At 39.5% G+C, this 50822-nt stretch carries 29 protein-coding genes, 2 tRNA genes and 10 pseudogenes; 25 read left to right on the forward strand and 16 right to left on the reverse strand.

Annotated elements, in window-relative coordinates:
- The 3 genes and pseudogenes from ACFINS_RS08150 to ACFINS_RS08160 all read right to left on the reverse strand — a co-directional run.
- On the reverse strand, window positions 1–682 hold a 682-nt coding region (locus ACFINS_RS08150), incomplete at its 3' end, for a hypothetical protein (protein ID WP_375706073.1).
- Between the two features lie 84 nt (window positions 683–766).
- On the reverse strand, window positions 767–1537 hold the full coding sequence (locus ACFINS_RS08155; protein ID WP_375706074.1) for a hypothetical protein: 771 nt from the start codon (window positions 1535–1537) through the stop codon (window positions 767–769).
- Between the two features lie 1606 nt (window positions 1538–3143).
- A pseudogene (locus tag ACFINS_RS08160) lies at window positions 3144–3757 on the reverse strand (type ISP restriction/modification enzyme); the annotation flags it as partial.
- A 258-nt stretch (window positions 3758–4015) separates the two neighbouring features.
- Between ACFINS_RS08160 and ACFINS_RS08165 the strand changes: the two are divergent.
- The 6 genes and pseudogenes from ACFINS_RS08165 to ACFINS_RS08190 all read left to right on the forward strand — a co-directional run bounded on the left by ACFINS_RS08165 (window position 4016) and on the right by ACFINS_RS08190 (window position 17100).
- On the forward strand, window positions 4016–4195 hold the full coding sequence (locus tag ACFINS_RS08165) for a hypothetical protein (RefSeq protein ID WP_375634958.1): 180 nt from the start codon (window positions 4016–4018) through the stop codon (window positions 4193–4195).
- The gene (locus tag ACFINS_RS08170; RefSeq protein ID WP_375706075.1) at window positions 4188–5948 is read left to right on the forward strand and encodes a ShlB/FhaC/HecB family hemolysin secretion/activation protein; all 1761 of its coding nucleotides are present in this window, start codon (window positions 4188–4190) and stop codon (window positions 5946–5948) included. Before ACFINS_RS08165 ends, ACFINS_RS08170 begins: the two co-directional genes overlap by 8 nt.
- A 91-nt stretch (window positions 5949–6039) precedes the next feature.
- Window positions 6040–13340: pseudogene (locus tag ACFINS_RS08175) on the forward strand (DUF637 domain-containing protein).
- A gap of 6 nt (window positions 13341–13346) precedes the next feature.
- Window positions 13347–15920 (forward strand): DUF6990 domain-containing protein, encoded by a 2574-nt coding sequence (locus tag ACFINS_RS08180; protein ID WP_375706076.1) that lies wholly within the window; start codon window positions 13347–13349, stop codon window positions 15918–15920.
- An 88-nt stretch (window positions 15921–16008) separates the two neighbouring features.
- Complete coding sequence (locus ACFINS_RS08185) at window positions 16009–16359, forward strand: HNH/ENDO VII family nuclease (RefSeq protein WP_375618707.1); 351 nt, start codon at window positions 16009–16011, stop codon at window positions 16357–16359.
- A 270-nt stretch (window positions 16360–16629) separates the two neighbouring features.
- Window positions 16630–17100: an SMI1/KNR4 family protein gene (locus ACFINS_RS08190; protein WP_375610943.1), complete on the forward strand. Its 471-nt coding sequence runs from the start codon at window positions 16630–16632 to the stop codon at window positions 17098–17100.
- A 952-nt stretch (window positions 17101–18052) separates the two neighbouring features.
- Here ACFINS_RS08190 and ACFINS_RS08195 read toward each other — a convergent pair.
- From ACFINS_RS08195 to ACFINS_RS08225, 7 genes and pseudogenes are all read right to left on the reverse strand, one after another.
- Window positions 18053–23022: pseudogene (locus ACFINS_RS08195) on the reverse strand (DEAD/DEAH box helicase).
- A 552-nt stretch (window positions 23023–23574) separates the two neighbouring features.
- Window positions 23575–24573 (reverse strand): annotated as a pseudogene (locus ACFINS_RS08200) (DUF3987 domain-containing protein); the annotation flags it as partial.
- A gap of 139 nt (window positions 24574–24712) precedes the next feature.
- Window positions 24713–24985, reverse strand: a complete 273-nt coding sequence (locus ACFINS_RS08205) for a type II toxin-antitoxin system RelE/ParE family toxin (RefSeq protein ID WP_375610964.1) — start codon at window positions 24983–24985, stop codon at window positions 24713–24715.
- The gene (locus ACFINS_RS08210; RefSeq protein WP_375610963.1) at window positions 24982–25272 is read right to left on the reverse strand and encodes a CopG family ribbon-helix-helix protein; all 291 of its coding nucleotides are present in this window, start codon (window positions 25270–25272) and stop codon (window positions 24982–24984) included. The genes ACFINS_RS08205 and ACFINS_RS08210 overlap by 4 nt, the downstream gene beginning before the upstream one ends.
- Window positions 25273–25383: 111 nt before the next feature.
- A pseudogene (locus tag ACFINS_RS08215) lies at window positions 25384–26064 on the reverse strand (virulence-associated protein E); the annotation flags it as partial.
- 98 nt (window positions 26065–26162) lie between these two features.
- Window positions 26163–26355, reverse strand: a pseudogene (locus ACFINS_RS08220) (helix-turn-helix transcriptional regulator).
- 198 nt (window positions 26356–26553) lie between these two features.
- Window positions 26554–27719, reverse strand: a pseudogene (locus tag ACFINS_RS08225) (tyrosine-type recombinase/integrase).
- 177 nt (window positions 27720–27896) lie between these two features.
- Between ACFINS_RS08225 and ACFINS_RS08230 the strand changes: the two are divergent.
- From ACFINS_RS08230 to ACFINS_RS08270, 9 genes and pseudogenes are all read left to right on the forward strand, one after another.
- Window positions 27897–28094: pseudogene (locus ACFINS_RS08230) on the forward strand (phage tail protein); the annotation flags it as partial.
- A 9-nt stretch (window positions 28095–28103) separates the two neighbouring features.
- Window positions 28104–28337: a hypothetical protein gene (locus ACFINS_RS08235; RefSeq protein ID WP_375630375.1), complete on the forward strand. Its 234-nt coding sequence runs from the start codon at window positions 28104–28106 to the stop codon at window positions 28335–28337.
- A gap of 17 nt (window positions 28338–28354) precedes the next feature.
- Window positions 28355–31882 (forward strand): hypothetical protein, encoded by a 3528-nt coding sequence (locus ACFINS_RS08240; RefSeq protein WP_375706077.1) that lies wholly within the window; start codon window positions 28355–28357, stop codon window positions 31880–31882.
- A 10-nt stretch (window positions 31883–31892) separates the two neighbouring features.
- Entirely contained in the window at window positions 31893–32222 is a 330-nt protein-coding gene (locus tag ACFINS_RS08245) for a hypothetical protein (protein WP_375706078.1), read from the forward strand.
- 62 nt (window positions 32223–32284) lie between these two features.
- Window positions 32285–32947, forward strand: a complete 663-nt coding sequence (locus tag ACFINS_RS08250) for a lysozyme (RefSeq protein ID WP_375612676.1) — start codon at window positions 32285–32287, stop codon at window positions 32945–32947.
- Window positions 32944–33171 (forward strand): hypothetical protein, encoded by a 228-nt coding sequence (locus ACFINS_RS08255; protein WP_375611041.1) that lies wholly within the window; start codon window positions 32944–32946, stop codon window positions 33169–33171. The genes ACFINS_RS08250 and ACFINS_RS08255 overlap by 4 nt, the downstream gene beginning before the upstream one ends.
- Window positions 33172–33287: 116 nt before the next feature.
- On the forward strand, window positions 33288–33518 hold the full coding sequence (locus ACFINS_RS08260) for a hypothetical protein (protein WP_375651362.1): 231 nt from the start codon (window positions 33288–33290) through the stop codon (window positions 33516–33518).
- Window positions 33519–33542: 24 nt separating this feature from the next.
- On the forward strand, window positions 33543–34328 hold the full coding sequence (locus ACFINS_RS08265) for a DNA adenine methylase (protein WP_375621686.1): 786 nt from the start codon (window positions 33543–33545) through the stop codon (window positions 34326–34328).
- A 64-nt stretch (window positions 34329–34392) separates the two neighbouring features.
- Window positions 34393–34767 carry a helix-turn-helix domain-containing protein gene (locus tag ACFINS_RS08270; protein WP_375651363.1) on the forward strand — a complete coding sequence of 125 codons (375 nt, stop codon included), beginning with the start codon at window positions 34393–34395 and terminating at the stop codon, window positions 34765–34767.
- A gap of 89 nt (window positions 34768–34856) precedes the next feature.
- Here the strand turns inward: ACFINS_RS08270 and ACFINS_RS08275 are convergent.
- A tRNA-Asn gene (locus ACFINS_RS08275) sits at window positions 34857–34931 on the reverse strand.
- Between the two features lie 184 nt (window positions 34932–35115).
- Between ACFINS_RS08275 and ACFINS_RS08280 the strand changes: the two genes are divergently transcribed.
- The 6 genes and pseudogenes from ACFINS_RS08280 to ACFINS_RS08305 all read left to right on the forward strand — a co-directional run bounded on the left by ACFINS_RS08280 (window position 35116) and on the right by ACFINS_RS08305 (window position 42943).
- Window positions 35116–35189, forward strand: a tRNA-Cys gene (locus ACFINS_RS08280).
- A gap of 220 nt (window positions 35190–35409) precedes the next feature.
- The gene (locus ACFINS_RS08285) at window positions 35410–36084 is read left to right on the forward strand and encodes a protein-L-isoaspartate O-methyltransferase (protein WP_375696427.1); all 675 of its coding nucleotides are present in this window, start codon (window positions 35410–35412) and stop codon (window positions 36082–36084) included.
- Between the two features lie 66 nt (window positions 36085–36150).
- A complete protein-coding gene (locus ACFINS_RS08290; protein WP_375651365.1) occupies window positions 36151–37443 on the forward strand; it encodes a TolC family outer membrane protein in 1293 nt (430 codons plus the stop codon).
- Between the two features lie 253 nt (window positions 37444–37696).
- Entirely contained in the window at window positions 37697–38251 is a 555-nt protein-coding gene (locus ACFINS_RS08295; RefSeq protein ID WP_375612445.1) for a DUF2497 domain-containing protein, read from the forward strand.
- A gap of 137 nt (window positions 38252–38388) precedes the next feature.
- The gene (locus ACFINS_RS08300) at window positions 38389–41112 is read left to right on the forward strand and encodes a valine--tRNA ligase (RefSeq protein WP_375638316.1); all 2724 of its coding nucleotides are present in this window, start codon (window positions 38389–38391) and stop codon (window positions 41110–41112) included.
- A gap of 1040 nt (window positions 41113–42152) precedes the next feature.
- A pseudogene (locus tag ACFINS_RS08305) lies at window positions 42153–42943 on the forward strand (tetratricopeptide repeat protein).
- A gap of 102 nt (window positions 42944–43045) precedes the next feature.
- On the opposite strand, the gene ACFINS_RS08310 reads toward ACFINS_RS08305, so the two are convergent.
- The 5 genes from ACFINS_RS08310 to xth all read right to left on the reverse strand — a co-directional run bounded on the left by ACFINS_RS08310 (window position 43046) and on the right by xth (window position 47229).
- Window positions 43046–43792 carry an amino acid ABC transporter ATP-binding protein gene (locus ACFINS_RS08310; protein WP_273791447.1) on the reverse strand — a complete coding sequence of 249 codons (747 nt, stop codon included), beginning with the start codon at window positions 43790–43792 and terminating at the stop codon, window positions 43046–43048.
- Window positions 43793–43803: 11 nt separating this feature from the next.
- Complete coding sequence (locus ACFINS_RS08315) at window positions 43804–44520, reverse strand: amino acid ABC transporter permease (RefSeq protein ID WP_375612443.1); 717 nt, start codon at window positions 44518–44520, stop codon at window positions 43804–43806.
- A gap of 2 nt (window positions 44521–44522) precedes the next feature.
- The gene (locus ACFINS_RS08320; RefSeq protein WP_375612442.1) at window positions 44523–45275 is read right to left on the reverse strand and encodes an amino acid ABC transporter permease; all 753 of its coding nucleotides are present in this window, start codon (window positions 45273–45275) and stop codon (window positions 44523–44525) included.
- A 141-nt stretch (window positions 45276–45416) separates the two neighbouring features.
- Window positions 45417–46322, reverse strand: coding sequence for a transporter substrate-binding domain-containing protein (locus tag ACFINS_RS08325; protein ID WP_375612441.1), 906 nt, complete (start codon window positions 46320–46322; stop codon window positions 45417–45419).
- Between the two features lie 124 nt (window positions 46323–46446).
- On the reverse strand, window positions 46447–47229 hold the full coding sequence (gene xth / locus ACFINS_RS08330; protein WP_375638315.1) for an exodeoxyribonuclease III: 783 nt from the start codon (window positions 47227–47229) through the stop codon (window positions 46447–46449).
- A gap of 485 nt (window positions 47230–47714) precedes the next feature.
- On the opposite strand from xth, the gene rpsL reads away from it, so the two are divergent.
- From rpsL to ACFINS_RS08350, 4 genes and pseudogenes are all read left to right on the forward strand, one after another.
- A complete protein-coding gene (gene rpsL / locus ACFINS_RS08335) occupies window positions 47715–48086 on the forward strand; it encodes a 30S ribosomal protein S12 (RefSeq protein WP_005773262.1) in 372 nt (123 codons plus the stop codon).
- Between the two features lie 18 nt (window positions 48087–48104).
- A complete protein-coding gene (gene rpsG, locus ACFINS_RS08340) occupies window positions 48105–48575 on the forward strand; it encodes a 30S ribosomal protein S7 (protein ID WP_015856589.1) in 471 nt (156 codons plus the stop codon).
- A 24-nt stretch (window positions 48576–48599) separates the two neighbouring features.
- Entirely contained in the window at window positions 48600–50684 is a 2085-nt protein-coding gene (fusA, locus tag ACFINS_RS08345; RefSeq protein ID WP_375607436.1) for an elongation factor G, read from the forward strand.
- 62 nt (window positions 50685–50746) lie between these two features.
- A pseudogene (locus ACFINS_RS08350) lies at window positions 50747–50822 on the forward strand (elongation factor Tu); the annotation flags it as partial.

Below are 50822 nucleotides of genomic sequence, written 5' to 3' on the forward strand. Positions count from 1 at the left end.
CGTTATTTTCAATAATCTTTACAACGGTATCGTTTTCATAAATTTCACAATCTTCAGGAATTCCATATGCATAATAAAAGTTTTGTTTGACATATGAATAACCATCTCTTTTTAACCTTGCATTGCCATGTACCAAACCTCTAATGGTGTGATAACCAGTCACTTTTGCATTCCCATAAACAGAACCATAGACCTTAACATACCCACCCACGCTAGCATTGCCATAAACCTTGCCATAAATTTTTGAAGAGCTACTTACAACAGCATGATCATAAACCTCAGCTTTGCTATAAATGCGTGCACTTCCTGTTAATTTTGCATTCCCATAAACCCTTGCATATTGATAAACCCACACCTTATCAGAAAGATGCGCATTATCATAAACATGAGCTCCAAAATACACGCGGGTTTTATCATATACATGCGCATTGCCATAAACAAAACCACCAATGGCAGCATTGCCATATACCCTTGCATTTTCATAAACACGACCAGATTTTACAACACAAGCATTATCATACACCCAGCAATTCCCATCATGAGAGAGGTTATCTTCCTTTTCAATAAAGCCACCTAAAGTACCTGCTTTAACATCAGCAAAGTCTTTTAATGCTTTAATGCGATAAAGGGTATGATTATTAATTACACGCGTTTCATTTGTGAGTGCAAACTTCTTTTGCATGAGCACAATTCCTTTATAGAGATTTAAATTTTTAAAATGAAATATTTAGAAGGAGGGCGCCCCCGCCGCGCCCGCGCGTGTCATTTACGCAGCATCACTTTCATATTCGCTGTCATTATCATCGTCATAATACCCTTCAAAATCAGCATAATACTCATGACGATAATAATCATCTTCGCTACCAAACTCAGGATATGCATCATCACAGATATCTTCATTAGCTGTTAAAGAGGCATTGCTATGAATATATGAAGAACCAGAGATAAGAGCATTACAAATAACGGCATCATCAAAAACACGCGATTCATCACAAATGTAAGCAGAGCCACTTATTTTTGCATTGCCTCCGACATGAGCATCATCACAAATGACAGCATTATCGGAAATATGAGCATGATCAGTGACACGGGCGTTATCATAAATTTGTGCATTGCCTTCAATTACAACGGCGTTGTTAGCATGCGCATTGCCTGAAAGTTTTGCATTGTCCTTTAATGTCATACCTTCAAAAATAGCATTTCCATAAATTTGAGCATTACCATAGACATCAACAAAAAAGCTTTTTACTTTAGCATTTCCAAAGACGCGTGCATTTTGAAAGACCCGAGCTTTATTATACACCCAGCAATTACCTTCATGAGAGAGATTATCTTCCTTTTCAATATACCCCCCTAAATCGCCTTTTTTGACATCATCAAAATCTCTTAAGGCTCTAATTCGAGTTAAGAAATGACCATCGATATATTCACAATCATCAATAAATTCATATTTTTTTGCAGGCTCTTGTTGATTAGCAAGCGCGGTTTCATTTGAAATATTAGAGATAACGGGGGTGTTTTTTGAGATATAATTCATTTTATTAAACCTAGTTATTTAGAGTTTTGAAATTGACACCCTATAAGGGCGCCGGGCGCTCAAAACACGGTAACTAGTCCGTTGCTACACTTTTCCCATAAAGGTATTTTATGGTGTAGCTACACCCGACAAAACCATTATATGCTAATCACAGCACAAAAGACAGTCGATATTTTAAAGAAATGGGAGAAACCTTATCGTGGTTTACCCGCTAGTTATTAAGTGTTTTGATCACTTGATTATTTATATAGCAAAATACGTATTTATTGTCAAATAATATTTTATCTTTTTTGATATTTTTTTGTATTTTTTAAATACGTTGTGTATTGATAATATCTTATGCTTATTAATTGCTTCTTTTATATTTATGTGCTTTTAAAGCTATATTACGGGCTTTGTGAAACGATTGCGTATTTTCTGAATCTATACATTTATAATATTTTAGAAACGCTCTCATTATGCGTATTTTAAACTTTATAACCTATCAATTTTGTTGCTAAATAAATTTTAAGATTTCTGTTAATTTCTTTTAATAACACATTTTAGACTTAACAGCCTTTATAGGGACTGTCTTTATAAACAAATGCTTTCATTTGCATTTTTGCTTTCTCTATAGCTGTTATGTTCTTTATAGCCATGGCATCATTTTTCAGTTTCATAAGAGAAACGATAAATAGGATAATTGTGATTTATTGTCTGTTATGAAAATATCTCAATAGAAACTGATCATTATAGAGATCAGCAAAATCCCTTTTAATAGACTTTTGTCAGTTGTGTCAGTTCTTTTTAGACCCTATACTATTTTTTTAAAATGATAAAAAATTAAAAGCATTATATTTCAATATGTTAGTCTTTTTAAGATACAACTTATATAGATAACACAACCTTAAATACAATTAATAATATATATTTGTCAGTTATCTGTCAGTAAATTGAACTGACAAAAGTGATTATTTTAGTGTGTCATTAAAACGTGTCTTATGAAAAGCGTATGAAAGTAAAAACTGATTACGTTATTAAAATCCCTTTTATGAATTTTAATCAGTTCTTTTGAATAGATAACCTTATGATTTAGAGAATGATTACAACGTGCTTTATAAAAATCATGTGATCCTTTAAAGCTTTTCAAAAGATATCTTGTAACTCATAAGAGATGCTATCAAGATCTTTATAGTTATGAGTTTTGACGGGGTTTTGAGTTTTGACGGTTGCCTCTTTTAGATAAAAAAACGATAAAAAGTAAAAACGTTATTTTTCAATGTGTTAATATTTTACAGATCTTAAAAAACAACCTCTATTGATAACACAACCTATAAATTCAACTAATAATATACGTTTTGAAGGGGTTTTGACGGTTTTTATACCTTCAAAACCTATAAGAAAAGTGAATATACATAACCCTCTTTAAACAAAGCTATCATTTTAGATTACGATATAATCTTTTAAAGGCAATCCAAATAAGAGTATCTAAAATTGCAAGTTTCTTCTTTTTAGAATAATGCATATAAACACTCCTTTTAAAGATTGTATCTAATCAACTTAACAAGAGAGGTATAGATTATGGTTATAAGATTCTATACCCCTTTGTGAGTTTAGCAAGCCAAGTCTATTCAGTTTCTCTTATTTCCAATTTTGGTAAGTTCTTAACAATTTTCATTGTTTCCAAACTTACAGTAATAACCCTTTGGAATAACTCCAATGGATAAGCAGGGTTGCCAACGGTTTCAACAGCATAGCTATTGGCATCATTAATAATGCCACTCTTTTTATCAGTCTTTACACATTGACGCCCCATAACCGATTCAAGAGAGATATCTGTTATTGTGATATTGCTGTTATAAATAACAGTTGATTTATCCTTTTCCTTACTATTCCCAGCGAATTTCATTTCTGTAACGTAGTAAAATTCTTTAGGGTTCGTGATCTCTGTAACTTTTGGATTACCCTTTTTAAAGGTGACAGGATAAGGTTCTACAGTTTCATAGTTTACGTGCAAATGACCGAGTTCACGCCCTGCTGTCACAAATTTCCAAAAATCATCAGCCGTTTTTACGCAAGGGATACGAGGCAATTCTTTGCATAAATTATCAGCATAACGGGTGCGATAATCTTCTGAATGCAAAAAACCGTAAACATAATAAAACAGATCATCTTTAGTGTTTTTTCATTAGGATAAGCGGCTTTTAAATATGCTAATCCTTCATCAGTTATAGCATTACGCATTTTCTTTTTTTCTTATTTTAGTAAATAAGCGATTGTCATGCTATTTTTTTTATCAAGCGACAATCAATGGAGTGTTTTTTGTTGTCTCTAATATGTAACAGTTCCAATAAATTTGGTATATTCTATGAATAAGAGGCTTTACTTGAAGCTCAAAATTATATTACATGCGACACCTTAAAATTAAGAAGCATATTAGAGTGTATGATTGTCATTTAACAGTGTCATTGTAAAATCTTCAAAAGCGGGGGAAATGATATGGTTTGCACAACTCATAAAGCAGGTGTACACAGTACAGTCTATGCTTTTTTCTCAGATGTTATAAGTATTACTCTCATCAAAAAATTAAAAAATTGTTACGCGGTTGGCGATTTTTTCTGTGACGCTGATGATATGGTTCATTTTGTTGCTCATTTTGAGGGCACAATGAATGCATAGATTTTTTTTCACTTTTGTTTTTACGGCTATTTTGTGCCTTTTCTCGTTGGCGAGTTTTGCCCAAAACATTCGTGAGAAAGCGATTAATCAATCAGAGAGCATCCAACGACAACAAACGCAACAACAGCGTTTTCAGCAATTGCAGCGTAGAAACGAAACACATGGGATATTTTTGCCAGACGATGATAGCACATCTGCCTATGGTGCTTCGCCTAGTACAACCTGTTTGCTGATCAAAAGCATTGAATTTGTTGGTGCTCAGTTGATTTCTCATACCGACCTTCATGAAGCCATTTCTCTTTGGGAAGGACGGTGTTTGGGGATTGCCGAAATCAACAAAGTGCTCAAAGCGGTGACCAAGCTTTATATGAAGCGCGGCTATATTGCGGTGCGGGCTTATTTGCCTGAGCAAGATTTAAGCGGCGGTCATCTCAAGATTGTTGTTGTTGAAGGTGTGATGGAAGATATTACCCTTGATGGGCATAAAGTTGGAAGGAAATCTCAAGGAGAAATCACCACGGCTTTTCCAAACCTTATTGGAAAACCGACCAATCTGCGCCAGATAGAGCAAGGGCTTGATCAAATCAATCGGCTTTTCTCACGCCAAGCCACCATTAATCTTGGTGCGGGGAGCAATTCGGGTGGTTCGATACTCGATGTTCATATTGAAAAACAGAAACCTTGGCTTATTACGCTTTCCAGCGATAATCTTGGCGCTAAAGCAACAGGGCTTTATCAAACGCGCTTGAGCTTTTCTTTTGATGATCTGTTGGGGATCAATGATCAATGGTCGTTTAGCTATCAGCGTTCTATGGATGGTAGTCCGTATCATTTTTCTCACAAGCGTCCCAATAGTGATACTCTAACGGGATCATTTTCTCTTCCCTATGGCACTTGGACAACAGGTTTTGATGGGACGTGGAGCCAATATCATTCGAGTGTTAAGGGAATATTTTCCGATATTATGACTGCGGGTAAGTCTTTATCGCTTACACCGTGGATTTCACGGGTTATCGACCGTGATCAAGAGGGAAAGACCTGGCTTACAGGACGGTTGACATGGAAATATTCTGATAATTTTATTATGGGCAGTCGGGTTGATGTTTCCAGCCGTAAATTGGCTATTGCAACCTTTGAGCTTGATCATTCGCGCAAGTGGCTTGGAGGAGAATTAAGCGCGCATATAGGGTTTCATAAAGGGTTGGCAATTCTTGGCGCTTATGACGATAAAGAGCAAGAGAATGCAACAAAAAATTCACCCAAAGGGCAATTTTCCAAATTGTCTTTTTCCCTAGGCTACGTGCGTTCTTTTTCGCTCAAACAGTATAACTTTCGCTATAACACGCTGTTTTCAGGACAATTATCACCCGACACGTTGTTTAGTTCAGAGCAAATATCGCTTGGTGGTAGTTCCTCTGTGCGTGGGGTGCGTGAGGCGATTTATTACGGCAATAATGGGGCGTTTTGGCGCAATGAATTGTCGCTGTTGTTGCCAGGTTTTTCTTCGAGAATGGGGCGTAAATTTATGAGCCAATTTGCCCCTTATATGGCGCTTGATCTGGGGGCTGTAGCCAATGATGTAAACAAAAACAGTTTTGGCGGGAGCCTCGTTGGGGCAACTCTTGGTTTCCATGCAACCGGAGACATTACGGATATTGATGTGTCTTATTCAAATATTTTAACCCAATCGACAGTGCGAGAAAAGGGGAATGCGACAGGGTTATTTCAAGTGCGGGCATTATTAAGATTTTAGAGCAAATGGGCGGTAAAAAATATCGCTGCGCTGTTTATACCCATATGGGTTGTTTTTTTAAAGAGATAAAGAATTTTATGAGGAGCTGAAGATGCGGGGATTGAAAAATCAAAAGCATAGATTGGGATATGGATACAAGCTATGGCAGCGCGTTCTTTGTGTTTTGCAGCGAGGGATCCATAAGGGGCTTTCACTTGTTTTAAGCTTTTGCTTAGCTTTTCAGCCTTTGTTGTTGCAAGCACAAGCGCTTGGAGCGCGAAGTCCTGTTGCACAAGAGAGCCAAGGGATAAAAGCAGCTGATGGGGTTGGCTCTGTTTTCCGCCCCACGGTGGGGAAAGCCGGCAATGATGTGCCGCTGATTGATATTGTGCGCCCCAATGGACAGGGTCTTTCTCATAACAAATATGACAGTTTCAATGTTGATACCCATGGCGTGATTTTGAACAATTCGACTGAGGAGGTTTCGCGTTCACAGCTTGGGGGATTGGTGCCAGGCAACGGCAATTTGCGTTATAGCGGTGCAGCAAAGGTTATCCTTAATGAAGTGGTGAGTGCCAATCGCTCGCTTCTTGAAGGCGTGAGCGAAGTACACGGGCAAATGGCGGATGTTATTATCGCCAATCCCAATGGGATTACCTGTAACGGTTGTGGCTTTATCAATACCCCACGGGTGACTTTATCGACCGGACAACCGATCATTGGAGCCGATGGCGCTTTGAGTGGGTTGCGTGTTGAGGGTGGAGATATCACTATAGGCTCTCGTGGGGCTGATGGGAGTGCATTAGATATTTTTGATCTTGTTTCGCGCAAGATCAGTGTCGGGGGTCCCATACAGGTCAAAGGAGATTTGGCTGTTATCGCGGGGCGCAATCATTTTGATTATGACAAACGCGAAGCAACTTCTCTTGGTTCTGATGGCAAAGAGCCGGAATTGGCGATTGATTCCAGTGAGTTTGGTGGAATGTATGCGGGGCAGATCCGCGTGATTGCCAATGATAAAGGTGCGGGCGTTAAGATGCGCGGAGACATGGTTGCCAATGCAGGCGCCATGAGATTGACAAGTGATGGCAAGCTGGTGATTGCCAAAGCACGCGCCAAAGGAGCGGTGAAGGCTCACTCCCACCACGATAGTGTGCACGTGAAAGATCTGCTTTTTTCAGAAGAAGCGGTTGAGCTGAAGGCTTTGAAACATGTTGAACTGGCTGAGCAAGCTCGCGTTGCGGCAAGCGGTGCTGTTGATGTGGGCGCCGATCTGATCAAGCTCCAGTCTCATGCTCTTCTAGCAAGCGGTATTGGGAGTGATGGTCAACAGTCAGCGACGGGTTCTTTGCATTTACAGGCAGCAAAGCTTGAGGCGGGGAATGGGCGGATAGCCGCCGGTGATCTTTTAGAGATCCAAGCAGCAACAATTGATCTGAGCCGCATGCAAGACAATGATCAAACAGGGGTTTCTTCCCTTGGCGATCTGACCATTAAAACCAATCAAATCAGCGCTTTAAACAACCATATTGGTGCCAAGGGGAATATTGTACTAAGCGCCGATGATGCGCTCACTGTAGGCGCTGGACATTATAGCGCCGGCGGCTCTCTTTTGGTGGAAGCAACAGAGCTTACATCACGTGCGCGCTTAGTGGCAGAGCAAAAAATTGACCTTTATGCGCATCACGGTGCCCTGATCCAAGAAGGCACTGTCTGGTCTAATGGGGAGATAACGCTGGATGCCCATGGTGCCCTCAATCACACGGGTGATATTGTCAGCATGCAGCAGGTTGCCTTGACAGCGGGGGGCATGCTCACAACCTCTCAAGAGAGCACGATTTTAAGTTATGATGTGGTTTTAAGTGCTGATGCTTTAACCCAAGCAGGGATTGTGGAAGCTCAAGAAGGAGCATTAACCCTTCAAGTGCGTGATGGGGTTATCAATAGAGGCACAATGCGCGGTGAGAGTGTCGATGCTCATATTGGTGCATTTACCAATCAAGGGACGTTTATTGCAACCGATGATTTGCATTTGATGGTAAGCACACAAGAAGGCGCCGATCCGCAACAAGCCTTTCTGAAGAATACATCCGAAGGTGTCCTTCAAAGTGGTGGTGTTTTTGTTGTGACCGCAGGGCAATTAGACAATGCCGGTGCGCTTGGCTCTAGTGGTGAGAATGTTGCCCTCAATGTGGCAGGGAATGTCAGCAATAGTGGGCTGATTTACGCCAAAAAATCTATGGATCTATTCAGTGATGGTAATCTGACCAACACACAGGGCAGAATTATTGCTGAAGAGGCTCTCAGCATTGGTGGGCTGAAAGAGACACGTGCTGGTCATATAAATAATGAGGCTGGTCTTCTCAGTGCTTTAGCCGGTGAGATGAAGATTGTTGCAACGTCTTTTGTCAATAAAAGCGCTGAAACGACAAATTCAGAGCAACAAAACGCTACACATGATGAAGGTGCGCATGTTTTAGCGCGGGATGGTTTGCGCATTGATGTGGGCAGTTTTGAGAATGTTGATGGTCTCATTTCTACGCAAGGGGCAGTCAATATTGTTGCTGATAGTGTGATCCAAGCAGGGCACATAGAGATTGAGCGTGGTGACCTTCAACTGACCAGCCACGGTGATTTAAGCAATAGTGGCACAATAGAAAGCAATGATACCATTGCTTTGCATGCGCAAACAAATCTCAGCCAAACGGGGCGCATTGTCTCTAAAAAGCGGATAGAGCTTTCCAGTGATGGCATATTGACAATGGGCGAGACAAGTGAGGTTGGCGCCTATGATGTAACGCTGAAGGCAGGCACACTCACCCAAACTGGGCTTGTGGAAGCGCAAGGCGGGGTACTGACTCTCAACAGTCATGATGTTTTAAGCAATTCCGGTATTATGGTGGGCGGTGTTGTTGATGCGAAGCTTGGGTCTTTAGCCAATTCCGGTCAGCTTTTAGCCAGTGACAGTTTTACGCTTGTGGCAAAAAGTCATGATCCGTCATTGGGGCAAGTTGCTCTGGTTTTAAATGGTGAAGACGGTGTTCTCAAAAGTGGTGGTGCTTTTGTCTTAACCGCAGATGTTTTGGACAATGCCGGCAGTATTGGTTCAAGTGGTGATGGGGTTGCGCTCAATGTGAGCGCTGATCTGAGTAATAGTGGGCTGATTTATGCCAAGAAATCTGCCATTTTCTCCTTAGATGGGGATTTTATCAATAAGTTTGCCGATGTCATTGCTGAAGACAATCTTATCATCCGTGGCTTAAGTGGAGAGCGGGCTGGTCATGTGATCAACAGCTCGGGTCTTTTAGAAGCCGTGTCAGGCGATATGACCTTCGATGTCTCAGCGCTTACCAACATGCGTGAAGGTGGGGTTGAAGTTAGCGATAAAGTGGTTTCTCACAGTTACGTGCGAGGAGAATGGGAAAATATCCCAAATGTTGATAAACACACAAGGATCAAGAAAAATATCGACACTACGATTATTCGTCAGCAGCCTCATTTTACCAATAATGCGGCACAGATTTTGGTAGGGCGTCATCTCACGGTCCATGCCGGTGATATCCGCAATAGCTATAGTTTGATTGCTGCTAATGGCAACATTGAGATGCAGGGTGATACGCTGCTCAATGAGGGGCGTGATTTAATTGAAACAACCAAGATTGTAACTGAAACACGCTACAGATATAAGCAATGTAGTGCCACAAATCCAGCATGTATAGGGCAAGGTGCAGAAGAATGGGATGGTCCTACTTTTACCCAAACACTCAAACGCACTTATGATGCTGTTTATGGCACGATTGAAGCTGGTGGCACGCTTGATGCCAAGTTGACAGGCTATATTGACAATCATGCGGTGCGTGAGGGGGTTGAGCAAGTTGGCTTAAGCTCTGGCGATAAAGGGTTGGCTGGTGTTAAAAACACCGATTTTGACGGTTCCAAACCACTGATTAGTGATGATCGATTGGACGGTATTATCAATGGTTTGAAAGGGCACAAAGGGCTTTTTGCACCAAGCACAAAAACACCCGCACCAGAATCCATACAAGTGCCAACGCAAGATGGGCTTAACTCTGTTAAGACAGAATTGGACCAGACCCAAACACCGGATGTGCCATTTTTAGTCGAGACGCGACAGGACTTTATCAACCCAAGTAAATTTTTGGGATCGGACTATTACTTAAAAAAGATTGGCAATTATAAGCCTGAGAACGTGTTTAAAAGATTAGGGGATGCTTATTTTGAATATCGTCTGGTGGGTGAGCAAATCTTTGAGCTGACAGGCAATCGCACTCTTCTTGATGTTGAAGATCCCAATGCTCAAATGCAAAGGCTCTATGACAATGCTGTGGAGCAGCAAGATCCCTTGGGGTTAGAGCTAGGCAAGCCCTTAACGCCTCAGCAAATTGCTGGGATCAAAAATGATATGATCTGGCTTGAGACCCACCTTGTCGACGGACAAGAGGTCTTGGTACCCCACGTTTATTTGGCACCAAACACTTCTTTAGCACAAGATGTTTATGGGGCAAAAACGCAGCAAGGAAACCTTGCCAGTGCACGTTTGAAAGGCAATGGCGTCACTATAGAGACGGACCGTCTTACCAATAGTGGCACCATATCAAGTAATGGTGCATTGCATGTTTCGACTATGCAAACTTTGTTTAATGATGGTGGTTTTTTGCTTGGCAGCGGTGCTGTAGATCTCAGCAGTGGCGATCTTTTAGCCAACTCTTCAGGGGTTATTCTGGGGGATATCATCACCCTCAATGCGAAGACAATCATTGATGGTACTGCAAAAATCCGTGACACGAATGAATATGGTTTTGTTGATCGGAGCGGGCAGCAGGCTCAAATCATTTCTATACAGGATTTAAACATTCACTCCCTTGGCGATTTAAGCATGACTGGTGGCCAATGGAGCAGTGGTGGATCGACGACGGTGATTGTCGATGGTTCTGCTACGTTTGGTTCATTAGTGCTAGAGAGTGACCATAAGGAGACATTGGAAAAAGGGCATTATAACGCCCAAAGCAGTGAGCACCGTTTGACAGAAGTCAACAGTGATGGAGATTTGACCATTGTCACAGGTGGTGAACTGAACCTTGAGGGAAAGTTTAAAACCAAGGGCAATGGAGATTTCACCAGTGGTGGCGCTCTCAACGCGATTTCAGAGCAAGATTTTAACAGTTTTGATTTGGATCTGAGGGGCAAAGAAGGCGACAAATCGAAGCAAAAGAATAAGTTTCGTCAACAATCAACAGAAGTTACTACAAACAAAACCACGATAGAAACAGAGGGCAACCTCTCCATGCATGCGCAAAATGGGGATCTCACGCTTGATGCGGCAGGGCTATCAAGTGGTGGTCAGACGCATTTGGCATCAGATACGGGGAAGATCAAGTTTCTGACCAACAAGGATCAAGATTTTAAGGACGTTTATCAGCGTAATGAAAACCTTGTGTGGTGGAGTGAGAGCGATAAAGGTTACCTTAAGGAGACCATCGAGCATGTCACCATAGATGCTAAGGGTGGCATAAAGCTTGATGCGGGTGATGGCTTTGTTGTTGAGTATCAGGCAACCGGTGATTTAGACAAATCCCTTGAGCAATTGTCTCGCTCTCCAGGCATGGCATGGATCAAGCAACTGCGTGATGATCCAGAATTATCCAAGCAAGTGGATTGGCAAGCAGTTAAGGCTGAATTTAAAGACTGGGATTATAAAGCCCAAGGGCTGACAGAAGCCGGTGCGGCTCTCGTGGCATTGGCTGTCACGGCGGTTACGGGTGGAGCAGCCTCGGGCGCTGCCAGTGCCATTACCGGTGCTTTGGGGCTTGGCTCTCGAGCACCGCCATGAATGCGGCGATACAGGCTGGTGTCCAAGCGCTGATTAACAAAAGCGCTGTGGCTCTTGTCAATAATCGCGGCAATATTGCCGGTGCCTTGCATGAGCTTGGCTCTTCAAAGAATATTCTCAGCATTGTCTCGTCGATGTTGACAGCAGGCTTAACCAGCCAACTAACCGAAATGGCTGGTGTTGGACAATCTTTGCCCAAAACGGCTCCTCTGGTTGATCGCATCACCCGTGAGGCGGAAAAGAACTTGATCAAAGCCGCCATTGGCACAGGCGTGCAAACGGCTCTTGAGGGTGGTTCTCTTGACAAGAACTTTTTTAACAATCTGCGCATCGCCCTGTCTGATACGGTTGGCAAATCGTTGGCGGAAGAAATCGGTACCGCCAAGGCTGAAGGCAAAATAGATACGGTCACACAGATCGTTGCCCATGCAGGACTTGGCTGCTTAAAAGGCGCTGTTGCGAGCGGTGCTTGCACAGCCGGTGCTGTGGGGGGGGCTGTGGGCGAAGCCACTGCTATGCTCCAGTTTAAACTGTCGACCAAAAATTTTATACAAAAAGAAATAGCAGCATTGGATGGTCGTGTTCCAACGGCAGAAGAACAAGCGCGTATCAATGCAAAGATTGAAGCACAGTTTTCTGATTTTAATGATCATGCCATTGATATCGCGCGCATAGCGGGAGGCTTTGCTGCTGCCCTTGCTGGTGGTGATGTCAATACTGGCGCTGATGCCGCAGGTAATGCTGCCGAAAATAATTTTCTTCCTGCGGTAGCAGCTGCTGTAGCGTTCATTGTGTCGCTTACGCCACAAGAGTTGGCAGCTCTGTCTCTTTTTATGGCTGGTGGAGCAACTATTGTTCAATCTCCTAACAATAGAACCGCTATAGCTGATTTCCTTACCTATTGGTTTGCATCGAAAAATTCTGCAGAAGATAGCGAAAAAACAAATCAAAACTCACAAGAAGAAAAAAATAAAGATTCTCAGAAGGAAAGTAAAAATAAGAAAAAAAACGGAAACAATAAAGAACCACAAAACAATAATGACGATGACAACGATGGAAAGGGTAAAAAGCTTAATAAAGGTAGGAAATATCATGACAAAAAACGCGATGAGGAAAAACAAAGATTAGAGGAGGAAGGATTTTCACCAAGCGAGGGAGAATTAACGATTGAAATTGAAATTAAGACAGATAAAGGTACAATTAAGGCAAGAACACGTCCTGATAATACTTATATTGAGGATGGTGAACCAGCATTTAGTGAGACGAAAACAGGTAAAGCCAAATTAAATAAAATGCAGAAAGCTTTAAGAGAAATATGTAAAACAACAGGAAGTATAAAGTTTTGTGGTCCTAAAGCTGAAGAGTATCTTAAGAAAAATAAAGAGAAATTTAATAAATACCAAGAAAATTTAGAAAAGTTTATAAAAAAAGAGAAACCAACTGAGGAACAACTAAAAAAATTTAATAAAGAGTGGCCTAAAAAACAATTGAGTAAGAAATGGGAAAAAGGACCACGAAAATATAAACTAAACGAATATCCAAGTTATTTAGAAGAAAAGTGAATGACTATGCAAACCAAAAACGTAACAGAAATTTTAAAAAGATTGGGCTGGGAGACTCATCGCCATGAAGTTGGAGATACATTTGCTTATTATCATCTTTCTGATCGTATAATACGCATTCTCTATGATGTTGTAGATTATGGAGAGGATGGTGGAAGGTTGCGGCTATCAGTCGCTCTTACTACCGCCGCTTATTGCCTTGCTGAGGAATATTCTAATAGCGAACAGTCGCGCTATAAATATGATGATATGTTGATTTCTGCAGAAGAAAATTTCGGAGTTACAGCACAGAATCTTTCTGAAAGTCATATTGAGGAAGCTTTAAATAGGGTAATTGCGTGGGCGAAAGTACAAGATATTGAACAAAAATTGCATGAAGAAGCCGCCAATCATTCTGCTGTTGCACAAGCATTGCTTGGCGATATTGATGCTTTAAGGTCTGATAAGCCGGCACCCCAATTACATGTTCCAGAATTTGCCGATTATGCAACCATGGAGTGGATTGATCGCCTTATTTTATTTGCACAAGCCTATAAGAATGGAGAGTTAGACGATATTCTAACGCGCAAAAAGCCCAAACAGCGCTCGATAAGCCTTACCGCAGCAAGTCGCATCTTCAAAACGCTAGGATGGATTGCTATGGAACCTGGGAGAATGTTTCTTTCTTTGCCAGATCGTTTTATTCAGTTTGATTTTGGTTTTGTACGCCTCCATGACAATTACAATGTCCGTCTTGAAGCTGAGATCTCTAATGAAGAGATTTCTATAGCTTGTCGTTATATTCACTATAGGGGAGAATATAATTGGATACGACCTACGGATATTTATCAGTCTTTTAATACAATTGGGGGAGGGATTTTTAGTGGTTTTGGTAAAGGGATTGATATTTGTGTAGAGAGGTTGAATGAGCAAGAATTGACGCAAATCTCTGAGCGGATAATACAATGGGCACGCGCTCAAGATTTACAAGCATCGATCGAAAGCAAAACAGTTGTTCAAAAATATAGTTACGATACAGATATAGTTTGGCATTTGGCTTGTTTAGCGTTGACAGGTCGAATTGATACCCTGAAATCTTATAAAAATTTTTTAGAAGCTGTTACGATTTCTGAACATTTGGATGATGATGAAGTAGAAAAATATGTTAACCATGCCGTTGAATTTGCTGAAGAACATCTGAAAATCCTTAATGAGCGAGAAGCAGCAGAAGCACATCTTGGTCCGAAAGCTTTGATTACTTTCAATAAGGTTGCTGAGCAATTAAAAGAAATGGGTTGGACAGTTTATCGTGATAAAAACTATGATCGTAATACCTATTTTATCAGTAAAGACCGTATCATCAATATAATGTACAGTCTTCAAAGTGATGAAGAAGAGCCAATTGTTGCATTTAAGGCTTCCCTTTCAACACTTGGCTTTTCCACTGCTCATAGAGAGATTTTCTATAATATGCCTCAATATATAGCCCTCAAAGAAGCAGAAGAAGTTTATACAGTTTCTAGTACTGAATTGGATAGAGGCAAGCTAAAGGAGATTTGTACAGATATACTTGAATGGGCAGATCGGCAAAATGTCAATCAAATCATTTATGATTATGCGGCTTTTTCCCCAGACAGTGAACTTGATCTTGTAGCGCGTCACCTTATTGCGCTTGTTTTGATTGGGGATGTTGAAAAGCTCAAATCTTATAAGGAGAATTTTAGAAAGGGAAATCCTTTAGGTTTTGTGGAAGAAATCTCAAAATATAGAATTGATAATCTCCTCACTCTTGCACGGGGTTATCGAGCAGGTTTTCCGAAAAATGCACCGATTTTGAGCTTGGATCCGCAAATAGCATCTGTTGCTTCTAAAACAACTTCTGTTGAAGTGGCAGAGGAAGTGGATGAAGTGGATGACAATGATGATCGTCTCACCATGGAAAGTGCTCATGCACTTTTAAAAAGCTTAGGCTGGTCAACCGAGAAAATCAATGAGAATGACCATATGGCAAGCTATCAATTGGCTGATCGTGAAGTAGATATTCTTTACAACGACGAAATTGCCAAAGACTACCCGCAATTTGATAGCGCCTTTATGATTAGCACGGGCATTCTTTCCGCTGCTTGTAAATTCATTGATCCTACCTACACGGAAGATATTCCAGATATACAGCTTAATTTTGAAGCCAAGGGATTAGAAATCTTTGAACCAGAAGTCACTACGGATCGTTTAACACAGGCGCTTGATGATGCTTTAGAATGGGCGGTAACAGACATTGACCTTTCTAAAAGACTTCGCTCTGATTATGGCGCTGCTCCTTGGGAAAAAAGCACCACGTCTGAAGCAAACGATGCACATTATGCTTTACTTCATCTTGGCGCTCTTGCTTTGTTGGGTGATGCTGAAACCTTACAATCTTATCAGAAAAGCTTTACGGCAGGTGATCACCTAGGCTTTGACGAAAGCATCAACAAAACCCACCTTGAACGTGCATTAGCTTTAGCCAAAGAAGTAGCAAAGGTGAAGCAAGTGAGCTACGCTTTGATTGAACGGGTAGCAAAAGATTTTGATGATCACTCAGAGCTTTCTAGCGAGGAATAACCTCGCTCTTGGAAGGAGAGTTTATTTAAGTCTATTTAGAACAAAGAATAAATTGATTATTTTGAAAAAATTGAGGGGATTATGAATCATGAAATGGATAAAGAAAAAAAGTATGGGGGCAGCTGAGCCGGTGGAATTTAAAAGTCAAAAAGTTTATCAGGAAGATGAACTGTTTGAGCCCGAAACAGTTTCTTCTTGGAAAGAAGAAGGACAGATAGTAACGGGTACAAATGTGGAAAGAATGGTATCAGGAAGAGCACCTATTGGAGTCGATTTTAGACCTATTATGTTACATCCTGTGACACAAGAACAAGATAGTCCTCTCGTTGAGGTTCTCTACTCATTTTATCAAGGCAGGAGTTTGGTTGCTCCTATGAATCCAAAGACAAATTTTATCAGAAAAGTTATTTGTTGGATTTCAAAAAAAATTCCTAAGTAGGAAAAAAGAAAGAGTAATTATTGCAAATATTGAAATAATATCCCTAAAAGGCGCTCTCTAAACTTTAATGATCACCTCCTTTAATTCCATCATATATTGTAAATGCGAGATGATTGTACAGAGACAGATGAGAAAAGAGCTCCGTCAAGAACATATCTCTTATGATTTTATCAATCTCATCTCAATTCCATTGGCTATAGTAGAAAAAGATTGATCATTAGGAGCACTCATTATGAGTAAAAACACGCTGTGACTTATGGAGAAAAATTTATGAAAAGTTATACTTTATCAGATGTTGCACAATATGTTGATATGCATAGTCATGTTATTAATTTTGGTACTCAAGATAATGCCCCTGATGATGTACGGATTAAAACAGCTGAGAACACTCTTGGTTTACAATTTACCTCTTCCTATAAGAATTTTTTAAAAAATTATGGAGGAGGAGAAATTGGAGGTGAAGAAATATTCAGTATTTATGAAATCTGTGCAGGTATTCCTGCTGGTGATATTGTTTACCGAAATTTGCTCGATAGAAGAGATGGCTTTACGGACCCCAAACAACTTGTTATCTGCACAACTGATTTTGGTGAAACCTTTTATTTTGATTATAAGCAGTTTCGCGATGGTGAATGCCCACTCTATCTCAAGTATACATCTGAAGATTCTGAATATTACGCAAGTAATTTTTATGAATTTCTCTGCAAAAGAATTAAAGAGTATGCAGGGGAAGATTCATGAAAACTTATACCTTAGATGATGTTATACAACTAGTTGATAAATAGAATAATTGCGATTTATTGCTTGTTATGAAAACATCTAAAAAGAGATTGATCATTATAAAGATTAGAAAAATCCCTTTTAATAGACCGTGTCAGAGTTGTCAGTTCTTTTTAGAGCCTATATTATTTTTTTAATGAGAGAAAATTAAAATCAATATATTTCAATAGGTTATAATTTTAATGATGCAACCTTTATTAAAAGACAACCCATAAATTCAATTCATAATATATATTTGTCAGTTATGTGTCAGTAAATTGAACTGACAAAATAGATTATTTTAGTGAGTGATTAAAACGTGCTTTATGAAAAGCATATAATCCTTTAAAGCCTTTCAAAAGATAGTTTGTAACTCATAAGAAATGCTATCAAGATCCTTATGGTTGTTAGTTTTGAAGATTTTGAGTATTTTGAGGGTTCCTTTTACTCCCCTTTATATATTTTTTTCAATAAAAAAATAAAAGTTATTATATTTCAATATATTAGCATTTTAGAGATACAGTCTATATTAAGATGCAACCTATAAATACAACCCATGGTATATTTTTGAAGGTATTTTGAGGGTTTGAGAAACATTCAAAACCTATAAGTAATATAAGAAAATGAATATACATAACCCTCTTTAAACAAAGCTTTTGAAAAGGATAAAGCTATCATTTTAGATTACGGTATAACCTCTTAAAGGCAATGTAAAAGAAGCGTATTCACTTTAAGATAGGGTTTCTTAAAAATCTTAAAGCAATCAAAATAAGAGTATCTAAAAGTGCAAGTTTCTTCTTTTTAGAATAACGCATATAAACACTCCTTTTAAGATTGTATGTAATCAACTTAACAAGAGAGGTATAGACTATGGTTATAAGACCTTATACCCCTTGTAAGGTTATCACACTCATTATGTGAGCATCTTTATAAGTTATTCAGTTTCTCTTAATACCAATTTGGGTAAGTTCTTAACGATTTTCATGGTTTCTAAACTTACCGTAATAACCCTTTGAAACAACTCCAATGGGTAAGCAGGGTTGCCAACGGTTTCAACAGCATAGCGATTGGCATCATTCACAATACCACTCTTTTTATCAGTCTTTACACATTGACGCTCCATAACCCATTCAAGAGCGGGTTTACCATTAACGATATACTCATAAGCTTCAAGAGGAATATCTGTCATGATGATATTGCTGTTATAAAAAACAGTCGATTTATCCTTTTCCTTACTATTCTTAATTTTTGCGAATTTCATTTCTGTAACGTAATAAAACTTTTCTGGATTAGAGATCTCTGTTTGTTTTGGATTACCCTTTTTAAAGGTCACTGGATAAGGCTCTACAGTTTCATAATTCACGTGCAAATGCCCTAGTTCATGTCCAGCATTAACAAACTTCCAAAAATCTTCAGCGCTTTTTACACAAGGGATGCGAGGCAATTCTTTAGAGAGGTTATCAGCATAACGAGCACGATAATCTTCCGAATGTAACAATCCGTAGACGTAATAGAACAAATTATCTTTAGTGATTTTTTCATTCGGATAAGCCGCTTGAAAATGGGCTAATCCTTCATCAGTAATGGCATCACGCCTCTGTAAACCAACTGTTTTACTTTCTTCTGTAGAATTCGCAAATAAATGAGATTGTTTTTCATTTTTGTCTCTTGAAACCGGAGCATCTTCATAGAAATATCGTGGAAAGCATTGACTAGCATTCATCACACCTAAATCAGGCAAATTCTTAGTCATAAGTGCAGAAAAGCCAACCATTGCTCCTATGCCTGTAACTTGTATGATTTTATTTTCAACCGCTTTCTCCATTGGGAATATACGCGGCGTTTGGTAAACTCTCTCATTGAAAGTACGATTATAATAAAGCCACTGTCGTGTAAAAGGGCGATATAAACTTTGCGTGAGGCATGCATCTTCGAATTTAAGAATTTTTCCTCTTACCAATTCTTGTTTAACATTATGGCTCCAGCTAATCTTGCTCTCATCTGCATTGATGAAATTGTTTACAGCATTTGCACGTATTTTATGATCAGCATGTGGATAGGCATCATTAAAACGTTCTACTTCGCTATTATAGAAAGTAATCATATTATCATATTATTTTCTAAAATCTTATAGCTTGAGTTATATGCCCAAGCATCACGGTTTGTTTTTAGACCACAGGAATAAATTTTAAAGAGCTTTTTATCATGTCCTTTTTTAACACCTATAGCTAAAAATTTTTTAAAACTGTCATCACGTTGCTTTATCCAATCCCCATGCTTATCCGGTGTAATTATTTGCCAACCTTGTTTACTCCGTGTAATACCATCAATGCTTTCAAGGGATTCAATCATTGTAAGCTTTTCTTGCCTCGTGAGATAGTCTCCAATATCACGAAAATATATCTTACCACGCTGTTGAGATTCTGGATTTTTAACCAAAATAGAGATAGCTATGGGAGCTCGAGATCCTTCACCAAAAATGCCACCACTTTCCTTTTTACGTTGTTCTCCAGAAGTCCGTGCATTCCCCCGTAAATGGAAAATATAAAGGCTGCTAAATTCTTCAACGAGGCATTTGCGTAAACCATCCATAGAATGTCCAGTAATAAAACCGGCATTTGTGACAAAGCCGATTACCCCAGCATTATCAATACGGTCACTAGCCCAGCGGATAGCGCGGATATAACTATCATATAACTTTTGCGTACTAGTTGCTTTCGATTTAGCTATATAAGTCTCACGAATACGATCATCTAATATGGGATAAGATATATTGGGATTATTATCGTTTTCATTCTTTTGTCCTACCGAATAAGGAGGGTTACCAAAGATAACTTTAATATCCAGTTTCTTTTGATGCTCTAAATATTCACTGTTTTCCTCTAGTAAACCTTTCATCAAATCTTGTTTTTCAAGCATCCGAAACGTATCAGCCAAACCAATATGCTTGAATGGGATATAATTCCCTTTCATCAAACTATGATAGGTCGATTCAATGTTAATCGCTGCTATGTAATAAGCCAGTAAAACAATCTCATTGGCATGAATATCATGACGGAATTTATATTCCATATCCTCTGGTTTGATGAGATTGGATTGTAATAGCCGCGTGATAAAAGTACCCGTTCCGGTGAAAGGATCGAGAATAGAGACACCCCGTGACCCTAAGCTTTTGCCAAATTCATTGCGCAACACATCATCAACAGAATGAATGATAAAATCAACAATCTCAACGGGCGTGTAAACAATTCCAAGCTTATCCGTGGTTTTCTTAAATGCCTTGGCAAAAAAACTTTCATAAAGTTTGATAATAAGATTCTGTTTTGCATGAGTTTCCGTAATGCCTGCTGTACAGAACATGACACTTTTGTAAAATTTATCAAGATCTTTCGTTTTCTCTTCGATATTTGTTTTATCCAGTTCCGTTAAGATCTTGTCCATTGCTTGCGAAATGGCATTGTTCTGTACAAATTCATTACCGTCAAATAAAGCTTCAAACACGGGACGCGTGACAAGATGTTGCGCTAACATCTCAATCGCTTCCTCTTGCTTGATTTCACTGTTGACGTTGTTCTTTAATTCCTTATGGAATGCATCAAAGGCGTGAAAGGCTTCACTCTTTTCATCGGAAATCATATCTTTAAGATGATTGATATGGTTTTGAGCAATCTCAGCAACATTGTTCGCCCAAATGCCCCAATAATCCGTGATTTTAAAACTATCCAGAAAAATGGCTTTGACAAAATCAAAAAATTCAGAACGGCGGAATAGGTCTCCTTGTCCTCCAGATACCGATTGAGATTTGCTTTCTGCTGTTCCAATGACACGTCCAGAACTTTCTGTTTTGGATGGTATCGAGATCTCATCAACCGTTGTGGTAAGCTCTTTTAATTCATTGGCTCGTTTAATCTCTATAATTTCAATCGTATGGCTGCTATCTTGTCCTAAAGACATCTGATTAATTGTCCGAGCAAGCCTTTCGTCATGAGAATGTAAAGCATGCAAAACTTGCCAAACAACACGGTATCTCTTATTGTTTTTTAAAGCCTTTTTGGCTTCTAAGTGTGAAGGAATGATAATGGGTAAAATGATATAGCCCGTTTTTTTATTTGGAGCACGACGCATCACACGCCCTACTGCCTGTATCACATCCACTTGGCTATTGCGCGGGTGTAAAAACATGATGGCATCAAGAGCAGGGACATCAATCCCTTCTGAAAGACACCGAACATTGCTTAAGATCCGACAAACGTTTTGCCCCGCATCTTCTTTAAGCCAATCCAATTCCTCATTGCGTTTTTTGACGCTTTGCGTTCCGTCAATATGTCTTACTTCACAGTTTAGAAAGGGAACGGTTTGAAGGAAATCATCAATATGAGATTTGATAATTTTATTAAAGAGCTTTGTTATATATTGAGAGGTGTTAATGTCTTTGCAAAAAGCTAAAGCACATTGCATGGGCTCTGTATCATCATCATCAACAGCCGCTTGCTTATCTATTTTGGTAAGTGCTCTATAACAGCCAATAATTTTTGCCGCATCATCTAAATCAATTTCACGGCTTTCATTGGCAATAATCTCCTGTATGGCTGGTGTGATATAGGTTTCATTAATACCCAAGACCACAATCTTGTAAGGAGTTAAAAGTTCATTATCGACAGCTTCCGCGAAGGTATAATGATGAAGTTGTTTGCCATAAAGGGTTTCATCGTCCATAGATGCCAAAACAGCATTGATCTCATCCGCCCGCCTTTTAGCAGTGTCACTAAAGATACGCGGCGTTGCTGTCATGTAGAGACGTTTTTTACCACGAATAATGCTGTTATCGTGAACCTTGATAAATTCAGATTCATTGTCTTCAGTTCCCAATGAAGCCCCAGTTGTTCTATGGGCTTCATCACAGATGATCAGATCAAATTCGGGTAAACCATGCTCTTTTTGTGCATCCGAAATCACTTGGATAGAATGATAAGTTGAAAAGACCACGGTCATTGCATCTGCTAGGGATTCACAAGCTTCTTTAGCAAGGGCTTGAGCATCCGTGGTAGCAGGGAGAACAAGATCTGATGTTTCCATGCCAACAATATCATCTTGATTTTTACGACGCTTGCCTACTTTCGTATCAGAACACACGGCAAAGGAACGCAACGGGACTTGTGCATCGGCTGTCCATTCACGGATTGTTTGCGAGACTAAAGCCAGAGAAGGTACCAGAAACAAAACACGCTTGCCTTTCCCAGCAAGGGTTTCTGCTATCTTCAAACTGGTGAAAGTCTTCCCCGTACCACATGCCATAATCAGCTTGCCACGGTCTGCTTCTTTTAAACCTTCACAGACTTTCTTGATGGCTTCTTCTTGATGGGGACGAGGCTCTTTTGTTGATTTCAGAACAACTTCTTTTTTCGTTGCAAATATTTGCCAGTCTATACGACTGTTTTCCATATGACGAAGGTCAATACGATAAACGGGTATCGCTTGTCCTTTAATCATGGCATTCACATTGTCACTTAATTCCACTTCTGTGCTGTCAACGAGAAGTCGATATTTAAAGATGTCTTTTCCAGAGGCAGCGATAAAGCTATCAATATCTTTTTTACTGATCTGATGGTCAGCTTTATAAAACTTACATTGAATAGCCACATATCCCTCTTGATGACGAAGCTTTGCCACCAGATCAATGCCGATATCATTTTTATTCCAACCTTCACGCTCTTTAGCCCATTCATAATAGCTCTCAACTTTTTCATATCGCCCATAGTGGAGAGGGTCATACATAAGATATTTTGTCACAAAATCTTCAAACACTTTCCCCCGTAGAGCATTTGATGTTGCCTGTTCACGATAGGATTGTAAAAGGGAGCGTAAAGTGAATTGTTCATTATCAGACTTAATAGATTGAAGCATATTGTAATAAAAATCCCTTGCCTTATGAGATGATTAATATTCATTAAAAGAATCAAAACGAATTCAATTAAATGCACTTAAAGCAAATAACGATAAAAATGGGAAAAAACTGCTAAAAAAGCCGATATTTTTTTCAAAATGGGTCTTTAAGGCTGCTTATCAACAGCCCATGACATGGAATAAGATCAGCAAAGTAGTGAAATTTGCTATTCATTTCACGTATTCATCAAGATAAATGTACTACGTTCTTTAAAATATCAGAATGAGTATTTTGATAGGTTTTGTCTGTTTTTAACCCCCCCAAAACACCTACAAAACCCTCTTAGATATATATTAAAAATTGTATTTATGTGTTATGTTTAATATAGGTTGTTTATTTAAAAGATTAACTTATTGAAATATAATAACTTTTATTTTTGACTAAAAAAATATATAAAGGGGGGGGTAAAAAGACCCCCCAAAACCCCCATACCCCCCCAAAACTAATGATGGGGAGTGCTTTAAAGGTTCACTGTTATATTGTTTAATGTTTTATAAGATTTCCAAATTGCCTCAGTGTGATGTCTTATGACTTTTCACTAAAGGGTGCCATTCATAACGTATGGTAGGTCGACCGCCTTGGGAGTTATTCTCTCCAGAGATTTCACGAATATAGTTACAACGACATAAAAGCTCTAAAGCTTGCTTAACGGTTTGATTGTCTGTTAAATATTTCCAATCACGTTTATAAACATCCCTTGCTGTAAAAACATCGGGTAAACAATCACAACGCTCGACAATTAATTTTGCACGCTCTGCTGTTAATGTATCCCCCGCCGCATAAAGTCTTTTGGCATGACTTAACAGATATTTTTCCCAACGCAAGGCTGTTGTAATGGCATAGAGACCAATTTCTAAACCACCACTATCAAGAAGTTCAAAAATTAACGCAAGGCTTGCTATGGTCTTTGGCATTTTTAAAAGATGCGATTGTAAGCTTTCTGAGTAACTACCTCCTTTTGCCTCTTTATGAAGATGCTCTAACCATTCATAAAACTTCACTTGTGCTTCAGCAGAAAAACGCATGATCAGTGGTTGTTCGGGAGAACCTAAGCGTTTATCACGAAAAGAGCGAAATACCCCTTCATACTTTTGCCAGACCTCTTGATTGGGCGGTTTATCAACCAATTGCCACTCTTTATTGTCATCGGGCCAGACAATCATTTGAAAGCGTTGCAATAAACCGTCATCGTTTATTCCACGGTGTATGGCTTGAATGAGCGGAATAATGCGTGAAGGTTGAATGCCTCCAATCATGGATAAAGTGACATAAGGGATAAAAATGGTTCCACGCTCTATACGGTCATAAGTAAATTGATCATCGCCATTAAAAGCTGTTAAATAAAAGGCGCGGTCTGATTGATATTCCTTTCTTTCTAGATTGGCTAAAAAGCCAGCCAATTCATCACGCACCATTAAGAGACCACGGGGGTTTTCTTTTAAGAGTTCCCCAAGCTTTTCAACAGACACATCATTGACAATAGTGTCATCTTCATTTTTACGAGTAGAAACTAAGCGGTGTGCAAAGTGCATTATGCAATCATATTCGCAATATTAGAAAAATAATAATTTATCATTATTTACTGATACGGAGCGCAGTATTGTAGAAAATAATTTTCTTCAATTACAAAATAAATAAAAATACAGTTGATTAAGGAAATTTTTTCTTTGTATGGAGCACACGTAAAATACGCACAACGCCATTTGAAATATCATAAATCATGATATAATTTGGATGTACAATAAGTTCACGTGTATTTACAATTCGTCCTAAACGACCAAGGGTAGGAAATTTAACAAGTTTTTCTACTTTTTCAGATAAAAGTTGATCAAACTTTAAGGCAGCGGAAGGATTATCTTGTGATATGTATTCACGTATCTTTTTGCGGTCAACGTGTGCTACTTGTGTCCAAATTAGCTTCATAAAGTTGATCTATCTAGTTTACTTTGTGTCTTTAAGCGCCATTCTTTTGCTTCTGCTTCGATTTCTTCAGAAGACATTATATCACTTGCATTAGCAGAATTTATCCCTAATTGAACTTGTTCCCGAAACCATAAATCGTATGCACTTTTTTCTTTTTGTTCTTTTACGATATCGCGCATATAATCGCGCAATAATTGTGCACCAGATCTATCACACGCCTTTGCTGCTTTGGAAAATTCATTTTTTAATACATCATCGACGCGAAAGGTAAATGTTGTCTCAGCCATTTTACGACCACTTAATGTGTTACAAAGTAGTTCTAATGTAATGTATTTTTACTGTTTCTTCAATAGGTACTATTAGAATAGATATTTTATATCTATTTTGCATTTTCATAGGGTTGAAAGGGACGCCCATAAATCAACGGGCTCTGATAACAACCCAGACAAAAGAGCCAGACCGGTTTCAATGCCTTCACAAATGACCAGATGTTTTGGATTGGCTTGGCTTAAATGCACCCCACCACCCGTTACAGAACCCAACATGGCTTTTGCTGGTTTTTGATCTGTTTTGCAGCCATTGTCTTTTAAAAAGGTTCTATGAATGGCAAAGGAACCAGCCCCCTTAACAAGAGCAATCAACGCGGGCAATGTACCCCCAGAGGGGTGTAGACATTTGTCGTAAAAGCGTAAATCTGTAGGCAAATCACATGTAATATCCCGCATACGTAAATAGGTTTCTGCTAAAGTATTTTTGATTGGTTGGCTTTGTTGCCAAATTGCTCTTTCTGCTTTCCTTTTTGCTTGTTTGAGATCAGCACAAAACTGTTTTGAGAAAGAGAGCGTCTGATCATAAGCTTGTTTTCCAAGCAATCCAATTCTAATAAGCGCTTGTATGATCTCTCTAAAAGAGCAGCCAGCATAACAATAGAGTAAAAGACGCCCATCATTTCCATTAGAAATAGATAAACTAGGCAGCCTATCATCATGAGCAGGGCAACGGGCTGTTCCATAACGCCCATGCCAAACCCCGCGCAAGGCACGTGTGATACCTTGCGCATTCTTAAAAGAACACATCATTGTAAATCCTATAACGTTGCGTCACAGGACGGATTGTGCTATCTCTAGGGTGATGAGTTTGAGAAAGCCTTGTCCGTCCTTACGTGACAAGGTTTTTTTTATGCCGCGTCACTTTGACGTTGCTGTTTTGCTTGCTCGATGACGATCCGATTGTAACCAACGGGACAAAAAACCAAATTTTAAAGGTTTTGGGAGAGAGCCATTGGTTACATGACGGCGGAATGTTGAGACACTCATATGAAGCAATTTTGCACTTTCACGGTCTGTCAAAAGAATATCATTTTCTGTCATACTAAAATCCTTTCTATCAAAAAATGGTAACAAATCATAACTATTTATTAACCACATTTTGGTTCATTTAGAAAGATGTTTTATTTATAGAAAACAATATTTTATCATATAAATTCTGATGTGATAATTTATGAGTCTAATTGAGAGCGAATGAGAGAGAAAGTTATCCACAGATCATGGGGTAAATTACCCCATATCTTAAGATTGACCAGTGACATAAGCCGCCCATTTATCCATATAGACACGGCGCTGTTCTAGATAGTCAGTACGACGATAGGCACGCTCTACTTTGCCGCCAACTGTATGACTTAGAATAGTTTCAGCGACCTCATAGGGAGCATCGGTTGTTTCAGCAAGCCAATTGCGTAAACTAGAACGAAAACCATGCGGGCAGGCTTCAAGTTTATTGTCTCTCATATATTTTGCCATACAATTCTCAGCAAGGGGAGCACGACCGGAAAAAGACAGAATGAAATTACTTTTGGAAATACAACGGGCTTGTTTAATCACTTTTAGCGCTTCAGATGATAGAGGTACGCGAAATTCTGTTGTAGCGTCACGCAAACCTTTCATATTCTCAGCAGGAATAGTCCATACATCATCTTCAATCTGATCTTCACGAATATGACGCAAAGGGTTGGTACGAACGCCTGTCAGGATAAGCAAGCGCAAAGCCAGTTGTGTTATGTTTTGTGTTTTACAGAGTAACTGATAAAAGGCGGGAACATCTTTCCAATCCATTGCAGGTCTATTAGTGGTTTTATGACGTTGTTTACCTAAGAGCGCGCGTGCTTTTTCTGTTGCTTGTAAATCAACATCTAACCCTAATGCAGCCGCATGTTTGAGACAAAGATTAAGACGATTTAGTGCTTTCTCTGCTGTTGCAGCTTTTGTATGCCAGATAGGAGCAAGGGTATTGCGTATCTCTGTTTGTGTAATCTCTGAAACGGGCAGACAGCCCAATTTAGGGAGAATATGAAGGCGTAATGGTAAAAACCAATCACAAGCTTTACCATCTCTTTTTAATTCAGCTTTACGGCTTTCAAAAGCATCTAAAGCAATGTTTTTTAAATAATGAAGATTACGCATTGCCTCACGCTTTTGTTTATCGCGTTCTTTAATGGGGTCACGACCCTCATGTAAAACAGCACGCCATTGGTTTGCCAATTCACAGGCTTTTTTTAAAGAGACATGTCTTAAGGCGCCCAACCCATTTCACGGCGCCGACCGTGAATGGTATAACGATAAAGCCATTGAGCACCACCATCTTTACGCTTATGGAGGATCAAGCCGGCACCATCATTATATTTGCCAGCTCCCAATGTTGCGACAGCCCTTGCGTTAAGACGATTCATAAGAACCATTTTCATTCCTTTCTTATACAGTTTTACCCACACGCCAGCCCCGCTTATGCCGTGCAAGCAAATGGGTTTGTTTGATTCAATATAAACAGACTTGAAATGAGAGAATCTTACGTTATTCGAGACTCTCATTCAACATACAAAACAGTGAATTATCATTATAAATCAGTGTGTTGTAGGTTTACAGAAAAAGACAAGCCGCCGCGTTTACCTTGGTTTATCAGGAGCCCCTTTGCTAATTTTTTATATTATTCAACGCCTATAACAGACGGTCTGAATGACAGAGAGCATCATGAACATCATCTCATGGCAGAGAGGGTTGGTGGTGTTGAAACGCGCCCCGTTAATGTGAGTGTAATTTATGGGATCAAGACATGAGGAGTTGAAATGTCATTAAAACCGTTTGCGATATCAGAGATTAGCGACCCGTCTCAAGTACGGGTCGTTTTGTATTCTGGGGGAGGTTTTGTACATGCGCCGCTTACTGGCGTTTTTGATTTACTGAAAGCCGCTTTGAAAACAGAGCTTGATGGTTCACTGAAAGATTTAGAGAAGCGCTTAGAGACCTTAAGAGAAGAGTTTGAAGATTTGAAAGAGTGTTCATTGGATGAAGCCCTCTGAATGAAGGAATAAAGCAGATGAAGATACCCGATCATGAACATGAATATTTGATACCTGTTGCAACGAAAGAGGAAATCAGAGAAGGGACTTCTCAAGACAGCGTTGTTGTTCCGAAGCTTTTAGGGACGGCATCTTTGTATTCGTATGAAACCTTTGCGCCGTTAGAGCAGGTTGTTAATGCACGTCAAGAAGCAGAAAAAGCCATGTCGCGTGCGAATGGTGCGCAACAGGTTGCAGAAGAATCGAAGAGGGTTTCGGAACAAGCGCTTAGCGAAGTGACGAAAACAGTTCAAACAGCGACAACAGCGCTTACGACGTCTCATGAAGCGAAGGAAGAAGCTAAAGCAGCGACGACAACGGCTAGCCTTGCGAAAGAGACAGCGGATACAGCCAATGGCTTAGCAGAAGAAGCCAAGAATACTTCTGATGCAGCGAAGCGCATGGCAGAAGAGACAAAAGCAGCAGTCGATAGAGCTACAGGGGAAATCAATAGTACGAAAGGTTCATTGGCTACGGCATTGCAAAGTTTTGTAGAGGTCAAGCAGAGCAGTGAGAATGCTGTTAATTTATCGACCGAAGCCAAGAGGTTAGCCGATGAATCGAAGACCATTGCAACGCGTGCAGAACAAACAGCAAGAGAAGCTTCACAAACAGCAACAGAGACGACGCAAGTAGCAGCGACGGCGGTAGCAACGTGTCATGAAGTTAAGACAGTAGCGACACAAGCAAGTATGAAGGCAGATGGAGCCAAACAGACAGCCGCTGATGCGAAGGATATTGCCGAAGAAGCAAAAGGTTTATCGGAACGGGCGACATCTTCTGTTAGAGAACTTACAAAAACAGCGTCTCAAGTACAAACGGCAGTAGAGAAGGCATTAACGGAGTCAAGAGAATCCAAACAGATAGCAGAGTCATCTAAGACACTCTCAGAAGAAGCCAAACAACTCGCAACAGAAGCCCAAAATGCCTCTACCAATGCGCTTACAGAAGCGAATGCTGCGAAGGATAAAGCATCTACAGCGCTTACCTTAGTCAATGATGTCAAGAATATTTCTGAAGAAGTGAAAGGTATTGCAGAAACGGCATTATCGACCGCTACCACAGCTAAACAGGCTGGTGATGAGATCGGGCAAAAAGCTTTAGAAGCGTTAACGAAGTCGAGTGAAGCTAAGAGTTTAGCGGAAACAGCTCATAGCACAGCAGTAAGTTCACAGCAGACAGCCGCTGATGCAAAAGCTAAAGCCGAAAGTGTAGAGACAGTTGCGAATGCAGCGAAGAGCACAGCAGAAGAAGCGAAAAGTGCAGCAGATAGTGCAATAGCGAAAGCGGAGCAAGCCCAACAGAGCACAACAGAAGCCTCTAGAATAGCTTTGGAAGCGAAAGCGGTAGCAGAGTCTGCGGTGCGTTCAGGAGAGACGGCAGGGCAGGTGAGTGGGGAAGCGGTGAAGGGCATAGCACAAGAGGCGAAGCGTAAAGCGGATGAAGCTGAAAAAATAGCACAAGAAGCCAAACAGACAGCAGGTTATGCCAAACATGATGCGGAGCAAGCGCGTAGTGAGGTGGAAAATGCAAAAAGCACAGCGAATGCAGCGTGGAATAAAGCCCACAAAGCGAATGAAACAGCAGATAGTGCTAAGCTTACAGCAAGTTTAGCAGAAACGGCAGGCGAAGAAGCCAAGAAAATAGCGGAGAAAGCCAATAACTACGCGTATGAAGCAAAAGATGAAGCCGGAAAAGCCAAGGAAATAGCCAATAGTGCAAAATATGCAGCAGGAGAGGCGCAAAAGGCAGCTGAAACAGCGGGTAAAAAAGCCGCGTCTTTAGAAGCAGCCGCAGAAGAAGCACAAAAAATAGCTAAAGAAGCCAAACAGACAGCAGGTTATGCTAACCATGATGCGGAGCAAGCGCGTAGTGAGGTGGAAAAAGTAAAAAGCACAGCGAATGAAGCGTGGAGTAAAGCTTACGACGCGAATGAAGCAGCCAATAACGCTAAGACTATAGCAAGATTAGCAGAAATGGCAGGTGAAGAAGCCAAGAAAATAGCAGAGAAAGCCGATGACCGAGCGTATGAAGCCAAGAATGAAGTAGAAAAAGCCAAGGAAATAGCGAGTAATGCAAAATATATAGCAGGAGAGGCGCAGAGGGCAGCCGAAACAGCGGGTAAGAAAGCCGCGTCTTTAGAAGAAGAAGCAGAAGAGGCACAAAAAATAGCCAAGGAAGCCAAGGAGTCTGCTGGTTATGCAAGACATGATGCGACGCAAGCGCGCAATCAGGCAGAAAATGCAGAGAAAATAGCCTCGTCTGCGAGGAGTAGGGTTATTGATATCAATCAAGTGGTTGAGAATTTTAAAGCCCCCGTAAGTTTAGCGCGGATGTACTCAGACGAAGCCAAGAAAAAAGCCGAGGCGGCAGATTCACAAGCCTATCAAGCCAAGAGCGAAGCCGAAAAAGCCAAGGAAGTAGCCGATAGAGCGAAAAGGACAGCAGAAGAAGCCAAAACAACCGCCGATACAATGAAGAAAGAGCTTAGTGGTATCAAGAGTTCTCTGGAAACAGCGACAACAGCTCATACAGTAGCTTCACAGGCAAAAGCGCTAGCGGAAGAGGTAAACAATTTACTGAAACAGTCCAATTTAACGGTTTTTTCAATTTCCACACCGTTTCTTGTAGCGACAGGCAAAGCGCAATTAACCGTGAAAAAAGGAACACGCATAACTTTGGCATTAGGCAATGATACTTTGGTTGCAAGTTATACGGTAGATACAAGAATAAGCGTTCCTTCTCTTTCGGCGGGGAAGGATTATTATGTTTATTTGGTACCGGAGGGAGATTCTCATAAAATTGTTGTATCAGAAAACTCTACGTATCCAAGGGATTACACAGTGAGTAATTCGCGAAAGATAGGAGGGTTTCATACGCTTTGTGCGGATGTTGGTACGATTTCCGGTCATCCATTGTCTGGTTATAGAGCAGGGGATATTTTACCCAATTCAGTTTGGTGTTTAAATCACCGTCCGCATAGTTCACCAGAGGGAATGGTCTACGACCCCTCTACAGATCTTTGGGTTGATATTTATCTTCAATCAGGGACGGGTGAAAATACGAAATCAATGTATCGTACCAATATAACAACAAACCGTAATTATACCGAACATGTAACAGATATGGCGCGTGTTAAAAAATCTTTACTGAGTGATGAAGCGTTTGCTTCTGCTATGTATGGAAGCAATGAAAAGACACATATTGTTGGCAAGAAAGAACCAACCTCTAAGGTTTCAGGTGGATATAAGGATACGGCGAATCGTCGAATGATCTCGCATATCGGTTGTGAGGATGGTTGCGGTTATGTTTGGCAATTTTTATCGGGCACGTTTCCTATACCCATAAGCCGTACGCAAAATACGTTTGAAATGAGAGCATTGTTAGGGGGTGGTAGCTGGAGTAATACAACGGATAATGGGCGTTTTACTCGAGCCGCCATGATCGTCAATGGTGGAAATGAACAAGTTGCGGCGCGTGGTTGTAGCCATTCCCGTGATTTGTGAGGAGGGGTAGATGATAGATTATCCAGAACATTTAAATAGCAAGCAAGATTATCTGAACATGCTTTCTTTTGACAAAGTTGAAACGGTAAGAAGGCTAGAGATGCTTTTAGCAACACGTTTTTATTGGGTCTTTGTTAAAGAGCTTGGAGAGGGAGAAGAGGGGATTGAAGATGACACGCATAAGGTTTGTCTAACAACAACCATGCCGTTTGATTCAAATGGTGATTTTGTAGAAAAGCGTTGTCAGTATGAATTACAGGAAAGCGACTATGCGCCGCTCTTTCAACTTGGCTTTCGTGTTGAAGAAGTCGAGCAGCTGATCAAAGAGCATAGCCAATAGAGATCATAAGAAAACATTTTTATGCCGCCTCACTTTTGTGGGGCTTTTTTATGGAGCGTCAGATGAGAAAGATATCGAAAGAAGGATTAGAGCTTATCAAACAATGGGAAGGTTTGCGTTTAGAGGCTTATCGAGATACGGCATGTGTCTGGACGATTGGTTATGGTCACACCAGCAATGCGGGTCACCCCCTTGTCAAAAAAGGCATGTGTATTAGCCAAAAGCAAGCAGAAGAAATCCTTTGTGAAGACTTAAAGCAATTTGAGCAGACAGTCGAGGAATCGGTGACGGTTTCGTTAACGGATTGCCAATTCGCGGCATTGGTCTCATTTTGCTATAATGTAGGAACAGCTGCTTTTCGCAAGTCAACCTTGTTGAAGAAGCTTAATCAAGGGGATTATGAAGCCGTACCCTTAGAATTACAGAAATGGAATAAGGTCGGTGGGAAGCCTCTTGCGGGTTTAGCCAACCGTCGAGCAGCAGAAGCGGGATTATGGGTAAAAGGGGCTTATGTTTCTTCGAATTATCAAAGGGTAGAAACGAAAACAGCAAGCGGTCTTTTAAAGATAGAAGCACTTGCCCCGATTATAGGGTCTTGTTCGGGGTTTGGAGGCTTGTTGGTTGGCAATGGTCCGGTGCAATGGGCTTTAGCAGGTATCATGGTTTTAGCGGCTGTAACGGGCATAGTGATTGTCGCCAAGCGGTTTGGGGAGCAACGTTTATGATTTTTTGGCTAAAGAAATATTCTCTTATGTTTACAGCGGCTTTAGCCGTTTTTTTTATGGCTTTAGCCAAGGCGTTTCAGCTTGGCAAGCAAAGCGAACGGCAAAAGCAAACAGAGAATGCTTTAAAGACAGCAACAACCCGTCTTGAGGTAGAAAATGAAGTTAATCGAAAAAGTGATGCTGGTGTGCGCTCTGAACTTTCTCGTTGGGTGCGCGGCAAATAGGTCTGTTTCTTGTGGTGGCTGGTTGCCCATTTATTTGGATAATCAGGATGTTGCGGTCATCAGTTCCAACCTTGCAAGAGATATTTTGAAGCATAACAAGCAGGGAGCCCATTTATGTGGTTGGAAAGATGGTCAAGAAACGAAGCAGCAAAGATAAAGATCTTACAGAAACAGAACAACAGCTCCTTCACGAGATGATAGAGACCTATCAAGGCTTAAAGATGATGTCACGCATCATGAAATTGATTGCCTTCATTCTCTTTATGTTTGTTATTGATTTTGCCCGCCTTATGGATGCACTCGATAATATCTTATCACATCTTAAAAGATGGTTAACAAAAAGTTAGATATCAAATCTCTCCTTTAAAAATATGATGAAACAAGAATTTACACAAACATTGTTTGCGTGGATGGGTGGTAAACACTATCTGCGTAAGAAAATTATACCGATTTTAAATAGCATTGACCATGAAACCTATGTTGAACCATTTTTAGGTTCTGGTGTTATTTTCCTAAATAAAGGACCAGCAAAATATTCCGTTATTAATGATTTGAATGGAGAGATCACGAATCTGTTTCAATGCGTTCAAAATGACTTTGATGATTTAGCTAAACGACTAGAATGGTTTGTTTGTTCAAGACAGTTGTTTTTTGAACTTGCGGCGATTGAACCAGAAAGCCTTTCCAAAGTTGAAAGAGCCGCCCGTTTTTTGTTTCTCCAACGTTGTGTGATGTATGGGAAAAAAGATTATGTCTCTTTTAGTTTTGGAAGGAAAAAGCCTATAGCATTTAATCCCGAAAAGCTGTTATCAAGGATGAGACGTGTTAGACAGAAGCTTCTTGATACGACGATCTTAAATTTGTCGTGGGAACGGGTTATCGAGCTATTTGATGCACCCGACAGTTTATTTTACCTAGACCCGCCTTATCTTGTGAAGAAGAAGTGTTACAGCTCTGGGAATTTTGTTGAAGATGATTTTGTGAGTATGGCAAAAGTTCTCAAAAGCATACAAGGCAAATTTGTCTTGAGTCTCAATGATTGTGATGCGGTTCGAGAGATCTTTAAGGATTTTGACTTTTTAGAATTAGAGACCCTTTGGACCTCTGGTTTTGCTAAAAAACCACCCCGAAAAGAACTCTTGATTCGTAATAATTGAAGAAAATCATAAAAAGATTTGTTAGAATCAGAAGAAATATTTCTTCTCTAATAGGACTTTTTATATGGTTACATCTTTTGGTAAAATTTTACGGAAACTTCGCATTGATCACTCCGAACGCCTCTTAGATATGGCTAAGAAATTAGACATATCTGTAGCATTTTTATCTTCTGTCGAGATTGGCAAAAAATCTGTTCCTGTAGGACTGGAGGAAAAGATCATAGAGCTTTATGGTTTAGATAAAGAGAAGGCTTCTCTCTTAAAAAAAGAAGCCTATTCTTATCGAAAAAGCATCATCATAAAGCCTTCTACTCCGTTGCAACGTGAAATTGTTGTTGCGTTTATGAGACTTTTAGATGGCTTACATCAAGAAGCGTTAGCAGACTTCAAAGAAACATTAGAAACATTGTGCGAAGCGTGCTTTATAGAGAAATGTTAGAAAATCCTATTCCCTAACTTTTATTTACGCGTCCCTCACTGTAAAAAATATATGGAAAATCAATAAATTATTTGTGATAGAAAAGAATGTGGCTCCCCGGGCCGGATTCGAACCAGCGACCAACCGGTTAACAGCCGGTTGCTCTACCGCTGAGCTACCGGGGAACGGTGCCCAATCATCTCGTTGAAAAGGCTATAGCAAAGCAATACTGATTTGCAAAGGATAAAATTACTTTTTTTAAAAAAATATGATAAATTGTGTAATAAGAGGAAAAAAGGCGAGAGAAGATTTCTACACCTTGACGGATGCGTTGCCTTCCCTTATTGAAACCTTTATGTTTGTTGACGAGGCCTCGTGGCGGAATGGTTACGCAGAGGACTGCAAATCCTTGTATCCCGGTTCGATTCCGGGCGAGGCCTCCAGCCGATTTTAAACGAAACGGCTTTTAAGGGAGATGAGGTATAGGAAAATAGATTATTTCCCTCTATTCTTGTGAAGACACTTTTGTATGAGAGATTATACAGTTAAAATCTAATTGTTGACTGTAGTATCCTTTTTTGTAACGCCCATAGTTTAAGAGATCTTTATCCCTTATTGTCGCTGTTTTGTTTGTTTTTTGTAGGTTAGGAGAAAATATTCGTTATGGTTGCAGATTTTGCTGAGCTTCGTCGCAAAATGGTTGACAATCAAATTCGTACAGTCGATGTAACGGATTTATCAATTCTTGAAGCCTTTTTAACGGTATCTCGTGAAGATTTTGTATCGGAAGATATGAAAGTGTTAAGTTATCTTGATACTGATATTGTTCTATGTCCAGAGCAAGATGGGGTTCCTGCACGCTATTTGATGAAACCTGCGTCTCTAGCGAAATTACTACAGCTTGCCGCTGTAAAATCATCAGATGTTGTTTTAGATATTGGTGCAAATAGTGGTTATTGTGCAGCGTTGCTTGCAAAACTTGCAGGGTCTGTGATTGCGCTGGAAAGTGATAAATCTCTCTTTGAACGTGCTCTTGAAGCTTTAGAACGGAATCAATGTGATAATGTGGTTGTCGTTCATGGTCCATTAGAGAAAGGATATGCCGTTGAGGGACCTTATGACGTGATTTTCATTGAGGGATCTGTTGATTTTATTCCTCAAGGTATCTTTGATCAAATGAAAGACTGTGGACGTCTTGTTGTGGTTGAAGGGCATGGAAATGCTGCTGTTGCACAAATCTATATAAAAGAAGATGGGATCATCTCGGCTCGTCGTGCTTTTAACCTCGCTGTAAAGCCTCTTCCTTGTTTTTTCAAAACACCTGGTTTTGTGTTTTAGTGCTTGTTTGTTTTGTGAATAAAAGATAATTTTGTAATTTATTTGGGGTTTGTTATTGTGTGTATTATGTTTAGAGTAAACAAGAAGTTTCAGGCGTGTTTATTGCTGGTGTTGAGTGTTTTTCTATCAGAGGCTGTTTGTGCTGAAACATTGATGGATGCCTTTTCTAAGGCTTATAAATATAATGCTAAGTTGAATAGTGAACGTGCAGCTGTGCGTATATCCAGTGATGATGTTGTCATTGCGCGATCGGGGCTATTGCCACAAGTTGAGGGGGTTGGGAACTATGGGCGCAATAAGTCTTTTACAGGTCCTTATGTCACTTCTGGATCTATAGGAGTGAGATTAAATCAAAGATTATTTGATGGTTTTATCACGCAAAATATCTTTTCTTCAGCTCAAGTTAAGTTGCAGGCTCAGCGTGAATATCTTCGTAATGTTGAACAAAATACGTTTCTAGAGGCGGTGACCGCTTATGCTAATGTCTATCACGCACGTCGTGTTGCCGATCTTCGGAGAGAAAATTTGGCAGCTCTTGAGGAACAAGTTCGTTCTAATAAAGCAAAATTTGATGTGGGTGAAGGAGGGCATGTTGATCTTGCTCAAGCTCAAGCTGCACGTTCCGTGGCGGTTTCAGAGCTGAGTCTTGCTCGTTCTGATGTAAAAGCAGCAGAGGCAGTGTATCGACAAGTTATTGGTTCTGATCCTGAAAAGTTAAAACGCCCACCTCTAGCCAAAGATTTTCCCGTCAACCTTGATATGGCTTACCAAATGAGCGTTGTGATGCATCCAGCAATCCTTTATGCTAAATATTTAGTTGATGCGAGTGTTTATAATGTAAAGGCGAAAGAAGGGGCATTGCTCCCTAAAGTTGATTTTTCTGCAACAGCATCTTATAATCGAATCTACAGCGGGGTTGGAGAAGATGGCGTTTCTAAATCGATAGGGTTGTCAGTAAGTGTCCCAATCTTTGAAGGAGGGCGTACGTCTGCGCAAATTCGCCAATCAAGGGAACAGCTTGGACAGGCGCAGCTTCAACTCGATTTGGCGCATAGTAATACGCGACAAGCACTTACTTCTGCTTGGTTTCAGTTGGAGGGCGCACGCTCATCTGTTGTTGCTTACCGTGAAAGTGTTCGTGCTGCTGAAATTGCTCTGAAAGGTCGTGTTCAAGAAAATCGCGTAGGGCAAGCAACGACGCTGGATGTTTTAAATTCTCGTACTCTATTGATTAATGCTCAGATTGCGCTTGCAATGGCAGAGCGTAATGCTGTTGTGGCGAGCTATAGTGTTCAATCTTCTATTGGTAAATTGACTGCAAGTTATTTAGGTTTAAAAACAATTAAATATATCCGATAATACATAAAAGTATCTCTTTGAATCTTATTAAATTATTTTAGTTTTTAAAAGATTAGTAAATCAACAGTTGAATATGTTGAAAGATATTGCGGCGAGATATTATTTTTACTAAGTGTAGAAAACTGTGTGTAGCGCCCTCTTTATGACAAGCATATTTGAAAATATCGTAGGAGGCATGTTGATCTTATAATTCTTTTGCATACACTGAAAATATGATTCTATTTGTTGTTGCGTCTTTGAGAGGTTGTAAAGTATGGTACAGAGTTCAAGCGTGTTACGTGAGCCAAGTATGGATGAAATTTTAACATCTATTCGTGAAATAATCGAAGAAAATGCGGTTCAATCTGATCACTTTTTAAATGAAGATGTTGCAGTGAATGCTTCAGAAGTTGCATCCGAGGGTATTTATGATACAACCTTATCGGTTGATGATGCTATGAAAGCTTTAGCTGATCGTATTGGTCTTTCTTCTGAAAATCAAGGGGGGAAGATAACGCAAGAAAAAGAGGATATAGAGGCAGAAAATAATACAGTTGGTATGGATATGCAAAAGATGAAGCTTTCTTCTGAAGAACGGAATTCTGTTTATAAAGCAAAAGAATATGAAGATGAGATAAGGAAATCACAGTCAGACGCAGGAAGGGATGGTCATGTGGAATTGTCTGCATATTGTATTTCTTCTGCAGAAAAGATTGCAAAGGATGTGTTGCGTCCGGCTATAGCAGAATGGTTACAGTCTAAATTGCCTATTTTGCTGGAAGATATTTTGCGTGAAGAGATTGTGAAGGCGATTAAAAAATCGTCTTAATTATTTTTATGTTTTTCATTTTATGGGGATTTTGTTTGCGATTTTGCGAGCTCTCTAGTGAATGGCTGAGATTCACGAGATTCTGATCAGGTTTTGATCATATATTGTGTTTTTCAGCGGCGTTATGGATGGATAGAATGTTAGAAAAAAACTATGATGCTTCCTCTATAGAGCAACGGGTTGCAAAGAGATGGGAGACTCGTGGGGCTTTTAAAGCGGGAGCTGGTTCTAAAAGCGATGCAGAACCTTTTTGCGTTATGCTTCCACCTCCTAATGTTACAGGCTCACTTCATATGGGGCATGCGCTCAATACGACAATTCAAGATATAATAGTTAGATTTCAGCGGATGCGTGGCAAAAATGTGTTGTGGCAGCCTGGTATGGATCATGCTGGGATTGCTACGCAAATGGTTGTGGAACGTCAACTTGCAGAACGTCAAGAGCCAACGCGTCAAGAAATGGGGAGAGAAAAGTTTATTGAGCGTATTTGGGAATGGCGTTATGAAACTGGAGGCGTTATTGCAAACCAGTTGCGTCGCCTTGGGGTTTCATGTGATTGGTCGCGTGAGCGGTTTACAATGGATGAGGGGTTGTCGCAGGCGGTTCGTGAAGTCTTTGTCACGCTTTATAAGCAAGGGTTGATATATAGGGATAAGCGCCTCGTCAATTGGGATCCTAAATTGTTGACAGCTATTTCAGATCTTGAAGTTGAGCAAAAAGAAGTTCAAGGACATTTGTGGCACTTTAGATATCCACTTGAAGGTAAAATTTTTGATCCAAATGATGCGACAACTTATATAACAGTGGCGACAACACGACCAGAAACAATGCTTGGTGATACAGGAATTGCTGTTAATCCTGAAGATGAGCGTTATAAAAATCTTATCGGTAAAAATGCTCTTTTGCCGCTTGTTGGTCGTAGGTTATTAATTGTTGGTGATAGCCATGCTGATCCTGAGGCTGGAAGTGGTGCTGTAAAAATCACACCGGCTCATGACTTTAATGACTTTGAAGTAGGACAGCGTAATCATTTACGCTTGATCAATATTTTTACCCAGCAAGCCGAGATTTTTCTTCGTGAAAATGAAGCATTTTTCGATGGTTTGATTTTATCAGATGAATTAAAAATGTTAGTAGAAAATCTCGATAAATCTGATCGTTTTGTTGCTCGCCAGAAGATTGTTTCTTTGATGGAAGAACAGGGATATTTAGCTTCTGTTGATGATCATACCCATATGGTTCCTCATGGAGATCGCAGTGGTGTCCCTATTGAGCCTTTTTTGACAGATCAATGGTATGTTCATGCTGCTGAATTAGCAAAGCCAGCGATAGAGGCTGTTCAACAAGGCAAAACGCAGTTCGTTCCAGATAACTGGAAAAAGACGTACTTCAATTGGATGGAAAATATTCAACCTTGGTGCATTTCTCGCCAATTATGGTGGGGACATCAGATTCCTGCTTGGTATGGTCCTGATGGAACGGTTTTTGTTGAAAAAAGTGAAAAAGAGGCTTTAGATTCAGCTTTTGCTCATTATGGTGAGGTTGTTGAATTAATCCGTGATCCGGATGTTTTAGATACTTGGTTTTCATCAGCTCTTTGGCCTTTTTCAACATTAGGATGGCCAAATAAAACGACTGAATTATCTACTTTTTACCCAACATCTTTATCTGTGACAGGATTTGATATTATTTTTTTCTGGGTTGCTCGTATGATGATGATGGGACTTCACTTTATGGGTGACGTTCCTTTCCCAACGGTTTATGTGCATGCTCTTGTACGGGATCAAAAGGGTGCAAAGATGTCAAAATCAAAGGGAAATATTATTGATCCCTTAGAGCTTATTGATCAATATAGTGCTGATGCACTTCGATTTACTTTAGCTATTATGGCAGCACAAGGTCGTGATGTAAAACTTGATGTTTCCCGTATTGCTGGTTATCGTAATTTTGCTACGAAATTGTGGAATGCTACCCGATTTGCACAGATGAATGGTGTGAAGCATGATCCAGCTTTTAAACCAGAACAAGCAAAACTGGCGCTTAATCGTTGGATTTTAACAGAGTTATCTAAAACAATTTCAGCAGTTACGACTGGTATTGAACACTATAAATTTAATGAGTCAGCTGCCACTCTTTACCGTTTCATTTGGAATACATTATGTGATTGGTATTTGGAGCTTCTCAAACCTATTTTTCAGGGGGAAAATGAAGATGCTAAAAATGAGGCTCAAGCTTGTACTGCTTGGGTTTTAGATGAAGTTTATAAACTTCTTCATCCTTTTATGCCTTATATGACGGAAGAGTTGTGGTATCTTACAGAAACGCAAGCCATCAAGCGTGAGGATATGCTCGCATTGACAAAATGGCCAGAGGAAACATTGATAGATGAAGAAGCTGCTGATGATATTAATTGGCTTATTGATGTCGTCACAGGGATTCGGTCTGTACGTTTTGAAATGAATATTCCAGTGGCGACACAAGCACCTCTTGTTGTTGTTGAAGGAGGGGAAGTAACGCGAGAGCGTGTGAAGCGTTATGATGCACTTCTAAAAAAATTAGCGCGTATTGAAGTTATTGATTTCTCTGATAAAGTTCCGGAAATATCAGCACAAATGATTTTGGGAGAGGCTGTTTTTTGTTTACCATTAGGACAGTTGATTGATTTGGAGGCTGAACGTGTTCGTTTGAGGAAGGATGTCAGTAAAATTGAACAAGATATTGAAAAAATATCGCTTAAGTTAAACAATCCCAAATTTATAGCAAATGCAAAAGCAGAAATTGTTGAGCGTGAGCGGAACAGGGTTGTAGAACTGCGTGCAGCGCAGAAAAAAATATTTGTTGCTTTAGAGCGGTTAGATTGATTTCAACTTTTTATTTTTTTGATAGATAATTGCATACCAGTAGGGCTAGTATAGATCTTCTTTAAAAGGAAACTTTTTCTTTTGTTAGTTTTTCATGAACGATCATAAAATCTCTACTGAAATCCATTGTTTTATGTTTATCATTAAAGAGACATCTTTTAAGGCATCCAAGCCTATTCCACGACGTAGATCATGAATGGTATAACGGTAAATCTATTGAGCTTCCCTTCTTTATGCTTGTGAAGTAACAAGCGCTGGGGGCACCATTCTGTCCAATATCCGGACAACCCTTAGCTCAAACCGTTCGTAAGAGGCATTTTTAGTTCTTTCTTACACAGAGTTTTTATCCACATAGCTCTCTCTACTTGTAATGTGCAAGCGGATGGTTTTGATTGATTTAACATGGAACAGGTTTGGAATGAGAGAATCTTACGATATTCGAGGTCCTCATTCAACATGCAAAATGGTAAAGTATCATTATAAATCAATATCTTGTTTTATTTCTGTGAAATATCATCATTTAGAGTAGCAATATAAGGCATGTAAAATTACACATGTGGTATTTTTGTATGTAGTGGTGAGTATTCTGAGGTAGAACTTGTGTGTAAAGTATGAAGTAACCCCATGTGAAATGATGTTAGGTGCAATCCGTTAAACAAAAAGCTGTATTGTTTATAGATTGACGGAGGCAAAAAACTTCATCTTTAAGGTGGTAAGGCAGTCGTGAAGTTATAAGTTAACTATCATCATTATATTTATCCATCTTTCGTATTGTTTTTTATACTCAAACGTTTACCATTCATCATGTATTCTCTTCGTTCTCAAGTTGCTGTTTAATGCACGTTATTCTATTGAACGATTTTTGCTCATACGTATAAAATTTTAAGATCGATAAATCCTATTGGATGGTTTTTATCTATTTGTTTTTTCTTTTAAAATTTTTACTTTAAAATTGCGTATGCTTCTTACTAAGAAAAAGAGTTTAAATATCTACAAAGAAATTTGTAACAGATATAATCATTAAAATTGAGGTAGGGGGAATGGTTAATAGGTTTCAGATATGGAAAAAAGTCACGATTGTTGTGATTTTAGAGGGATTCTTTTCGACTGTTTATGTAATAGATGTCAATAGCTTGCAAGAAGCGAATGATGGTTCGTTTTATTTTTTAAAACGTGGCATGTCTGTTTATAAAAATGGGCATATAACTCAGGCTATTGCAGCATTACGTTGTGCTGCTAAGAGAGGCTATATTGGTGCGAATTGGAAACTTGGCTCTATCTATGCAAACGGTGATGGTGTCCCTAAAAATGATTATAAGGCATATAATTTTTTTGCATATATTGTTGAAAAAGGTGCTGATCTTGGTTCAGAGGATGAAAGTTATGTTTCTGATGCATTGATTAAACTTGCCGGATACATAAAAAAAGGTATTCCTCAATCACCTGTGAAACCTGATCCTTCTTATGCTTCTCATCTTTATATGCAGGCTGCGGTAAACTATGGAAATCCTAAAGCTCAGTATCATTTAGGAAAAATATTTTTAAAGGGAGAGGGAAGGGAGAAAAATCTTATACAAGCAGCACGATGGTTTCAACTTTCAGCAAAAAAAGAAAATCCTTCTGCCCAAGCAATGCTTGGAAATATACTGCTTAAAGAAGGAAAAATTGTCCGTGGGGCAGCAATGTTAACTGCTGCCTATAAAAAGCTAACGTAAAAGACGAAAATTGGATTCACCCTTTGCAAGAAGAGGCTTTTGCTCTTTGTAATGAATCTGAGAGACGTACAGCAATTTCACTGGTTGTTGAGATTTTAAAGAATAACAGTTTTTAAACATCTGATTGTAATATTTTTACATTCTCTCATCTTATATTAAACTCTGTTTTCTTGTATACAAGTTCATAGTAAAGATAGCTTTTTTTGATAATCTAACGGCTAATGACTTAGGATTTTAGACAAAAATTCTTGCGTTCTCGGTTTTCTTGCTTGCGGATCAGAAAAGAACTCTTTAGATGAGCAGTCTTCAAGAATTGTTCCTTGATCTATGAAAATAACACGCTCCGATACTTTTTGTGCAAATCCCATTTCATGGGTTACACAAATCATCGTCATACCTTCTTCTGCTAAGCTAATCATGACATCGAGTACTTCACCTACCATTTCAGGATCTAGAGCAGATGTTGGTTCATCAAAAAGCATGACAAGTGGATCCATAGTTAAGGCACGTGCAATAGCAACACGTTGTTGTTGCCCTCCAGAAAGTTGACCAGGATATTTATCTTTGTGTTCAATGAGTCCAACGCGTTCAAGATATAACAATCCACGTTCAAGTGCTTCTTTTTTGCTTCGTTTTAGGACTTTGATTTGTGCAATTGTCAAATTTTCTGTGACAGATAAATGGGGGAAAAGCTCGAAGTGTTGAAACACCATTCCTACCTGACTTCGCAATTTAGGCAGATTCGTTTTTTTTGAATGAACTGGTATTCCATTAATCCAAATTTCACCTTTTTGAAAAGGGACGAGAGCGTTAATAGTTTTAATGAGTGTTGACTTTCCTGAGCCTGATGGACCACAAACGACAACGACTTCTCCTTTATTAATGTTGGTTGTACAGTTTTTAAGGACTTTAATTTCGCCATACCAATTAGAAACATTTTTTATTTCGATCATATGAGTAGACATTTTTTTTCCTGTTAGCGAATAATGGATACTTTTTTTTGTAAATACAAAACTATTTGTGACAGTGTAAAACAGATAACAAAATAGAAAATAGCTGCTAAGATATAAGCTTCTTGCTTTACACCAAAATTATTAGCAGCAATATCAAAACCATTCAAAAGGCTATGACCACTGATGGCATAAACAAGGGTTGTATCCTGAAAAAGGATAATAACTTGTGTTAAAAAGACTGGAAGCATATCTCTAAAGGCTTGAGGAAGAATGACAATGTACATACTTTGCCAATATGTCATTCCAAGAGCTTGTCCTGCATATTTTTGTCCTTGCGGAACTGAATTGATTCCAGCACGCATAATCTCAGCAAAATAAGCCGTTTCAAATGCGGTAAAGGTAATGAGTGCTGATTTATTTGCACCAATGGATATACCAGTTAAAAAAGGCAGAAGCACGAAAAACCATAAGATAACCATCACAAGTGGTATTGAACGCATAGCTGTTATGTAACTGATTGCAAACCAAGAAAGAAGTTTTATGGAAGAAAGGCGCATCATTGCTAAAAGTGTGCCGAAAACAAACCCCAATACCGTTGCAAAAAGAGTTAGAAAAACGCTAAAGAGTAAACCTGATAAAATGTAAGAACGAAATACATCAAAGGTAAAAAAGGAAAAATCAAAGTCGGAAAAATTGAAAGGAAAATAAAGTCCAAACTGAGAGCTTATGAAATTCACCATATTCAATTTCCCTTTGTTTGAAAATTAGGAATTTTGAGTATTTGTTCAATGACTGTCATCACAATGAATACGAATAAGGCTATTAGAATATAAAGGATCGTAACAAGCAAATAATTTTCGTAAACATGGCTTACTTCTTCAATTGTTTGGTATTGAAATTGCATGAGCTCATTTATTGAAACGGCGAATGCTATAGATGAATTTTTCACAATCCCCATTGCTTCTGAAGTGAGAGGTGGCATAATTGCACGTATAGCACGTGGTAGTATAATATAGCGATAACTTTGATAAGTTGTAAATCCCATTGCCATAGCAGCATAGCGTTGTCCAGAAGGAATCGCTTCAATGCCTGAACGAACCTGTTCAGCAATGCGTGCAGATGTAAAGAATCCCAATGCGCATGTTATTAAGAGAATGGGGGAAAATTTCATCGCTGGTGGATAAATCTTCGGAACAACAAAATACCACAAAAACACTTGTACAAGGAGGGGAATATTACGCATAATCTCTACCCAAATAGTACCGATAGTGCGAAATATATAATTGATTATGGATGTTTTGGGTAAAGTGCGCATTGTTCCTATAATAACACCACACAATACAGCTAATATAAGTGAAGTGATAGACAATATAATTGTATTTTTTAAGCCATCGAGAAGTGTATCTAAATAGGTATGACTTACGCCGGGAGTTCCCAAGCATCCTGTTACCAATGTTTGAGTAAGGTCATCTCTACAAAGGAAAGAAAAGTCCATTAATTGATATTCCCTCAAATTAGTCATTCACAAATAGGACAATAAACCACGCGCATCTACATAGTCCAGATTTATTAAAAAGTGAATTAAAATATAAACCACACTCAATTTCAAAAGAGTGTGGTTCTTCTTTATTAAACTCTATAAATCTTTTTCTGCGTAGCTTTCTCGAGGCTTATTATTTGGGTGATCCCAAGCATATCTTGTTTGTTTTGATAAGGGAAGGTTCATAACAGTGTTAGCAGGTGGGATCGGTTTCATAAACCACTTATTATAAAGCTTTTCCAGTGATTCATCTTTAATCTGACGTACGATACTATCGTTGATTGTTTGTTCAAATTTTTTGTCATTTAATCTGAGCATACAGGCAATAGGTTCGACTGAAAGTACAGTATCAAGAATGACATAATCAGATGGATTCTTTGATTTAGCAATATGTCCAGCAAGAATTGAAGCGTCCATGACAAAAGCATCTGCCTTACCAGATTCTAATAATAAAAAACTATCTCCGTGATCTTTCCCCTTTAAAACTTTAAACTGAATGTTTTTTGCACGTTTATTTTTACGAATAAGTTGAACAGATGTTGTACCGGTGGTCGTTGCAACTGTTTTTCCATTTAAATCCTCAAGAGATTTAATGTTAGAGTTTTTCTTTACAGCAATCCGAACCTCTTCAATGTATGTCGTATAAGCAAATGCTGCTTCTTTACTGCGGGCAATATCATGTGTTGTTGAGCCGCACTCAAAATCATAGGTTTTATTTTTTAAGAGAGGAATTCTATTTTGAGAAGTGATGGGAAGATAATGAACTTTAATTGGTTTACCAATTTTTTTTGAGATATCATCAATGATCCGTTCTGCCATTTCTGTATGAAAACCTACATATTTATTATTACCAAGGGCGTAGGCTAAACCAGATGATTCACGGACACCTAAAGTAATTTCCCCTGTTCGTTTTATTTTTTCAAGAGTATCATGTTCAGCATGCGCGAAACTTGAGAATCCAATGGCCGTTGCTGCAATAAGCATTAATAATGATTTCTTCATTTATGTCCTCCATTCATTTATTTTTATTTTATTTGCTTAAGATATACTGTTTATATGCTGTAGCATAGTTATTATTTTTGAGTGGAATTTTTTTGTTGTCTCATGAAATGAGGATTTTACTTTCTTAATTGATATTAAGGTGAATCCAAACAGGAACGTGGTCGGATGGTTTTTGATATCCCCTTACTTCTGTTTGGCTATGAGCGCAAATTAATTGATCAACAGCTTCTGGTGATAATAATAAATGATCAATGCGAATCCCATTATTCTTAGGCCAAGCACCTGCCTGAAAATCCCAAAAACTGAAGGAGGGAGTATCGGTGACATTCCGGATAGCATCATAAAAACCTAAATGAAGCATACGTTGGAATGCTTTTCTTGTTTCTCCAAGAAATAAGGCATCTTGATACCATTCTTGAGGTTTTTTTGCATCTAATGGAGTGGGGATGACATTATAATCACCTGCTAGAATAAGAGGTTCTTCATACGCAAGCAATGATTTTGCATGTGTATATAATCTTTCCATCCATTCTATCTTATAGGAATATTTTTCACTCTCAATAGGATTCCCATTTGGCAAATAGAGAGATGCAACACGAACAACACCTTTGTTTGTTGAATAAACAGCTTCAATGTAACGTGTTTGTTTATCATTATCATTGCCTGGTAATCGACGGATCACTTCATCTGGTGTTTTTTTAGAGAGAATCGCAACGCCATTAAAACTTTTTTGTCCGTGTGTTTCTATATGGTAACCTAAATTTTCAATTGTATCGCGTGGAAAATTTTCATCAATACTTTTAATTTCCTGTAAACAGACTATGTCCGGTTGGCTTTGCTGCAGCCATTGACATAATGTTTCATGTCGCGCTTTTATTCCAGCAATATTCCACGTTGCTATTTTCATGGTGCTCATCATTAGATATCAAATATGCAATTCAATTTACTGCTATGTTTTACTACAGTCATATCGCTACTTTTTTATTTATAGGGATATTACTTATGGTAAATTGATTTATCAAGAGTAGCGGTAAAAGCAAATTTAAAGCTTTAAAATTTAATTTATTTTCATTTTTAAAAACTTTCTGCTGTTTAGTTCTTGACGAATGTACGTGTTCTCGCTATTAGAGATGGACATAACCGATGTGAATGTAATCAGGTGTTTTGGATATGAACCGGATTATTCACAGGTGTTAAGAAGATTAAAAGCAAATGCTAGTGCAAAAGGCTATTGCCTTCTCTGCTTGTGGTCGGGTAAACTGTTTTTTGCAGGTGTGCCCGATTTTGTGTGTAGACTTAGATATCTGCTCCGATTTTGTTGGGGTAGATAGAGATGAAAATAGAAAAGCCCGATTGGGTGAGACGAATGTAGATCGAAAAGAGGAAGGTTGCATGCCTACCGTAAACCAGTTGATTCGCAAGCCGCGTGTAGCGCCAGTTAAACGTAATAAGGTTCCTGCTCTGCAGTCGAATCCGCAGAAGCGTGGTGTTTGTACGCGTGTTTATACGACAACACCGAAGAAACCTAATTCTGCTCTTCGTAAAGTTGCTAAAATTCGCTTGACGAATGGATTCGAGGTGATTGGTTATATTCCTGGAGAGGGACATAATCTTCAAGAGCACTCTGTTGTAATGATTCGTGGTGGTCGTGTGAAAGATTTGCCAGGAGTTCGTTATCACATTATTCGTGGTTTGCTTGATACGCAGGGTGTCAAGAATCGTAAACAGCGTCGTTCAAAGTATGGCGCAAAGCGTCCAAAATAATATTGAGAGACAAAGCCAATGTCCCGTCGTCATAGAGCAGAAAAGCGTGAGATTAATCCAGATCCAAAATTTGGTGATTTGGTTATTATGAAATTTATGAATGCCATTATGTTTGATGGTAAAAAATCAGTTGCAGAGCGTATTGTTTATGGTGCGCTCGATTCTGTAGAAAAAAGAGTAAAAACAGATCCTGTGGCTCTATTTCATCGAGCTTTAGAGAATGTTGCTCCTCACATTGAGGTTCGTTCACGCCGTGTTGGTGGCGCTACTTATCAAGTTCCGATTGATGTTCGTCCTGATCGTCGTCAGGCTCTTGCTATTCGTTGGTTGATTGCGGCGGCACGTGGTCGAAATGAAACGACGATGATTGAGCGTTTATCTGGTGAATTGATGGATGCGGCTAATAATCGTGGTTCTGCCGTGAAAAAGCGTGAAGATGTTCATCGTATGGCTGAAGCTAATCGTGCTTTTTCTCACTATCGCTGGTAGAAGTTTTAAACTAAGGCAAATATAATGGCTCGCGAATATAAAATTGAAGATTATCGTAATTTTGGTATTATGGCGCATATTGATGCCGGTAAGACTACGATGACTGAACGTATTCTGTTCTATACCGGTAAGAATCATAAAATTGGCGAGACCCATGATGGTGCTTCTACGATGGATTGGATGGAGCAGGAGCAGGAGCGCGGTATTACGATTACGTCTGCTGCGACAACGACGTTTTGGGAAGGGCAGGACGGTCGGAAGCGTCGCTTTAATATTATTGATACGCCAGGGCACGTTGATTTTACGATTGAAGTTGAGCGCTCTTTGCGTGTTCTTGATGGTGCAATAGCCTTGTTGGATGCAAATGCTGGTGTGGAGCCTCAGACGGAAACTGTTTGGCGGCAAGCTGAGAAGTATCGCGTGCCTCGTATGGTTTTTGTTAATAAAATGGACAAAATAGGAGCTGATTTTTATCGTAGTGTGGAGATGGTTGGTTCTCGGTTAGGTGCTAAAGCGCTTGTTTTGCAGTTGCCGATTGGTGCTGAAAATGACTTTGAAGGTGTTGTTGATCTTGTAGAAATGAAGGCTTTAAAGTGGGATGGTTCTATTGGTGCCTCGGCAGTGATAAGTGAAATTCCCTCTGATTTAAAGGAGAAAGCTGAAGAATATCGCGAGAAATTGATTGAGATGGCTGTGGAGGTTGATGAAGCTGCGACAGAGGCTTATTTGGAAGGTGTTATGCCAACCAACGAGCAGCTTGTTTCTCTCATTCGTAGGGGGACAGTAGAAGTTCAGTTTCATCCGGTTCTTTGTGGTACGGCTTTTAAAAACAAGGGGGTGCAGCCACTTTTGGATGCTGTTGTTTCCTATCTTCCTTCTCCAATTGATATTCCGGCGATTAAGGGTATTGATGTAAAGACTGAGGCTGAGACGACACGCGAATCTTCTGATGATGCTCCGTTATCTATGCTTGCTTTTAAAATTATGAATGATCCTTTTGTTGGTTCATTGACGTTCTGTCGTATTTACTCAGGTAAAGTTCAGAAAGGTATTTCTCTTGAGAATACTGTGAAAAAGAAAAAAGAGCGTTTGGGGCGTATGCTTCAAATGCATTCAAATTCTCGTGAGGATATTGAAGAAGCATTTGCTGGTGATATTGTTGCTCTTGCAGGACTTAAGGAGACGACAACAGGGGATACTCTTTGTGATCCTTTGAAGCCTGTTATTTTGGAGAGGATGGAATTTCCAGAGCCTGTTATTGAGATTGCAATTGAACCGAAGACAAAAGCAGATCAAGAAAAAATGGGTATTGCTCTTAACCGTCTAGCAGCCGAAGATCCTTCATTTCGTGTTAAATCGGATGAGGAATCTGGTCAGACTATTATAGCTGGAATGGGTGAGCTTCATCTTGATATTATTGTTGATCGTATGCGGCGTGAGTTTAAGGTTGAAGCAAATGTTGGGCAGCCTCAAGTTGCTTATCGTGAGTCAATTACTAAAATGGCGGAAATTGATTATACGCATAAGAAACAATCGGGTGGTGCAGGTCAATTTGCTCGTGTGAAAATTGTTTTTGAGCCTCATGATGGTGATGACTTTATTTTTGAGTCAAAGATTGTTGGTGGTGCTGTTCCTAAAGAATATATTCCTGGTGTCCAAAAAGGGATTGAGAGTGTTATGGGGTCAGGTCCTCTTGCGGGCTTTCCTATGCTTGGTGTAAAAGCGACTCTCATTGATGGTGGCTATCACGATGTTGATTCTTCGGTTTTGGCTTTTGAGATTGCTGCTCGTGCGGCTTTTCGTGATGGGGCAAAGAAGGCTGGTGCACAGCTTCTTGAACCGATCATGAAGGTGGAAGTTGTTACACCAGATGATTATGTTGGTGATGTTATTGGTGATCTCAATTCTCGTCGGGGACAGATTTCAGGAACTGAAGCGCGCGGCATTGCAACGGTTGTGAATGCAATGGTTCCTTTGGCAAATATGTTTGGTTATGTGAATACTCTTCGCTCTATGAGTCAGGGACGTGCGCAGTATACAATGCAGTTTGATCATTACGAGCCTGTGCCTTCAGCTGTTGCTTTGGAGATTCAAAAGAAATACGCATAATTTCAGGTTGGTAATTAATTTTTAACTTAGTCCTTGGCTTGGACGGAAAATGGAGAGCTCAAATGGCGAAGAGCAAGTTTGAACGAACAAAACCGCATGTTAATATTGGTACGATTGGTCACGTTGATCATGGGAAGA

Source organism: Bartonella sp. AA2SXKL (assembly GCF_042197205.1).
Classification (GTDB): domain Bacteria; phylum Pseudomonadota; class Alphaproteobacteria; order Rhizobiales; family Rhizobiaceae; genus Bartonella.

What these genes read in the sequence shown, in the direction of transcription:
- ACFINS_RS08155 (WP_375706074.1), bottom strand. Translation starts at nt 1,537, where the DNA reads ATGAATTATATCTCAAAAAACACCCCCGTTATCTCTAATATTTCAAAT.
- ACFINS_RS08165 (WP_375634958.1), top strand. Translation starts at nt 4,016, where the DNA reads ATGGTTTGCACAACTCATAAAGCAGGTGTACACAGTACAGTCTATGCT.
- ACFINS_RS08170 (WP_375706075.1), top strand. Translation starts at nt 4,188, where the DNA reads ATGCATAGATTTTTTTTCACTTTTGTTTTTACGGCTATTTTGTGCCTT.
- ACFINS_RS08180 (WP_375706076.1), top strand. Translation starts at nt 13,347, where the DNA reads ATGCAAACCAAAAACGTAACAGAAATTTTAAAAAGATTGGGCTGGGAG.
- ACFINS_RS08185 (WP_375618707.1), top strand. Translation starts at nt 16,009, where the DNA reads ATGAAATGGATAAAGAAAAAAAGTATGGGGGCAGCTGAGCCGGTGGAA.
- ACFINS_RS08190 (WP_375610943.1), top strand. Translation starts at nt 16,630, where the DNA reads ATGAAAAGTTATACTTTATCAGATGTTGCACAATATGTTGATATGCAT.
- ACFINS_RS08205 (WP_375610964.1), bottom strand. Translation starts at nt 24,985, where the DNA reads ATGAAGCTAATTTGGACACAAGTAGCACACGTTGACCGCAAAAAGATA.
- ACFINS_RS08210 (WP_375610963.1), bottom strand. Translation starts at nt 25,272, where the DNA reads ATGGCTGAGACAACATTTACCTTTCGCGTCGATGATGTATTAAAAAAT.
- ACFINS_RS08235 (WP_375630375.1), top strand. Translation starts at nt 28,104, where the DNA reads ATGTCATTAAAACCGTTTGCGATATCAGAGATTAGCGACCCGTCTCAA.
- ACFINS_RS08240 (WP_375706077.1), top strand. Translation starts at nt 28,355, where the DNA reads ATGAAGATACCCGATCATGAACATGAATATTTGATACCTGTTGCAACG.
- ACFINS_RS08245 (WP_375706078.1), top strand. Translation starts at nt 31,893, where the DNA reads ATGATAGATTATCCAGAACATTTAAATAGCAAGCAAGATTATCTGAAC.
- ACFINS_RS08250 (WP_375612676.1), top strand. Translation starts at nt 32,285, where the DNA reads ATGAGAAAGATATCGAAAGAAGGATTAGAGCTTATCAAACAATGGGAA.
- ACFINS_RS08255 (WP_375611041.1), top strand. Translation starts at nt 32,944, where the DNA reads ATGATTTTTTGGCTAAAGAAATATTCTCTTATGTTTACAGCGGCTTTA.
- ACFINS_RS08265 (WP_375621686.1), top strand. Translation starts at nt 33,543, where the DNA reads ATGATGAAACAAGAATTTACACAAACATTGTTTGCGTGGATGGGTGGT.
- ACFINS_RS08270 (WP_375651363.1), top strand. Translation starts at nt 34,393, where the DNA reads ATGGTTACATCTTTTGGTAAAATTTTACGGAAACTTCGCATTGATCAC.
- ACFINS_RS08285 (WP_375696427.1), top strand. Translation starts at nt 35,410, where the DNA reads ATGGTTGCAGATTTTGCTGAGCTTCGTCGCAAAATGGTTGACAATCAA.
- ACFINS_RS08290 (WP_375651365.1), top strand. Translation starts at nt 36,151, where the DNA reads ATGTTTAGAGTAAACAAGAAGTTTCAGGCGTGTTTATTGCTGGTGTTG.
- ACFINS_RS08295 (WP_375612445.1), top strand. Translation starts at nt 37,697, where the DNA reads ATGGTACAGAGTTCAAGCGTGTTACGTGAGCCAAGTATGGATGAAATT.
- ACFINS_RS08300 (WP_375638316.1), top strand. Translation starts at nt 38,389, where the DNA reads ATGTTAGAAAAAAACTATGATGCTTCCTCTATAGAGCAACGGGTTGCA.
- ACFINS_RS08310 (WP_273791447.1), bottom strand. Translation starts at nt 43,792, where the DNA reads ATGTCTACTCATATGATCGAAATAAAAAATGTTTCTAATTGGTATGGC.
- ACFINS_RS08315 (WP_375612443.1), bottom strand. Translation starts at nt 44,520, where the DNA reads ATGGTGAATTTCATAAGCTCTCAGTTTGGACTTTATTTTCCTTTCAAT.
- ACFINS_RS08320 (WP_375612442.1), bottom strand. Translation starts at nt 45,275, where the DNA reads ATGGACTTTTCTTTCCTTTGTAGAGATGACCTTACTCAAACATTGGTA.
- ACFINS_RS08325 (WP_375612441.1), bottom strand. Translation starts at nt 46,322, where the DNA reads ATGAAGAAATCATTATTAATGCTTATTGCAGCAACGGCCATTGGATTC.
- xth (WP_375638315.1), bottom strand. Translation starts at nt 47,229, where the DNA reads ATGAAAATAGCAACGTGGAATATTGCTGGAATAAAAGCGCGACATGAA.
- rpsL (WP_005773262.1), top strand. Translation starts at nt 47,715, where the DNA reads ATGCCTACCGTAAACCAGTTGATTCGCAAGCCGCGTGTAGCGCCAGTT.
- rpsG (WP_015856589.1), top strand. Translation starts at nt 48,105, where the DNA reads ATGTCCCGTCGTCATAGAGCAGAAAAGCGTGAGATTAATCCAGATCCA.
- fusA (WP_375607436.1), top strand. Translation starts at nt 48,600, where the DNA reads ATGGCTCGCGAATATAAAATTGAAGATTATCGTAATTTTGGTATTATG.